At 39.6% G+C, this 57,113-nt stretch carries 61 protein-coding genes, 2 tRNA genes and 1 pseudogene (1 of these 64 running past the window's edge); 32 read left to right on the top strand and 32 right to left on the bottom strand.

Features of this window, described 5'->3' with window-relative positions:
- Window positions 1-1,512, top strand: the 3' portion of a protein-coding gene (gene purL / locus FTV04_RS09100; protein ID WP_180089296.1) for a phosphoribosylformylglycinamidine synthase. 2,325 nt of this gene lie to the left of the window's left edge; only the last 1,512 of its 3,837 coding nucleotides appear in the window; the start codon falls outside the window, past its left edge; it ends in the stop codon at window positions 1,510-1,512.
- Window positions 1,513-1,841: 329 nt separating this feature from the next.
- Entirely contained in the window at window positions 1,842-1,970 is a 129-nt protein-coding gene (locus FTV04_RS16825) for a KGW motif small protein (RefSeq protein WP_257221004.1), read from the top strand.
- A gap of 169 nt (window positions 1,971-2,139) precedes the next feature.
- On the opposite strand, the gene FTV04_RS09095 is transcribed toward FTV04_RS16825, so the two are convergent.
- Together FTV04_RS09095 and FTV04_RS09090 are read right to left on the bottom strand one after the other, a co-directional pair.
- The gene (locus FTV04_RS09095) at window positions 2,140-2,772 is read right to left on the bottom strand and encodes a hypothetical protein (protein WP_180089295.1); all 633 of its coding nucleotides are present in this window, start codon (window positions 2,770-2,772) and stop codon (window positions 2,140-2,142) included.
- Between the two features lie 108 nt (window positions 2,773-2,880).
- Window positions 2,881-4,623, bottom strand: a complete 1,743-nt coding sequence (locus FTV04_RS09090; RefSeq protein WP_180089294.1) for an FAD-dependent monooxygenase — start codon at window positions 4,621-4,623, stop codon at window positions 2,881-2,883.
- A 155-nt stretch (window positions 4,624-4,778) separates the two neighbouring features.
- On the opposite strand from FTV04_RS09090, the gene FTV04_RS09085 reads away from it, so the two are divergent.
- A complete protein-coding gene (locus tag FTV04_RS09085) occupies window positions 4,779-5,660 on the top strand; it encodes a LysR family transcriptional regulator (RefSeq protein WP_180089293.1) in 882 nt (293 codons plus the stop codon).
- 15 nt (window positions 5,661-5,675) lie between these two features.
- On the top strand, window positions 5,676-5,993 hold the full coding sequence (locus tag FTV04_RS09080) for a YqfO family protein (protein ID WP_180059235.1): 318 nt from the start codon (window positions 5,676-5,678) through the stop codon (window positions 5,991-5,993).
- Between the two features lie 174 nt (window positions 5,994-6,167).
- On the opposite strand, the gene FTV04_RS09075 is transcribed toward FTV04_RS09080, so the two are convergent.
- Both FTV04_RS09075 and FTV04_RS09070 read right to left on the bottom strand, forming a co-directional pair.
- Window positions 6,168-6,941 (bottom strand): nitroreductase family protein, encoded by a 774-nt coding sequence (locus tag FTV04_RS09075; RefSeq protein WP_180089292.1) that lies wholly within the window; start codon window positions 6,939-6,941, stop codon window positions 6,168-6,170.
- Between the two features lie 96 nt (window positions 6,942-7,037).
- A complete protein-coding gene (locus tag FTV04_RS09070; protein WP_180089291.1) occupies window positions 7,038-7,838 on the bottom strand; it encodes an enoyl-CoA hydratase-related protein in 801 nt (266 codons plus the stop codon).
- 106 nt (window positions 7,839-7,944) lie between these two features.
- On the opposite strand from FTV04_RS09070, the gene FTV04_RS09065 reads away from it, so the two are divergent.
- Both FTV04_RS09065 and FTV04_RS09060 read left to right on the top strand, forming a co-directional pair.
- Window positions 7,945-8,514, top strand: a complete 570-nt coding sequence (locus FTV04_RS09065) for a nicotinate-nicotinamide nucleotide adenylyltransferase (RefSeq protein WP_180089290.1) — start codon at window positions 7,945-7,947, stop codon at window positions 8,512-8,514.
- Window positions 8,515-8,600: 86 nt separating this feature from the next.
- The gene (locus FTV04_RS09060) at window positions 8,601-9,167 is read left to right on the top strand and encodes a YceI family protein (RefSeq protein ID WP_180007620.1); all 567 of its coding nucleotides are present in this window, start codon (window positions 8,601-8,603) and stop codon (window positions 9,165-9,167) included.
- A gap of 17 nt (window positions 9,168-9,184) precedes the next feature.
- Here FTV04_RS09060 and FTV04_RS09055 read toward each other — a convergent pair whose 3' ends face one another.
- Window positions 9,185-10,072 (bottom strand): LysR family transcriptional regulator ArgP, encoded by an 888-nt coding sequence (locus FTV04_RS09055; protein ID WP_180009956.1) that lies wholly within the window; start codon window positions 10,070-10,072, stop codon window positions 9,185-9,187.
- A 138-nt stretch (window positions 10,073-10,210) separates the two neighbouring features.
- On the opposite strand from FTV04_RS09055, the gene FTV04_RS09050 reads away from it, so the two are divergent.
- Complete coding sequence (locus FTV04_RS09050; RefSeq protein ID WP_180089289.1) at window positions 10,211-10,810, top strand: LysE/ArgO family amino acid transporter; 600 nt, start codon at window positions 10,211-10,213, stop codon at window positions 10,808-10,810.
- 59 nt (window positions 10,811-10,869) lie between these two features.
- Here FTV04_RS09050 and FTV04_RS09045 read toward each other — a convergent pair whose 3' ends face one another.
- The 5 genes from FTV04_RS09045 to dapD all read right to left on the bottom strand — a co-directional run bounded on the left by FTV04_RS09045 (window position 10,870) and on the right by dapD (window position 14,230).
- Window positions 10,870-11,328, bottom strand: coding sequence for a peroxiredoxin (locus FTV04_RS09045; RefSeq protein ID WP_180003271.1), 459 nt, complete (start codon window positions 11,326-11,328; stop codon window positions 10,870-10,872).
- 134 nt (window positions 11,329-11,462) lie between these two features.
- Window positions 11,463-11,870, bottom strand: a complete 408-nt coding sequence (locus FTV04_RS09040; protein WP_078192024.1) for a hypothetical protein — start codon at window positions 11,868-11,870, stop codon at window positions 11,463-11,465.
- A 13-nt stretch (window positions 11,871-11,883) separates the two neighbouring features.
- Complete coding sequence (gene queC, locus FTV04_RS09035; RefSeq protein WP_078190349.1) at window positions 11,884-12,555, bottom strand: 7-cyano-7-deazaguanine synthase QueC; 672 nt, start codon at window positions 12,553-12,555, stop codon at window positions 11,884-11,886.
- A gap of 29 nt (window positions 12,556-12,584) precedes the next feature.
- A complete protein-coding gene (gene queE / locus FTV04_RS09030) occupies window positions 12,585-13,295 on the bottom strand; it encodes a 7-carboxy-7-deazaguanine synthase QueE (protein WP_078190348.1) in 711 nt (236 codons plus the stop codon).
- Window positions 13,296-13,408: 113 nt separating this feature from the next.
- Window positions 13,409-14,230 (bottom strand): 2,3,4,5-tetrahydropyridine-2,6-dicarboxylate N-succinyltransferase, encoded by an 822-nt coding sequence (gene dapD / locus FTV04_RS09025; RefSeq protein ID WP_111883963.1) that lies wholly within the window; start codon window positions 14,228-14,230, stop codon window positions 13,409-13,411.
- Between the two features lie 374 nt (window positions 14,231-14,604).
- On the opposite strand from dapD, the gene carO reads away from it, so the two are divergent.
- A complete protein-coding gene (carO, locus tag FTV04_RS09020; RefSeq protein WP_111883964.1) occupies window positions 14,605-15,333 on the top strand; it encodes an ornithine uptake porin CarO in 729 nt (242 codons plus the stop codon).
- A 56-nt stretch (window positions 15,334-15,389) separates the two neighbouring features.
- Here carO and FTV04_RS09015 read toward each other — a convergent pair whose 3' ends face one another.
- The 8 genes from FTV04_RS09015 to FTV04_RS08980 form a co-directional block, all read right to left on the bottom strand.
- The gene (locus FTV04_RS09015) at window positions 15,390-16,604 is read right to left on the bottom strand and encodes an OmpP1/FadL family transporter (protein WP_257221003.1); all 1,215 of its coding nucleotides are present in this window, start codon (window positions 16,602-16,604) and stop codon (window positions 15,390-15,392) included.
- Window positions 16,605-16,757: 153 nt separating this feature from the next.
- Entirely contained in the window at window positions 16,758-17,681 is a 924-nt protein-coding gene (locus FTV04_RS09010; RefSeq protein ID WP_180003268.1) for a CysB family HTH-type transcriptional regulator, read from the bottom strand.
- Window positions 17,682-17,737: 56 nt separating this feature from the next.
- Entirely contained in the window at window positions 17,738-18,799 is a 1,062-nt protein-coding gene (locus tag FTV04_RS09005) for a sulfate/molybdate ABC transporter ATP-binding protein (RefSeq protein ID WP_180089288.1), read from the bottom strand.
- An 11-nt stretch (window positions 18,800-18,810) separates the two neighbouring features.
- Window positions 18,811-19,698, bottom strand: a complete 888-nt coding sequence (cysW, locus tag FTV04_RS09000) for a sulfate ABC transporter permease subunit CysW (RefSeq protein WP_078190343.1) — start codon at window positions 19,696-19,698, stop codon at window positions 18,811-18,813.
- Window positions 19,695-20,528 (bottom strand): sulfate ABC transporter permease subunit CysT, encoded by an 834-nt coding sequence (gene cysT, locus FTV04_RS08995; protein ID WP_180007627.1) that lies wholly within the window; start codon window positions 20,526-20,528, stop codon window positions 19,695-19,697. The genes cysW and cysT overlap by 4 nt, the downstream gene beginning before the upstream one ends.
- An 85-nt stretch (window positions 20,529-20,613) precedes the next feature.
- Complete coding sequence (locus FTV04_RS08990) at window positions 20,614-21,219, bottom strand: alpha/beta hydrolase (RefSeq protein WP_180089287.1); 606 nt, start codon at window positions 21,217-21,219, stop codon at window positions 20,614-20,616.
- Between the two features lie 33 nt (window positions 21,220-21,252).
- Window positions 21,253-22,266 (bottom strand): sulfate ABC transporter substrate-binding protein, encoded by a 1,014-nt coding sequence (locus FTV04_RS08985; protein ID WP_180089286.1) that lies wholly within the window; start codon window positions 22,264-22,266, stop codon window positions 21,253-21,255.
- 176 nt (window positions 22,267-22,442) lie between these two features.
- Window positions 22,443-23,450 (bottom strand): sulfate ABC transporter substrate-binding protein, encoded by a 1,008-nt coding sequence (locus tag FTV04_RS08980; RefSeq protein ID WP_180048714.1) that lies wholly within the window; start codon window positions 23,448-23,450, stop codon window positions 22,443-22,445.
- 161 nt (window positions 23,451-23,611) lie between these two features.
- Between FTV04_RS08980 and pabC the strand changes: the two genes are divergently transcribed.
- From pabC to FTV04_RS08960, 4 genes are all read left to right on the top strand, one after another.
- On the top strand, window positions 23,612-24,421 hold the full coding sequence (pabC, locus tag FTV04_RS08975; protein WP_180089285.1) for an aminodeoxychorismate lyase: 810 nt from the start codon (window positions 23,612-23,614) through the stop codon (window positions 24,419-24,421).
- Window position 24,422: 1 nt separating this feature from the next.
- On the top strand, window positions 24,423-25,475 hold the full coding sequence (gene mltG, locus FTV04_RS08970; protein ID WP_180089284.1) for an endolytic transglycosylase MltG: 1,053 nt from the start codon (window positions 24,423-24,425) through the stop codon (window positions 25,473-25,475).
- 9 nt (window positions 25,476-25,484) lie between these two features.
- The gene (gene tmk / locus FTV04_RS08965; RefSeq protein ID WP_180089283.1) at window positions 25,485-26,090 is read left to right on the top strand and encodes a dTMP kinase; all 606 of its coding nucleotides are present in this window, start codon (window positions 25,485-25,487) and stop codon (window positions 26,088-26,090) included.
- Between the two features lie 68 nt (window positions 26,091-26,158).
- Entirely contained in the window at window positions 26,159-26,578 is a 420-nt protein-coding gene (locus FTV04_RS08960) for a PaaI family thioesterase (protein WP_180003387.1), read from the top strand.
- 80 nt (window positions 26,579-26,658) lie between these two features.
- Here FTV04_RS08960 and nadB read toward each other — a convergent pair whose 3' ends face one another.
- Window positions 26,659-28,305 (bottom strand): L-aspartate oxidase, encoded by a 1,647-nt coding sequence (gene nadB, locus FTV04_RS08955; protein WP_180089282.1) that lies wholly within the window; start codon window positions 28,303-28,305, stop codon window positions 26,659-26,661.
- Between the two features lie 228 nt (window positions 28,306-28,533).
- Between nadB and FTV04_RS08950 the strand changes: the two genes are divergently transcribed.
- From FTV04_RS08950 to FTV04_RS08895, 12 genes are all read left to right on the top strand, one after another.
- The gene (locus tag FTV04_RS08950; protein ID WP_180089281.1) at window positions 28,534-29,916 is read left to right on the top strand and encodes a Do family serine endopeptidase; all 1,383 of its coding nucleotides are present in this window, start codon (window positions 28,534-28,536) and stop codon (window positions 29,914-29,916) included.
- 119 nt (window positions 29,917-30,035) lie between these two features.
- Window positions 30,036-30,485, top strand: a complete 450-nt coding sequence (locus FTV04_RS08945) for a thioesterase family protein (RefSeq protein ID WP_180089280.1) — start codon at window positions 30,036-30,038, stop codon at window positions 30,483-30,485.
- Window positions 30,486-30,680: 195 nt separating this feature from the next.
- Complete coding sequence (lepA, locus tag FTV04_RS08940; RefSeq protein ID WP_180089279.1) at window positions 30,681-32,498, top strand: translation elongation factor 4; 1,818 nt, start codon at window positions 30,681-30,683, stop codon at window positions 32,496-32,498.
- Between the two features lie 21 nt (window positions 32,499-32,519).
- Window positions 32,520-33,347, top strand: coding sequence for a signal peptidase I (gene lepB / locus FTV04_RS08935; protein ID WP_111883978.1), 828 nt, complete (start codon window positions 32,520-32,522; stop codon window positions 33,345-33,347).
- Between the two features lie 20 nt (window positions 33,348-33,367).
- The gene (locus FTV04_RS08930) at window positions 33,368-33,739 is read left to right on the top strand and encodes a DUF4845 domain-containing protein (RefSeq protein WP_078192003.1); all 372 of its coding nucleotides are present in this window, start codon (window positions 33,368-33,370) and stop codon (window positions 33,737-33,739) included.
- The gene (gene rnc / locus FTV04_RS08925; protein WP_111883979.1) at window positions 33,711-34,409 is read left to right on the top strand and encodes a ribonuclease III; all 699 of its coding nucleotides are present in this window, start codon (window positions 33,711-33,713) and stop codon (window positions 34,407-34,409) included. Before FTV04_RS08930 ends, rnc begins: the two co-directional genes overlap by 29 nt.
- The gene (gene era / locus FTV04_RS08920; RefSeq protein ID WP_067765139.1) at window positions 34,409-35,437 is read left to right on the top strand and encodes a GTPase Era; all 1,029 of its coding nucleotides are present in this window, start codon (window positions 34,409-34,411) and stop codon (window positions 35,435-35,437) included. Before rnc ends, era begins: the two co-directional genes overlap by 1 nt.
- A gap of 31 nt (window positions 35,438-35,468) precedes the next feature.
- A complete protein-coding gene (locus tag FTV04_RS08915; protein ID WP_078192000.1) occupies window positions 35,469-35,663 on the top strand; it encodes an NF038104 family lipoprotein in 195 nt (64 codons plus the stop codon).
- A gap of 8 nt (window positions 35,664-35,671) precedes the next feature.
- A complete protein-coding gene (gene recO, locus FTV04_RS08910) occupies window positions 35,672-36,388 on the top strand; it encodes a DNA repair protein RecO (protein ID WP_180089324.1) in 717 nt (238 codons plus the stop codon).
- 9 nt (window positions 36,389-36,397) lie between these two features.
- Window positions 36,398-37,123 carry a pyridoxine 5'-phosphate synthase gene (gene pdxJ / locus FTV04_RS08905; RefSeq protein ID WP_180054978.1) on the top strand — a complete coding sequence of 242 codons (726 nt, stop codon included), beginning with the start codon at window positions 36,398-36,400 and terminating at the stop codon, window positions 37,121-37,123.
- 16 nt (window positions 37,124-37,139) lie between these two features.
- Window positions 37,140-37,793: a tRNA-(ms[2]io[6]A)-hydroxylase gene (locus tag FTV04_RS08900; RefSeq protein WP_180003242.1), complete on the top strand. Its 654-nt coding sequence runs from the start codon at window positions 37,140-37,142 to the stop codon at window positions 37,791-37,793.
- 136 nt (window positions 37,794-37,929) lie between these two features.
- Window positions 37,930-38,754, top strand: coding sequence for a DUF4198 domain-containing protein (locus tag FTV04_RS08895; RefSeq protein WP_180089278.1), 825 nt, complete (start codon window positions 37,930-37,932; stop codon window positions 38,752-38,754).
- A 55-nt stretch (window positions 38,755-38,809) separates the two neighbouring features.
- Here the strand turns inward: FTV04_RS08895 and FTV04_RS08890 are convergent, their stop codons facing one another.
- Together FTV04_RS08890 and FTV04_RS08885 are read right to left on the bottom strand one after the other, a co-directional pair.
- Window positions 38,810-39,883, bottom strand: coding sequence for a hypothetical protein (locus FTV04_RS08890; protein WP_180063406.1), 1,074 nt, complete (start codon window positions 39,881-39,883; stop codon window positions 38,810-38,812).
- A gap of 88 nt (window positions 39,884-39,971) precedes the next feature.
- Window positions 39,972-40,047, bottom strand: a tRNA-Asn gene (locus tag FTV04_RS08885).
- Between the two features lie 251 nt (window positions 40,048-40,298).
- On the opposite strand from FTV04_RS08885, the gene FTV04_RS08880 reads away from it, so the two are divergent.
- The gene (locus FTV04_RS08880) at window positions 40,299-40,757 is read left to right on the top strand and encodes a hypothetical protein (RefSeq protein ID WP_078190319.1); all 459 of its coding nucleotides are present in this window, start codon (window positions 40,299-40,301) and stop codon (window positions 40,755-40,757) included.
- A gap of 50 nt (window positions 40,758-40,807) precedes the next feature.
- Here FTV04_RS08880 and FTV04_RS08875 read toward each other — a convergent pair whose 3' ends face one another.
- From FTV04_RS08875 to map, 3 genes are all read right to left on the bottom strand, one after another.
- On the bottom strand, window positions 40,808-41,242 hold the full coding sequence (locus FTV04_RS08875) for a PaaI family thioesterase (protein ID WP_180059223.1): 435 nt from the start codon (window positions 41,240-41,242) through the stop codon (window positions 40,808-40,810).
- Between the two features lie 327 nt (window positions 41,243-41,569).
- Complete coding sequence (locus FTV04_RS08870) at window positions 41,570-42,796, bottom strand: pyridoxal phosphate-dependent aminotransferase (protein ID WP_111883988.1); 1,227 nt, start codon at window positions 42,794-42,796, stop codon at window positions 41,570-41,572.
- Window positions 42,797-43,065: 269 nt separating this feature from the next.
- Window positions 43,066-43,893 (bottom strand): type I methionyl aminopeptidase, encoded by an 828-nt coding sequence (map, locus tag FTV04_RS08865; protein ID WP_168378021.1) that lies wholly within the window; start codon window positions 43,891-43,893, stop codon window positions 43,066-43,068.
- Between the two features lie 207 nt (window positions 43,894-44,100).
- On the opposite strand from map, the gene rpsB reads away from it, so the two are divergent.
- The 3 genes from rpsB to FTV04_RS08850 all read left to right on the top strand — a co-directional run bounded on the left by rpsB (window position 44,101) and on the right by FTV04_RS08850 (window position 46,548).
- On the top strand, window positions 44,101-44,847 hold the full coding sequence (rpsB, locus tag FTV04_RS08860) for a 30S ribosomal protein S2 (protein ID WP_078190314.1): 747 nt from the start codon (window positions 44,101-44,103) through the stop codon (window positions 44,845-44,847).
- 141 nt (window positions 44,848-44,988) lie between these two features.
- Window positions 44,989-45,864: a translation elongation factor Ts gene (gene tsf, locus FTV04_RS08855; protein ID WP_078190313.1), complete on the top strand. Its 876-nt coding sequence runs from the start codon at window positions 44,989-44,991 to the stop codon at window positions 45,862-45,864.
- Between the two features lie 174 nt (window positions 45,865-46,038).
- The gene (locus FTV04_RS08850; protein WP_168378020.1) at window positions 46,039-46,548 is read left to right on the top strand and encodes a DUF3465 domain-containing protein; all 510 of its coding nucleotides are present in this window, start codon (window positions 46,039-46,041) and stop codon (window positions 46,546-46,548) included.
- 253 nt (window positions 46,549-46,801) lie between these two features.
- Here the strand turns inward: FTV04_RS08850 and FTV04_RS08845 are convergent, their stop codons facing one another.
- From FTV04_RS08845 to FTV04_RS08815, 7 genes are all read right to left on the bottom strand, one after another.
- Window positions 46,802-47,257 carry a DUF962 domain-containing protein gene (locus tag FTV04_RS08845; RefSeq protein WP_180063405.1) on the bottom strand — a complete coding sequence of 152 codons (456 nt, stop codon included), beginning with the start codon at window positions 47,255-47,257 and terminating at the stop codon, window positions 46,802-46,804.
- Between the two features lie 152 nt (window positions 47,258-47,409).
- Window positions 47,410-48,024, bottom strand: a complete 615-nt coding sequence (locus tag FTV04_RS08840) for a septal ring lytic transglycosylase RlpA family protein (RefSeq protein ID WP_078190310.1) — start codon at window positions 48,022-48,024, stop codon at window positions 47,410-47,412.
- A gap of 286 nt (window positions 48,025-48,310) precedes the next feature.
- Complete coding sequence (gene mltB, locus FTV04_RS08835; RefSeq protein ID WP_180003226.1) at window positions 48,311-49,312, bottom strand: lytic murein transglycosylase B; 1,002 nt, start codon at window positions 49,310-49,312, stop codon at window positions 48,311-48,313.
- 790 nt (window positions 49,313-50,102) lie between these two features.
- A complete protein-coding gene (locus FTV04_RS08830) occupies window positions 50,103-50,753 on the bottom strand; it encodes a hypothetical protein (RefSeq protein ID WP_078190308.1) in 651 nt (216 codons plus the stop codon).
- 17 nt (window positions 50,754-50,770) lie between these two features.
- Entirely contained in the window at window positions 50,771-51,589 is an 819-nt protein-coding gene (gene queF / locus FTV04_RS08825; protein ID WP_180089277.1) for an NADPH-dependent 7-cyano-7-deazaguanine reductase QueF, read from the bottom strand.
- Complete coding sequence (locus FTV04_RS08820; RefSeq protein ID WP_078190306.1) at window positions 51,589-52,362, bottom strand: ABC transporter permease; 774 nt, start codon at window positions 52,360-52,362, stop codon at window positions 51,589-51,591. Before FTV04_RS08820 ends, queF begins: the two co-directional genes overlap by 1 nt.
- Window positions 52,359-53,294 carry an ABC transporter ATP-binding protein gene (locus tag FTV04_RS08815; protein ID WP_168378014.1) on the bottom strand — a complete coding sequence of 312 codons (936 nt, stop codon included), beginning with the start codon at window positions 53,292-53,294 and terminating at the stop codon, window positions 52,359-52,361. Before FTV04_RS08815 ends, FTV04_RS08820 begins: the two co-directional genes overlap by 4 nt.
- Window positions 53,295-53,482: 188 nt before the next feature.
- Between FTV04_RS08815 and FTV04_RS08810 the strand changes: the two genes are divergently transcribed.
- The 4 genes from FTV04_RS08810 to FTV04_RS08795 all read left to right on the top strand — a co-directional run bounded on the left by FTV04_RS08810 (window position 53,483) and on the right by FTV04_RS08795 (window position 56,989).
- A tRNA-Arg gene (locus FTV04_RS08810) sits at window positions 53,483-53,558 on the top strand.
- Window positions 53,559-53,720: 162 nt separating this feature from the next.
- Window positions 53,721-54,947: an integrase arm-type DNA-binding domain-containing protein gene (locus FTV04_RS08805; RefSeq protein WP_168378013.1), complete on the top strand. Its 1,227-nt coding sequence runs from the start codon at window positions 53,721-53,723 to the stop codon at window positions 54,945-54,947.
- 484 nt (window positions 54,948-55,431) lie between these two features.
- Window positions 55,432-56,334 (top strand): YafY family protein, encoded by a 903-nt coding sequence (locus FTV04_RS08800; RefSeq protein ID WP_120401119.1) that lies wholly within the window; start codon window positions 55,432-55,434, stop codon window positions 56,332-56,334.
- Between the two features lie 55 nt (window positions 56,335-56,389).
- Complete coding sequence (locus FTV04_RS08795; protein ID WP_180089276.1) at window positions 56,390-56,989, top strand: AAA family ATPase; 600 nt, start codon at window positions 56,390-56,392, stop codon at window positions 56,987-56,989.
- A 14-nt stretch (window positions 56,990-57,003) separates the two neighbouring features.
- Here the strand turns inward: FTV04_RS08795 and FTV04_RS08790 are convergent.
- Window positions 57,004-57,113: pseudogene (locus FTV04_RS08790) on the bottom strand (IS5/IS1182 family transposase); the annotation flags it as partial.

Genomic DNA, 57,113 nt, shown 5'->3' with positions numbered 1-57,113 from the left:
ATGCGTACCACTTGGAATGACGAAGGTGAAGACAAATCTGTAACTTCTCCAATGTCAGGCGTGATCACAGCATTTGCACCTGTGACTGATGTTCGCAAAACACTTACACCTGAACTTAAAAACATCGAGTCTGTACTGGTACGTATCGATCTTTCTAAAGGTCAATTCCGTCTAGGCGGTTCGATCCTTGCTCAGGTTTATAAAGCAATCGGTTCTGTTACACCTGACGTAGACAGCTTCGATGACTTCAAAGCATTCTTTGCATTGGTTCAAGACTGGAACAACCGTGGTCTAATCAAGGCTTACCATGACATCGGTGATGGCGGTCTATTGGCAACTGTTGCAGAAATGATGTTCGCTTCACGCCTAGGTGCAGCACTTGAAGATCAATCTACTGCAAGCTTGTTTGCAGAAGAAATTGGTGCAGTGCTTCAAATCAGCAAAGCGGATTGGGCTGCATTAGAAGCTGAAGTTGCAGCGTCTAGCCTTAAAGATGCAATTGCAGTAGTAGGTACTGTAAACGATACAGATACTTTAACTGTGAATGGTTTGAGCTTAGACCGTGCTGAATTACAGCAAGCATGGACTGAAGTGTCTCATCAAATCCAACGTCTGCGTGACAACGTAGAAACTGCGGATCAAGAATATGCGTTGATTGCTGACAAATCACATGCAGGTTTAATTGCAAAACCAACATTTGATTTGAACGAGCCTATCGAAGCACCGTACATCAATGAACGCCGTCCAAACATGGTGATTCTGCGTGAACAAGGTGTAAACGGTCATGTAGAAATGGCTGCTGCATTTGATAAAGTCGGCTTCAACACTGTAGACGTACACATGAGCGACTTGCTTGCTGGCCGTATCAGTCTTGATGACTTTGAAGGCTTAGTGGCATGTGGCGGTTTCTCTTACGGTGACGTATTGGGCGCAGGCGGCGGTTGGGCTAAATCAGTATTGTTCAATCCTAAACTTCGTGACCAATTTGAGAAATTCTTCAACCGTGATGAAACTTTCTCTCTAGGTATTTGTAACGGCTGTCAAATGCTGTCTCAGCTTGCACCACTCATTCCGGGTGCAGAAGCTTGGCCTCGTTTCCACCGCAATACATCTGAGATGTTTGAAGCGCGTGCAGTTAACGTTCGCGTTGAAAAATCTAATTCTGTATTGTTAGATGGTATGGAAGGTTCGATTCTTCCTATCGCCGTGGCACATGGTGAAGGCCGTGTAGTTGCTAGCGCGGAAAACATTGCGGCATTGAATGCAGGTGATCAAGTGATCTTGCGTTATGTAGATAGCCAAGGTAACCCAACGCAGCATTACCCAATGAACCCGAATGGTTCGCCAGAAGCGATTTCAGGTGTAACGTCTAAAGACGGCCGTGCAACGATTATGATGCCGCACCCTGAGCGTAACTTCCGTGCAATTCAGCATTCTTGGAAACCAGAAGACTGGGATCAAGATGGTGCTTGGTTACGTATGTTCCGTAATGCACGTAAATTTATTGGTTAATCTTAGATAGATGAATCCTAGAAAAGAGCCGCCTTAGGGTGGCTTTTTTTATGGTTAAAATTTACCAAAAGATATATTAATTATTGTGAATGCTTGTTTTTACACATATAATCGCTTTCGTTTTTTAAACCACCTGCGGGTGGTTTTTTGTTGGTTTTAAATTTTTATTTCTCCCACTGAACTTGGTTTAGATTTTGCTTTTATATTTGTGGAAACATGCTAGTGTGTAATTTATGCACAATAACTATGCAAGATTAAAGACTAGCAAGATAAAAGAAAGATGGATAACTAAACGAGTTCAGTATCAACACTCATGATGAGGTGATGACATGATTATAACAGTAGCATATTCGGCAGTTGATAAGTCTGCGCTGCGTAAAAAGGGCTGGAAGATTTTTGGTGCAGTGGTGTGTTTGCAGTTGGTGTTTTTAGTTCTGGGTTATGTATTGCAGATGTAATATTTGAAATATAGAAACCGCCGTGAGGCGGTTTTTTACTTTGAGATTCTTTTTTTTGATAGAGCATGAGGAGCAATGCTTCGTAGGACAAAACCCTTTTGTAGACTGATGGGACGTCCTATCCCGCAGTCTAATGGGTGACATATATGTCGCTAGTCATTTGATTGGCTTAATCATTGAAAATATTTTCATAAAAATAGTAAAAGGTTTCAGTTCTCTTGAATTGGGCTATTTGTATACCACCTGGGTACAATTGGGAGGGTACTTGAACTAAAAAACTAAAGCTAGCAAGATCCACATTTGGATTTTGAATATCGTACTCGAAATCAGGATCATCTTTATTCGTTTCTATTAGAGAAAGTTCCTTGATTAAATGAATGAGATGATTGTTTAGGCGAGTGATAATATAAGTATATTTATCAAATTCTTGCTTAGAAATTTTCCCATGATATTTTAATAAAACAGTACGTCCAATCATTCGAGCTTGATGCTCTAAATAGGTTTGATCCAATATGCCTAGTATCTCTAAACCGAGTTCAGCGTTATTTTTATCTTGAAAAAAATGTTTTATAAAATTTTGATTATTAGTTTCTATTTCTTGAATAAAAGCTAAACGTTGTTTTTGCTCCTTTAGCGTTCGATAATGTGTATAAGCTTGAATTGAACTGCTAATAAGCGATGCAAAGGGAATGGATTTAACAGCATCTTCTAAAAAAGTATTGGCAGTATTAAATAGAATTTCATCTGCAAGGTTTTCAGCTGAGTTTAAAACTAAATCCGTTTTCGAATTTTTATTAGACATTATTCAAACCAATTTATTTTGTTGTTTTTATAGTAATAAAATAAAACGTAAATAAAAATCTAAAATTTATGAATTGAATTAATAAAACCACCCGAAGGTGGTTTTTGATTAAATAGCCAATTGAATCTGTTTTAGCACAGCCTTCAACGTATTTTCATAATCAAAAGCAGCATTGGTACTGTCTTGATAACGCCAAGCGACATACCCATCTGGACGGACTAAGACTGCGCCTGATTCATGAATTTCTGATTTAGCATTCCATGTGCCATAAACGTCACGGTATTCACGTGAACCAATTTGAATCACATCTAAATAAGGTAGATTCAAAGATTCAGCAGCAGTTTTCCAACCTTTGCCTGAAAGACCAGTGAGTAGGGTAAAGCGACCATGCCCTGTAATATCTAAAGTTGATTGCTTATCGCCTTTGGCATCAATAATCCAAGTATGTGGAACTTTAGCCCCCGGACGCGTGGTTGCTTGCAAGTAAAGCTGTTGATCTTTGGCAAAGATCTCAGGCTCAGATTCCGCAATCATGGCATTGGATGTATAGCGCTGATTCAACTCTACACCTTGGGCATTAAACTCAAAGTTTTTAATTTCTAAGGCTTGATAAAGCTTTTGACGGATTTCTGCAGCTTGTTCATCTTCTGCAAAAATACGTTGCATCATTTGAGCTTGAGTTGTGATGCCTTGGTCAAAACCAAATACCTCTTTGAGATGCTTATAGTCAAAGCGAGATTGATTGGCACGCGCCACGATTTGCTTGCCGACAGGCGCACGCTCAGTGGTATAGGACTCAAGTAGAGTAGGAGCAGCCCAACCTTTAATGGCATATGCCAATTTCCAACCGAGGTTAAAAGCATCTTGCATACAGGTATTTGAACCTAAGCCACTTGATGGTGGATGACGATGTACCGCATCACCGCCGCAGAATACACGACCTTTCGAGTATTCAGTTGCCCATGTTTGGTTCACATACCAATAAGACAGTTTTTGAATTTCGACATTTTCAACTTCAGCGCCGACAAAGGCATTTAAACGCGCACGCACTTGCTCTTCGGTGACTTGCGGTTCGCCTTTGGAAATATCAAAGCCCCAACCCATAATCCATTCATTCCAAGGTGTAATGGCACGGAGTAAGCCCATGCCCAGATCACCAAAGCTGGCTTCAGGATTGACAATCCATTGCAAAATGGCATGGCGGTTTTTCACATATTGTGAAAGATCCGCTTTGAAAGTCACGTATACCGTACCTGCACGAGCCATGATCCCTTCGAGGGGTAAATCAAGCTCTTCAAGCACTTTAGAATGCGCACCATCCATACCAATTAAATATTTGGCACGTAAGCTAAATTCAGTTTGGGTAATACGATTTAAAAAGGTTGCTGTTACACCATGCTCATCTTGCACATGAGACAAATATTCAGTATTAAAATTATAAATTGCACCACGCTCTGCTGCATTTTTAACTAACAATGCTTCCATTTTCGGCTGAATTAAATCAACCAACGGACAGGGACTGCCTTTAATATAATCGCCACGACGTTCGTCGCCCGTGCCCCAAGCACTCATACGGGCAATTTCTTCACCGACAAGACTTGTGGTGATGAGGCTTTCACCCATCTGTTCCCATGGCGTTGCAATTTCTTTGACCTGTTCTTCGATGCCTAAGTCACGCAACACTTCCATCGCACGTTGGTTGGTAATATGGGCACGCGGACTATTAGCTAACCAATTAAATTGGGTAAAAAGCTGAACCTGTATGCCGTAATTTGCCAAGGCCAAACCTAAAGTAGAACCTGCAGGCCCTGTGCCAATAATCAGAACATCGGTATCGAATTGCTGTGTCATAAAAACTCCATGTGTATGTGAAGCGAAAACTTGGAATAGTCCGCAGTCTAGGCAAATGATTTTCCGAGTAGAATGGATATTCATATAAACTATAGATCTATTGGTATTTTGACTGCATGACACGGGTGATGTAGTGAGTGTGTGGAGTGAAGCGAATGGAATTACGACATTTACGTTATTTTGTGACGGTGGCGAAAGAACAGAGTTTCACTAAGGCAGCGGAAAAACTATTTACAGCACAACCATCGCTCAGTCAGCAAATTAAAGACTTAGAGCAGGAAGTTGGGGTGCAATTATTTGAACGTTCTGCTCGCAAAGTCTTACTGACCGATGAAGGGCAGGCTTTTCTGAAATATGCAGAGCAAGCACTAGAAAATGCCAAACAAGCTGTAGCCGCAGCTCGCCACGTGGCGCAAGCCAAAAATAATCAAATACATATTGGCTTTTTAAATGTCGCAGAATTGAAAATTATGCCGAGTATTTTGGCGCAATTAAAACAGCATATTCCTGATTTGAAAATTCATTTACATAGCTTGACGTGTACAGAGCAAATTCAAAAACTAAAAAATACCGAACTGGATATTAGCTTTACTCGTTACCACTTAAGCCATGATGACTTTACCAATATTCAGGTTTTAAGTGAGCAAATTTATTTGGTTGGCGCAGCGCATCTGCATCCATCAGATCGCATCTTAAAACTTCAAGAGTTAAAAAATCACACCATTATTATGTGTGAACAAAATGCTTCTCCCGTGTTTTACGATACCTTAAATGCCTTGATTCCTTTTGATCAGCAGCAACATGATCATATGCTGTGGGTAACAAATGTCATGCAGCATTTAAATTTGATTAATATGGGCATGGGCCTGAGTTTTGTGCCCGAATATTTACTCAAATTTTTAAATGATTCGGTCAAAGTCATTCAAACAGATGTGGAATTACCGAAACTAGGTTTATATGCAACCTATCCGAATGCATCGAATAATGTTGCATTGAAAATGATTTACAGTGCTTTAAATAATGTAACTGCACAATAGCGTCTGGAATAACCAATGTTAAAACTGATTTATTATGTACCTGAGTCTCACCTAGAGTCGACTAAACTGGCTGTTTTTGAAGCTGGAGCAGGCGGTATAGGCAACTATGAACACTGCGCTTGGCAAGTGTTAGGGACGGGGCAATTTAAACCTGTAAAAGGCGCAAATCCTTTTATTGGTGAGTTGGATCAGCTGGAGTCTATCCCTGAATGGCGAGTGGAAACCATCGTGCCTGAAGAGAAGGCGAGTGAGGTCGCAAGGTCTTTAAAAGCAAGTCATCCTTATGAAGAGCCGGCATTTGAGTTTATTCAAATGGTGGATGTAAGTTTTTAATTCATAATGAAAGTTCCCTCTCCTTTTAAAGGAGAGGGTTAGGGAGAGGATTGATTTGATTATGCCCCTCATCCTCTTACGAAGAATGCTCCTCTTCCCGAAGGGAGACGGGACTTACCTAATATTTAAAGTTATGCAGTCAATTGCGGTTGTGACTATTCTTTTGAAAGCAAATTATATCTTCTGAATAAACAGCTCACGGTCAAAACGATACTGCGGGAAGAACACACCATCTTTAGCACGTTCACCTGCACCAATCACCATCACTGGGTATTGCTGAGCATTTAATCCTAAAATTTTCTTCACCAAAGGTTCATCAAAACCTTCCATCATACAACTGTCAAAACCATAGGCACGTAAAGCCAAAACTAAGTTTTCACAAGCCAATGCTGTGGTTTTGCTCGCCCAAAGTTTCGCATCTGCTTCATTAAACGCCGTCACAGGCAACTGTTTATCCAGTGTACGTGCAACTTTGAAAGCTACTTTTTTAAAGTTACCTAGTGCGTTGAAGTAACCAGTTTTATAGTTATAAGGAATGAACTTGTAATACTTCTGCACAGCTGCAGGTGCTTCAGGGAATGGAAATTCGGAAATATTACGTTTAGCCATTTCATCTACACGGTCGGTACGCGCGACACAGACAATCAATTCAGCAGCAGTTTTTGCCGCAAGTTGCCCTAAGCAAGCTTTCACCAATTGTTTTTTCTTTGCGGGATTCTGAACGACATAGAATGTCCAAGGCTGTAAATTCGATGAATTCGGTGCAAGCAAGGCGAGGTCTAAGCATTCATCTAAAACGTCGTTTGGAATGGCCTTGTCGGTAAACTTACGTACAGAACGACGGCTTTGTACAACTTTTTTAAAATTCTCGATATCGATGCCTTCAGGCGCAGGCTCGTAGTAGCGTTTCTTTTCAGGTTTAGTTTCAGTTTGTGATGCTGCAGTCATGTGGAAACATCCAGTTTTTAAATTTAGAAAATAGATTGGGGCTAAGATGAAAAAAACCACCCAAATATGAGTGGTTTTTTACGTTCCATTAAAACATTAATTGAACTGAGAGAAGTCAGGTTTGCGTTTTTGCATAAAGGCTGCAACAGCTTCCATCATTTCTGGAGAACCTACTCGATCCATGAAAATCTCAGCTTCATGGTCAATCCATGCCACGATTTCATTTACATTATGTTTCATCAATGCTTTTGATTGAACCAAAGATGCTAGCGGAAGTGCAGATAACTGTGCTGCTTTTTTCGCAGCTGTCGCATAAGCATCTTCTTCAATGCTATTGACCAAATTCGCTGAAAGCGCTGTCGCACTATCAAACTTCTGAGCAGTTAACAGTAATTCCGCCGCTTTATGGTAGCCGGCTTGTTGAACCAATAGCTTGCTCGATGCACCTTCAGGCGATAGACCAAGGCTCACAAACGGAATTTGGAATAGGGCAGTATTGTCGCTGTAGACTAGATCGCAATGAAGCAGAATCGTAACACCAATCCCAATGGCAACACCACGAACCGCAGCGATCAACGGCTTAGAAAATTGAGCAGCAGATTTTAATAAAATGAACGGTGCGCCTTCAGAAGCTGGAGCTTGCCCTTTTTGAGCAGCAGATTTCATAAAATCTTGCATGTCATTGCCCGCACTGAAGTCCGCATCTTGACCACGGAGTACAACTACACGCACTGAAGTATCTTCATCAGCTTCATCTAATGCCTTTGCAATCCACAGATATAGTTCTGTATACAGCGCGTTCTTCGCCTGAGGTCGGTTGATGGCTAAGGTCAGTACGCCATTGTCCAAATTCGCATTCAAATGTTCATGGGGTTGTTGAATACAGCTCAGTGTCATCGTACTATCCTTGCGTAAAAGTTTCGTTTTGATTTTATGCTCAACATTATGTCGCATATTTCAGCCTGTGGCACAACTGCTCAGTTCATAAAAAGTTTGATTTGATATGAAATATACATTTGATTATTTGGTTTTCATTGGGCGTTTTCAGCCGTTCCATTTAGCACATCTGCAAACCATTAAAATTGCCTTGCAACAAAGTCAATATGTGCTTTTAGCACTGGGTTCGGCGCAAAATGAACGTAATATCAAAAATCCATTTTTGGCTGTAGAACGTGAGCGAATGATCTTGTCGAATTTTTCAGAGCAAGATCAGAAGCGAATCAAGTTTGTGCATGTGATTGATGTATATAACGATGAAAAATGGCAAAAGCTAGTCAAATCTTTGGTAAATGATGTAGTTGAAACGAATGCAAAAGTCGGTTTGATCGGGCATTTTAAAGATGATTCTTCTTATTATTTAAAATTTTTCCCAGAATGGGAAATGGTTGAGTTGGAGAGTCTAGAGGGGGCCATTTCTGCGACACCGGTACGCGAGGCGTATTATCGCGGTGAAATTCAGCATAATGCTTTTCCTCAAGGTACCGTCGAATTTTTGCAAAAATTTCAACAGACAGACATTTATAAACAACTTCAACACAAATTTATGACTCAGGATAAAACAAATCTGCTATAAAAAAACGCTAAAATTTCTAGCACTACAATGGAGCAAAAAATAAACATTGTAGTGATTTTAGGTTGTGTTTTATTCAGGAGAAAAACATGAATTTGCGTCACGGAACCTTAGCAAAATATATGGGAGCCTTCGCTTTATGCTGCGTATTGCCCCTACATGCTGCTGAGTGGACGCTAACGCCTAATAGTCAGGTCACTTTTGGTATTAAATCTGTGGGGCTGTCGATTGTTGAAGGGCGCTTTAATAAGGTTCAGTCGAACCTTAAGTTTGATCCTGAAATTCCACATAAAGGTTCAGCTCATTTGGTGTTAGATGTAGATAGCATCAGTTTTAGTAACCCAAGCTTAAAGGGATTAATCTTGGGAAGTGAATATTTTGATGCCGCTGAATTTAAGCAAGTGAAGTTTGTCAGTAAACAAATCGAACCCGTGGCTTATGCGAAATATATGATTCGAGGGGATCTGACCATTCGTGGTATCACTAAACCTGTGATCTTCGATACTACACTTACCCCTAGTCCGCAAAATCCAAAAGTGTTGGATGTTCAATCTTTAGCAACCATTAAGCGTAGTGATTTTGGTATGCGTAAAGCACTCGGTGGAGTTGGTGAGCAAGTACTGATTCAGCTCAAAGGCCAATGGCGGCTTGAATAACCGCAGTCTTACAGGGTTTAACACATATGATCTTTGGCATGTTGCAGCACAACAGCAGTCAATTTTTGTAATTGAACAGATTGTTGGTTCCAATGATGCCAATACAAAGCTAGATCAATACTGAGTTCTGTTGAAAGCTCTATCAATTTTCCCGCTGCTAATAAGTCTTTACTTTGATAGTCGGGTAACCATCCATAGCCCAAGCCCATCGTAATGGCATCAAAAAATGCCGTTGAAGAGGGAATGAAATGATGTGGATATTGTGAAGGGTTGAGTCCGAAATTCTTCTGAATCGATTGTGTATGTAAGTCATCTTTCTCATTAAAAATCAGTGCAGGCGCAGCCCTTAACGCATTTCGCGTCACACCTTGACCGAACCATCTTTGGATAAAATCAGGGGTTGCTACAAAGCGATAATGCATTTCTCCCAGATATTCTGCGACGCAGCCCTTCATGGCTTCCGATTCTGTTGTGACACAGGCATTGACCAAACCGGCTTCTAATAAATGATGTGTTTGTGACTGATCATCGACCTGAAAATGAATCACGATTTTTTCTTCAATTAAGAGATCTTTGAGTAGCGGAAGCAACCATGTCGCAAGTGAGTCAGCATTGGTCGCAATATTGACTTGATAGAAAGCATTCGCTGTTTGTCCTGTTAGATTTTGCAGAAAATTATGTTCTAGTAACTTACTGTGTTGTAAATAATGCAATAAAGATTGGCCTGCGAGTGTTGGGCGGCAGGGTCGTTCACGTACAATGAGTACATGACCTAATTTCTTTTCTAAAGTTTGCAGCCTGAGCGTGACCGCAGATGCCGTAATGTTTAAACGCAGTGCCGCTTGTTCAAAGCTTCCTGTTTCAGCAACCGCAAGAAAAGCTTCACTATGTTTGCTTTGTAACATGAGTCACCTATGAGCATTAGAAATTTTATAAACTAAGAAAAACTTAGTTATATTGATATTTATTTATAAATACTTATTTTTAGCAATAAGCTTAGATAATAGCAACATTCATTTAAAGCTTTGAAAGTGTAGTTAAAAATGTTGCACAGTTATATGCAAGGGCTCGCAATTGGATTTAGCCTAATTATCGCGATTGGTGCGCAAAATGCGTTTATTCTCAAGCAAGGGTTAAAAAAGCAGTATGTCTTTTGGCTTTGTGCTATTTGCGCTGCTTCTGATTCGATACTCATCTTATTGGGTGTACTCGGATTCTCCCAATTGGTTGAAAGTCATCCGGAAATTGTGAGTGTTGCGAAATATTTGGGCGCAACGTTTTTAGTTGTCTATGGGGCACAGCATTTTCTGCAAGCCTTTAAAACTTCGAGCAGTTTAGCGCCCAGTGAGAAGAATGAAACTAAATTATTGAAGTTGGTACTGATTTGCTTGGCTTTAACGTGGTTAAATCCACATGTGTATCTCGATACGGTTGTGCTGATTGGGTCTATTTCAACGAAGTTTGAATCGACAGCCGTATATTTTGCGATTGGGGCAATTACAGCTTCATGGGTGTTTTTCTTTGTCCTCGGATTTGGTGCGCGCTATTTATTACCGCTCTTCCAAAGTGCAAAGGCATGGAAAGTTTTAGACTTTATTATTGGCGTTGTGATGTGGGGAATTGCAATTTCATTATTGCTCTAGTTATATGTCCTCATTAAATTTGAGCCCATTCCTATAGGAGCGGGCTCAAATCATTAATTTTATGCAGCTTGTAATGCTTTTAAATCTTCTAAGACTTGTTCTGCATGGCCTGCAGCTTTGACTTTACGATATTCTTTTACCAGCTTGCCATGATGGAAAATAAAGGTTGAGCGTTCGATGCCCATAACCTTTTTGCCATACATATTTTTTTCTTTAATCACATCGAAATGCTGACATAGCACTTCTTCTTTATCACTGATTAAATCAATGCTTAGATTTTGCTTTTCAGTGAAGTTTTGATGGGCTTTAACCGAGTCGCGAGAAATGCCGTAGATTGGTGTATTAAGCGCATCAAACTGATCTTTTAAGCATGAAAACCCAATGGCTTGCGTCGTACATCCTGGTGTTGAATCTTTAGGGTAGAAGTAGATGATCAGCCAGTCATTGTTTAGTTCTGCAAGGTTGACTTCACCTGAGGTGGTTGGGAAGGTTTGATTTGGTAAGCTAATTTCAGTCATGAAGATTTCCTTTTTCATGTCTTATCCCTAAATGGGCTTAAACAAAGTATGTGAAATATGACCATCATACAGAATTTACTTTGAACTTAAAGCAATAAAAAAGCCTGCATTTGCAGGCTTTTTTAAGACGAAAATTATTTTTTCGCTTGAGCAGATTTCATTGCTTCTTCAGTTAAATTTTTTAATTTACCTGTTAACTGAGGACCGAAACATGCTTGAAGGTCTTTATTTTGTTTTTGAACAAAAGCGAGTGTTGCAGGGCTTTTCTTCTGGTTGATTGTGCTTTGGATTTCCCATTTTTGAGCATTGGTTAAACGACCATCTGCTTCAACAGCACAAGTACAGTATTTGCTAACTTCAGCGGCAGTTAGTTTTTTACCTTTGCCAGTTTCTTCTTTACAAACATTAATTAACGAAGATTTTACGTTAGTGCTCTTATATGCTTGTTGAAGCTTGTCGTTGTCAGCGTGTGCAACTGAAGCAAACAATGCAGCTGCAGAGAAAGCAGCAGAAAGAATAATGTTTGATTTTAAATTTTTCATAAACCCTACCTTGTTATTTCGGTATGTAACGTGTCGGATCTTCAACACCTGCGTCAACGAAACCTTGTTTACGAAGACGGCAGCTATCGCATTTACCGCAAGCACGACCTTGGTCATCTGCTTGATAGCAAGACACCGTTTGACTGTAGTCTACGCCATGTTCTATACCTAAGCGAATGATATTTGCTTTGGATAAATGTAACAGAGGTGTTTCAAATTTAAGTGGTTTTCCTTCAACGCCAACTTTAGTTGCAAGGCGAGCCATGTTGGCAAAGGCTTCGATAAACTCTGGACGGCAGTCTGGATAGCCTGAGTAATCAACCGCATTAATACCAATGACAATTGCTTCTGCACCAAAAACTTCCGCCGCAGCTAAAGCATATGACAAGAAAATCGTGTTACGCGCTGGTACATAAGTTACAGGAATACCGGCTTGTTCATGATCAGGAACTTCAATGCTATGGTCCGTTAACGCAGAGCCACCTAAGTTACCTAAATCGATATTAATGACACGATGTTCTACACCAGCCTGCTTAGTTAACTCACGAGCAGCATCCAGTTCTGTTGTAGAACGTTGACCATACATAAAACTTAAGGCGATACATTCATAACGTGCTTGAGCCCAAGCTAAACAAGTGGTTGAGTCTAAGCCGCCAGACAATAAAACTATGGCACGAGGGCGCATATGCATTACTCCAAATAATTCTTTAAAACTTAACGACCAGTTTCATCGTTCCAAAGCAATTTATGTAATTGCAATTGGAAGCGAACAGGGAGATGGTCTTCTAAAATCCATTGTGCTAAATCACGTGCAAGCTGAGGCAAACGAGCAGCACCTTTTTCAACGGCAAAGGCCGGAGAGAACCAAATGGTGCTGACTTTTTCGTTTAGCTTATAGCGCTCAACTTGCTGTTTTGACCATTCATAGTCTTCACGATTACAAATCACAAATTTGATCTGATCATGTGGCGTTAAATGGTCGAAGTTGCTAAGCAAGTTTCGTGCAACTTCACCCGATGTCGGGGTTTTTAAATCCATAACCTTTGAAACACGTGGGTCAACTTTAGACACATCTAAAGCACCACTGGTTTCTAAAGAGACTTCGCAGCCTAAATCGGCCAGACGAGTCATGAGGGGAAGGGCGTTCGGTTGAGCAAGCGGCTCACCACCCGTCACGCAAATATAAGGAGTTTTAAAATCTAAAGTGGTTTGAATAATTTCTTCTAATGATTGGCGTTCACCGCCTTCAAACGAATAGGTTGTATCACAATAAGTGCAACGTAAAGGACAGCCTGTTAAGCGGATAAAGACCGTAGGCAAACCTGCGGTATTGGCTTCACCTTGCAATGAATAAAAAATCTCCGTAATACGTAAACCCGCAGACGGATCAGAAACAGGAATAGCGGAAGATCGAAGGGTACTCATAACAAAATTAACCAGATATAAAAAAACAAAAAATCTCTACGATCATTGCTAACCGTAGAGACGAGGAGCGATAGAGGCTCCACGGAACACGAATGCTCCGCTGAAATAAAGACTTAGTCTTCGCGTAATAAGTCGTTCAAGCTTGTTTTCGCACGAGTTTTCGCGTCAACTTTTTTCACGATTACTGCAGCATATAGGCTGTATTTACCGCATTTAGAAGGCAGGCTGCCAGAAACCACAACAGAACCAGCAGGAACACGGCCGTAATGGATTTCGCCAGTTTCACGGTCATAAATCTTAGTTGATTGACCAATGAATACGCCCATTGAAATCACAGAACCTTCTTCTACGATCACACCTTCAACGATTTCAGAACGCGCGCCGATAAAGCAGTTGTCTTCAATGATTGTTGGGTTTGCTTGAAGTGGTTCAAGAACGCCACCAATACCAACGCCACCAGATAAGTGAACGTTTTTACCAATTTGAGCACATGAACCAACAGTTGCCCATGTATCAACCATTGTACCTTCGTCAACATATGCACCAATATTGACATATGAAGGCATCAATACAACATTTTTTGCTTGGAAAGAACCTTTACGTGCTACAGCAGGTGGTACTACACGTACACCAGCAGCTTTAAATTGTTCTTCAGTCCAGTCAGAGAACTTAGTATCTACTTTGTCATAGAAGCGTAAGTCACAAGCTTCCATTGGTTTGTTGTCGTTCAATTTGAATGAAAGCAAAACGGCTTTTTTCACCCATTGATGAACAATCCATTCACCATCAATTTTTTCAGCAACACGTAATGTACCGTTGTCTAGGCCAGCGATCACTTCTTCTACTGCTGCACGTACTTCAGCAGGACAGTCAGCTGCAGTGAAATTAGCACGGTCTTCAAACGCTTGTTCAATGATTGTTGAAAGCTGAGACATGTTCTTCCATCCAGAAAAAAATTTTCCAAGATTTTACACTAAATCGAGTTAAAAATAGATGGTAAATCGGCCTAGGATCGGAATTAATTATTAAGCAAGCGCTAAAAGCAAGAAACTAAGGGTGATGGATGTAGCACTTTCATAAAATTTGTATAAAAAATACGCAAAATATACAGAATTGTTCTCAAGCATCATTATTATGTTTAAAAAATCAAACAAAAACTCTTTATTAATCAATATTAAAATCTAAATGTATCAAAAGTTAACAAAAAATCAGTAAATTTGCATAAATGTTGAGCTGTGTTTCCTTTTAACATGTGCCATATAACAAGACTGTAGAAATCTGAATAACAGTTTATTTTGAGGAGAAACACATGAAATCATTACGTTTATTAACAGTAGCTGCTCTACTTACTGCTGCAGGTACTGCAATGGCAGATACCTCTGTAGTTCATGATGGCTATGCATTTGATCAAAACCAACTTATCCCAACTGGCGCTCGTCTAGAAGTGGGTACGACTGGTTATGGTGGTGCGTTACTTTGGACTGCGAACCCATACGTCGGCCTTGCATTAGGTTATAACGGTGGTGATATTTCGTGGACAGATGATGTCTCTATTGATGGTACAAAGTACGATCTAGATATGGAAAATAGCACTGCGTATTTGAATGCTGAGATTCGTCCTTGGGGAGCAAGTGCAAATCCATGGGCACAAGGTTTATACGTTGCAGCAGGGGTGGGTTATATTGATAACGAATATGATCTAACTAAACGTTCTAAAGATGGCACAATTAAAATCAATGGTACAAATTATTCGTATAACGGATCTGTTAACGGAAACATGTCTTACGAAAATGATATTGCACCGTATGTAGGTTTGGGTTTTGCGCCTAAATTAAATAAAAACTGGGGTGTCTTTGGTGAAGTGGGTGCTTACTACACAGGTAATCCAGCAGTTGACTTAGATAAATCTGGTACATTTGTTAATGCTGCTGGTGGTAATGCATCTGCAGATTTACGAGCAGAAGAGCAAAAAATCCGTGAAGATGATAAATATCAATGGCTTCCAGTAGGTAAAGTAGGTGTGAGCTACCATTGGTAAGTTCTTACTGAAATAAAAAAACGAGCTTCGGCTCGTTTTTTTTTATTAGAAAGCGTTTAAAATCTGTGACCAAATTTCAGACCATAGATCATGGCATCATTGTCTGAGAGACTTGCAAGACCTGAAATATGAGATGTTTCAGTATTCGATGGTTTTGAGAGTTTCAAATAATACAAGCCAGTTGCTAGAAAATTGTTCGGGTTAAATTTATGCATCATACCTAAACCTAAACCTCGATAGCCATCACTTGGGTTTAAGGTAGACGCCGCATTTCCTGTCCCGTTGTCCCAAATAAACTCTGCAGCAGCGAGCCAACTCGGATTCAATTGATGTGCGATCCCTAACTTTCCTGACCATTGATCTTTCTGATATTCCACCAATTGGATATCAGCTAAATCACGGTATTGTGGATCGAGTGCTGCGTATTGAAGCACGGCATTAAACTGCGGTGGCTGAATGTTGAAATCTTTCCAATTAATCCAACGAACTGTGCCATATACAGCATTATGTGAGCTAACAGCTGTTTGAAATTCAAAATTAACGCTTTGTGGCGTTTGAATGGAGGTATGGGTGTCTGGTACTAATTGAAAAGGACCATTTGAATATAAAGTTGATTCAGAGGTCGTATTTTCATGTTTGATTTTTGAACGATAGGTTAGGCTAGTTTTAATAGCATATTCAGGGATTTGATAGCTTAAACCGAGCAGCCAACCAAGCGCTTCATCTTGTTTAAAATCGGCATGGTAGCCATTGAGAGCAGCATATTGTTGCCCAGATATTTTTAAATCAGCCTTAAATGTTTGTAGGCTTAAACCGCTATAAATATTCCAATTTTTATTGGGTTGATAGCCTACCAGTCCAGTTAGGTTATGCGTTCTAAAGTTAATATCGGCGCTTTCAATATCGATATTTGAGCTATCTGGTAAGCGAGGACTATATTGATAACTGATATCAGTATGAAAAGGTTGCTCATAAATTACTCCCGCAGAAATATTTTCATGTGGTTGAATTTTAAGTGCAAATTTCCCAGAAAATTGTTGATGAGCGAGATTCCCTGTAGAAAAATCAGTGATGCCCAATTCACTAATTAAGCCTTGATTCTGAACTTTGCCGTCAACTTGAGCATCGACATAAGCGAAACTGGCTTCAGTATAATTTCCGTGTTCAAGAAAGGCCGAGATCGATTGATCTGAGTTTTCTATTCCTGCTGCATACATGATCTGTATGGGGCAGACGATACCGACTGCCACTGCGACGAATTGATTTTTCATAAATATGGGTCGGAAGTAATAAGGTTTTAATTTTTATTGTGTTGGATGTATTTTAATCGAAATTAAAAATAAAGCCAAGAAAACTTAGATAAAATATGTGTTTACCAAAAAAAGAGGACAGTAGGTGTCCTCTTTAATTCGTCAATTGGCCTATCATTCTTCTGGGTAAGCCACTTTTTTCAACGCTTTGATGTCGGCATCTGGTGAGCATAAAGAAATAAACTCGTAGCCATAACCGCGTAGCAAATGTCCTTTGCGAACAGCAATCCAAGTGGTATTAACGCCAAAAATATCGGTAGGAATCTGTTTTAAACGGTAGTCACGTTCTGGGTCGTATGCTACATCGTTGACAATACCAACCCCCATATTCAGTTCAACATAGGTTTTAATAACGTCTGCATCAAGTGCGGACATCACGATATCTACATTAAAGCCTGAATCTTCAAAAGCTTTATCAATTTTAGAACGACCCGTAAAACCACCGTGGTAAGTAATAATTGGATAGTTCGACAAATCTTCAATGGTGATATTTGATTTTTGGGTGAGTGGGTGCTCTTGTGGTGTGATGATACTGTGTTGCCAGTTATAGTAAGGCACACTTGCAAGGTTATCTTCGGTGGTTAACGATTCGGTTGCGATCCCAATATCCGCTTCACCTTGAAGGAGCATTTCTGTAATTTCAACAGGGCTTGCTTGTTGCAAAATTAGATGAACTTTTGGAAATTCTTTTTTAAATTGGTTCACAATCGGCGGCAAGACATAACGCGCTTGCGTATGTGTGGTCGCAATAGTCAATGTCCCTTCATCCACTTTGTTAAAGTCATCTGCTAGACGTTTAATATTGTCTGCATCCACGAGCATGCGTTCAACGATTCCCAATAAAGACTGGCCTGGTTCGGTTAAACCGAGTAGACGTTTACCTTTACGAATAAATAGCTGTACACCAAGTTCATCTTCTAGATCTTTGATGTGTTTACTCACGCCAGACTGCGAGGTGTAAAGTGCAGCAGACGCTTCTGTTAAATTAAAATTCTGACGTACGGTTTCTCGAATAATTCTTAATTGTTGGAAATTCATAATTTTATTTTACCTTAAAAGCAAGTGGGGCTTGTAAAGGCCCCCAACTTTTTGTTTTATGCAACTTGGTTTTCAAATAAATGCAAGTTCGTTGCACTTAACCATACTGTTTGATTTGGGCGGAATTGATGTGCTTTCGCTTCATCTGCCGTTAATGAAATTTCAATCAGATTGCCCTGACGGTCATGCAATTCAGCAATCACTTTACCTGCAATCCAAAGCTCACGTACAAAAGTTGCTTGGATAGCATTTTCTTGCGGCTGTGCATGAATGCGTAGTTCATCCGGACGAGCGAAGGCAATGACATTTCCTTGCGGCGCATTGGCATTTTGTGGCAACAAAATTCGGTCTTCACCAATTTGAATGAGGCCATTGCTATTTTGACCTTCAAAACGGTTGGCTTGACCTAAAAAGTCAAATACAAACGGTGTTGCAGGTTTTTCATAAACTTCACGTGGCGAGCCAATCTGTTCTACGTTGCCTTTGTTCATCACAATGATTTGATCGGCCACTTCAAGTGCTTCTTCTTGGTCATGGGTCACGAAAATAGAGGTGATGTGGAGTTCGTCATGCAAGGTACGTAACCAGCGGCGTAATTCTTTACGAACTTTGGCATCCAATGCACCAAAAGGTTCATCCAGTAATAACACACGCGGCTCAACCGCTAAAGCACGTGCTAAGGCAATACGTTGGCGTTGACCACCTGAAAGTTGTGCAGGGTAACGGTCAGCCAAGAAACCAAGTTGAACAAGATCAAGTAAACGAGTAACCCGTTTTTTGATTTCAGCTTCATTTGGACGCGTTGCACGTGGGCGTACGCGTAAACCAAAAGCAATGTTGTCAAATACGGTCATATGACGGAATAGTGCATAATGTTGGAATACAAAACCAACTTCACGTTCACGGACATGAACTTTAGTGGCATCTTCACCTTCTAGAATGACTTGACCGCTATCGGCAGATTCAAGTCCTGCAATGATACGGAGCAGGGTGGTTTTACCACAGCCTGATGGGCCAAGCAACGCAACAAGCTGGCCATCAGGGAAATCTAAAGAGATATTTTTAAGTGCATGGAATGCACCAAAGTGTTTTTCAATATTTTTTACTTGAATACTCATGAGGTCATTCCTTAAGAAACTTGTGAATCTTCTTTACGCTTGTCTTGTCGTTCCTGACGTAGTTCAACCCATGTTTTTAAAATCAGGGTCACAATCGCCAAGAGCGCTAATAGTGAAGACACAGCAAAAGCAGCACTAAAGGTATATTCGTTATAAAGGATTTCTACGTGTAGCGGTAAGGTGTTGGTTTCGCCACGAATGTGACCTGAAACTACAGAAACAGCACCAAACTCACCCATTGCACGTGCATTACATAGAATCACGCCGTAGATTAAGCCCCATTTGATATTTGGAAGTGTCACTTTCCAGAAAGTCTGCCAGCCTGAAGCACCCAATACGATAGCTGCTTCTTCTTCCTCTGTCCCTTGAGCTTCCATTAATGGAATCAACTCACGTGCCACAAAAGGAACGGTAATAAACACAGTAGCAAGGACAATGGCTGGAACGGCATATAAAATTTTGATGTCGTTATCCATCAGCCAGCCGCCTAACCAACCTTGAGTACCAAAAATCAATACCAACATTAAGCCAGCAATAACTGGAGAGACTGAAAATGGCATATCAATAATCGTGGTTAAAATAGATTTACCACGGAAATTAAACTTGGCAACACACCATGCCGCTGCTACACCAAAGACCACGTTTAACGGTACGGCAATCACAGCTGTTAATAATGTCAGTTTCACTGCAGATAATGTGTCTGGATGAACAAGTGCTTGGAAGTAAACGCCAACACCTTGTTTAAAGGCCTCAACGAAGACCAAAACCAATGGCAGAATCAGGCAGCTTAAGAAGAAAATTAAAGCAATGATGATCAGGGTATAACGAACCCATGTTGGTTCACGCGTTGCATCACGCGACTGTAATTTTTCCGCAAGCGCATTACTATTCGTATTCATCGTGCAGTTCTCCCTGTACGGCGACTTGCCCATGCTTGAACCAAGTTAATTAAGAATAAAATAGCAAAAGAAATCACCAGCATCACAACTGCAATCGTGGTCGCACCTGCATAATCATATTCTTCAAGGCGAGAGATAATCATCAATGGGGCAATTTCAGTCTTGAAGGGTTGGTTACCTGCGATAAAAATCACCGATCCATATTCACCCACACCACGAGCAAAGGCCAAAGCAAAACCTGTTAACAGCGCAGGAAATAGAATAGGTAAGATCACTTTGGTCACGATCTGAAAGCGATTTGCACCCAGTGCAGAAGCTGCTTCTTCAAGTTCAGTTTCTAGGTCGCTCAGTACAGGCTGTACAGTGCGAACCACAAAAGGAATACCAATAAAGATGAGGGCCAAGGTAATACCGATCGGGGTATATGCGACTTTAATGCCAATGGGTTCAAGGTACTGACCGATCCAACCAGTCGGTGCATATAACGAAGTCAGTGCAATACCAGCAACGGCAGTTGGCAATGCAAAAGGTAAATCAACCAATGCATCGATAATACGTTTACCCGGGAAGGTATAGCGAACCAAACACCATGCTAAGAGCAAACCAAAAACCACATTGACTAACGCAGCAATAATGGCGGCACTAAAACTCAGTTGTAACGATTTTAAAATACGTTCTGAGCTTAAAATCTCCCATAGTCCGTCCCAACCGATACCTAAAGATTTAATAAATACGGCCGAAAGGGGAATGAGCACAATTAAGGATAAATACGCTAGGGTAAAGCCTAGAGAAAGACCAAATCCTGGCAGCACTCGGGATCGCTGCGACATGATGACTCCTCAAAATGAGAAAAGCTGACTTAAAAGGTCAGCAAAATTGAATAAATGATTTTGCGACAAGCTTAATGCTCAGTACTTAAAAAGCAAATTGAAATAAATACTTGTTTTCATCAGTAAAGTTGATATGTTTCATGTGGTTTTCTGAAATTAAGTAATTGAAAATTTCAGGAAACGGTCCAAAACCTGATGCAACATTAATGTGTCCTACAGCGCCCATATTCACAGGGTAGAGCTTCCAAGCACCTGCAAGTTGTTTTGCATCTTCAAAGCCAAGCCAAGGATCATTTTCACTAATCAACATCGTTGTCGGCACACGAATAGTTAGCTGATGAAAAAATGCTTTGTAATCCGTTGTACTGTCGCGTGCAAAGCCGTTTTCTCCAAAGCGTGCTGGATTGGCTGGCGCAACCAAAACTAAATTTTTGATTTTTTTATTCAGTTCAGGATGCAAGGCCAATGCTGCCACCGTGGTTAAACAACCAAAGCTATGCGCCACAATTTGAATTTCACCCTGTATAGGTCGTACGGTTTGAACGAATTGTTTAATCCAGTCTTTGAGTACAGGATGATTCCAATCTTTTTGCTGAACACGAGAGCTAGACATGAGCTGACGTTGTAACCAAGATTGCCAATGTGCGTGTTCACTACCGCCTACACCCGGGACAATTACTGTATGTGTCATGTCAAGTTCTCCTGATTCAGTCAATGACTGGACTTATTTTCCGTTGTTGGCTTTAACGATTTGGTCAAACACGCCGCCATTTTCAAAGTGTGCTTTTTGAACTTTATCCCAACCACCAAATTCTTTATCAATGGTTACGAGTTTAAGTGGCTTAAAGACTGACGCGTATTGTGCAAGTGTTGTGGCGTTACGTGGACGGTAAAAATTTTGAGCTGCGATTTGCTGACCACGTGGTGAATAAAGGAAGTTTAAATAACCTTTGGCTAAATAAAGATTGCCTTTTTTCTCCGCATTTTTTTCAAGAACAGCAACAGGTGGCTCAGCTAAAATTGAAAGTGAAGGGGTTACAATTTCAAACTTACCCGGTTGTTCACGAATCGCTAAATGTGCTTCATTTTCCCAAGCTAGTAATACATCACCAATACCACGTTCAGCAAAGGTCGTAGTCGAACCACGTGCGCCTGAATCGAGTACTTTGGTGTTTTTATAAATCTTACGGACAAATTCTTGAGCCGTTGTATCATTACCACCCGTTTGATGTTTTGCCCAAGCCCATGCTGCTAAATAGTTCCAACGCGCACCGCCTGAAGTTTTCGGGTTTGGGGTAATAATACCTACGCCTGGTTTAACCAGATCGCCCCAATCTTTAATCGCTTTAGGGTTGCCTTTACGGACTAAGAACACAATGGTTGAGGTATATGGCGTTGAGTTTTGTGGAAGTTTCTTTTGCCAATCTGCAGGTAAAAGTTTGGCTTTTTCTGCAATCACATCAATATCCGCTGCCAGTGCTAAAGTCACCACATCGGCATCTAAACCATCAATGACGGCACGTGCTTGTTTACCTGAACCACCGTGAGATTGTTTAAAATTAATTTTTTGACCTGTACGGCTTTCCCAATATTTACTGAAGTCTTTATTCACACTTTCATAGAGTTCACGCGTTGGGTCGTAAGATACGTTTAAAAAGTCTTTTGCAGCTGCACCAAAAGAAATCGTCGAGATGACGGCAGCAAGAACACCCAATTTTAATTTTGCGGAAATACTCATGTGAACCTCAATAATTTTTACTTTGTCTGTAACATGGGGGAAGAATAGCGCCAATCTTTATGCATAAAAAATAATTAAAAACGAATTTTATATGAATAAAAAAGATAACAAATGTGTCTACGAAAAAAAAGCATCGACCTTATGCGAAAGGAAGATGCTTTTCTGTATTTAAAGCATTATTTGGAATTATTGGTCTTCACGATTTGATCAAAGACGCCACCATTTTCAAAATGTTTTTTCTGTACTTTGCTCCAACCACCAAACTCTTTATCAATAGTCACTAATTTTAAAGGTTTAAAAACATTTTTATATTTTGCCAGTACCGCAGCATTACGTGGACGATAATAGTTCTGTGCTGCAATGGTTTGACCTGCAGGTGAGTACAGATAATTTAAATATGCTTTGGCTAAATTTTCATTGCCATCCTTCTTGGCATTTTTTTCTACAATCGCAACAGGTGGCTCGGCCAAGATAGAAAGTGAAGGGGTCACAATCTCAAACTTACCCGGCTGTTCACGAACTGCCAGATGTGCTTCATTTTCCCAAGCCAATAACACGTCACCAATACCACGTTCAGCGAATGTAGTTGTTGCACCACGTGCGCCTGAGTCGAGGACTTTGGTTTGCTTATAGATTTGGCGGACAAATTCTTGGGCTTTTGTATCGTTGCCACCTGCTTGATGTTTGGCCCAAGCCCACGCTGCTAGATAGTTCCAACGCGCACCACCGGATGTTTTTGGGTTCGGGGTAATAATGTCGACACCTGGTTTAATTAAATCGCCCCAGTCTTTGATGCCTTTCGGGTTGCCTTTATGCACTAAGAACACAATAGTCGATGTATATGGCGTTGAGTTTTGTGGGAATTTTTTTTGCCAGTCTTTTGCAACTAAACCACGTGCAGCAATTTCATCAATATCTGCAGCCAAGGCCAAAGTGACGACATCGGCATCTAGACCATCAATAACTGCACGAGCCTGTTTACCTGATCCACCATGGGATTGTTTAAAGTTAATGTCTTGGCCTGTGGTTTTTTTCCAGTAAACGCTAAAGTCTTTATTGAAGTTGTCATACAATTCACGGGTTGGATCATATGACACATTTAAGAAATCTTTGGCAGATGCACTGAATGCTGTGGCAGAAATGAATGCAGCCAAAACCCCAAGTTTTAATTTAGATAGATTCATGTTGTCCTCAATTTTTATACATGTTTTGTTGGATGAGGCAAGAATATCTGTAGTTTTTATGCAGAAAAAATAATTAAAAAAGAATTTAATATGAACAAAAAAGAAATATATGCTGAACGATTATTTTTTAAAATAAAGTGATGTAATTGGGATGACGACGTATGCAGTGTTTTAAAAATGCGCAGCAAATAGAACAAGTTGATTTACTTGATCGCGCCTTTCACTATGGCGATGGCTGTTTTAGCACGGCACGTATTCGCCAAGGACAAATAGAACTATTAGCTTTGCATATTGCACGATTAAAACTGAGTAATGAGCGATTAAAGCTAAATGCAGATTTAAGCCTTATTGAAGACACTCTAAAATTGTTACGTAAACAAGATGTCGTCAATGGCACTTTAAAAATTGTGTTGAGTCGTGGTATCGGTCAGCGTGGCTATAGTTTACCTGAGCATCCAGCAGATGTTTGGGTGTTTTATTACCCCAAAGCTGTTACGGATTTTGAGTACGAAACTGTCGAAAGTGGTGTATTACATCAAGCCATTGGGTTAACCATGCCAAGTTTGGTGGGCTTGAAGTCCTTAAATCGATTAGAACAAGTCATGCTCAAAGCAGAGTTGGATCAAACCCCATGGGGGGAAGCTTTGGTGACGGATGTGCAAGGTACAGTTGTCGAAGGTGTGAGCAGTAATTGTTTTATTCGTACAAATGAAGGATGGATTACGCCCGAACTTCGTTATAATGGCGTGCATGGTGTCATGCGTGCAGAAATTTTAAAACGGATGCAGCAGCATCAGATTGCATGTACTCAACGTCACGTCAATATGGATGAAATTCCGCATTTTCAGAGTGTTTTTTTCTGCAATGCTTTAAGTCCCATGAAAATTGCATCAACTCTGAATGGAGTTGAGTTAGATGTTCAAGCTTGTATTGAACTTTTCCGAACACTTCAATTAAGTCAGATTCGTTAATATGTCCACCGCGTCTAAAAAAACAAATAAGAAAAAATCTGCCAAAGCAGGTTTTCCATTTAAAGCATGTTTGGTTGTGCTACTTGGCATCGTTGTACTTGTGGCGATCTTACTGTGGTCGAGTTTATTTAAAGCCTATCCCGTGGAAGGCAAAAAGCAGATGTTGGCGATTGGTGCAGGGGATACCTATTCAGGATTTATTGACCGACTGGCCAAAGAGAAACAAATTAATTTTCCTATTATTTTGAAGTTGTACCAAAAGTTCATGATCAATGACACCCTGAAAGCGGGTGTATATGAAATCCATGAAGGCATGAGCGTACGTGAAGTTATGAAACTGATTTCTAACTCTGAAAATGCGCAAATGAATCGAATTTTAGTGATCGAAGGGACAACATTTAAGCAACTGATAGATGCTTTAAAAAATGACCCTTTGGTGACACATGACATCAGTCATTTACCGTATGCACAAATCTTAAAAGAGCTCGGTATTCCGTATTCACACCCTGAAGGCTTATTTGCACCGAATACGTATTTCTTTGCAAAAGGCGAGTCTGATCGAAAAATTTTGAAGGATTTGTATAACCGACAAATCAAAGCCTTAGATCAGGCTTGGACTAATCGAGCTCAAAATTTACCGTATAAAGATAAATATGAAGCCTTAATTATGGCGTCGATTATTGAAAAAGAAACCAGTCTTGATCGTGAGTTGGAGCAAGTATCAGGGGTGTTTGTCCGTCGTTTACAACAAGGCATGCGTTTACAAACGGACCCTACGGTTATTTATGGCATGGGCGATAAATACCAAGGCAATATCACTCGCCAAGATCTACGTACACCTACAGCATATAATACGTATACGATCAATGGCTTACCGCCTACACCGATTGCTTTGCCGAGTCAAAAAGCAATTGAAGCCGCGATGCATCCAGATGCGTCAAATAACATCTATTTCGTGGCGACAGGTAACGGTGGTCATAAATTTAGCAGTAATTTGCAAGACCATAACCGCGCGGTACAAGAATATTTATCTGTAATTCGTGCGAAAAATTGAGGAGTGAGCATGTTTATTAGTTTTGAAGGCACGGAAGGTGTGGGTAAAACCACGTTGATTCGTAAACTACATGAGCATTTCCAACACTTAGCAAAAGATGTGGTATTAACCCGTGAGCCGGGTGGTACACCTATGGCAGAGCAAATTCGCTCATTGTTGCTTTCGGTGAACCACGAAGAAACCATGAGTAATGATACTGAATTATTACTCATGTATGCGGCACGTGCGCAGCACTTAGAAGCCGTGATTCTGCCAGCGTTGGCTGCAGATAAAATCGTTTTATGTGACCGTTTTACAGATTCGAGTTTTGCATATCAGTGTGCAGGTCGTGGTTTGGACCGAGAAAAACTCAAAGTTTTAAATGACGGTTTTGTGGCGCGTATGCCAGATATTACCTTTTGGTTAGATGCACCGATTGAAACGGGGATGTTACGTGCACGTGAACGTGGTGCTTTGGATCGATTTGAGCAAGAGAAAGCAACGTTCTTTGAGAAAGTGCGTTCAGGTTTTGCTGAAATTCATGAAAATGAGCCTGCACGCATGAAGCGCCTCGATGCGACGCAAACACCTGAACAGGTTTTTCAACAGGCATTATCGCATCTACAGCAGATCTAAAATGCCATAGTATTTGTTAGGCAATTGATTTAAAAATCATTCATAGCAAAAGTTATGGATGATTTTTTATGCATGCTACAAAACAGGAGATTATCAATTTCCTTAAGACTGAATTTGCGCCAAGCTTAAAGCATTGCACTATCGTTGAAGTTGGTGAAAAGGCTGCCACTTTAATTTGGCATGTGACTGAAAAAGATTTGCGGCCTGGCAATACTGTTTCAGGCCCGACTATGATGACTTTGGCGGACTTTGCGCTATATGTGGCTATATTGGGGGAGATCGGGATTGTAGGACTGGCGGTCACGACCAATATGAATATTAATTTTTTAAGAAAACCCGAAGCCAATCAAGATTTAATAGGCGAGTGTCGATTGCTGAAAGTGGGCAAAAGTATAATTTATGGTGAGGTGTTGGTGTATTCAGCAGGTGTGGATGAGCCTGTTGCACATATAACAGGGAGTTATTCTATTCCACCAAAACGAATATAAAGGCTCAATTGCATTTGCTGATTCAAATAAAAAGCCGAATTTATATTCGGCTTTTTATGGTTTTTAGACATTTTAGATGTTTAAGAAACCAGTTCTGTATTCACCAATGGACATTCCACTTGGAAATCGGGTGGACTTAACACCGTTTTACGTAGTTCGTCTGCTTGTTCAGGATAGTCTAAAGTGAAATGCAGACCACGAGATTCTTTACGTTCCATTGCACAGCGCACAATCATTTCTGATACCAGTACCAAGTTACGTAGTTCAATCAGATTTTTACTGACTTGGTAGTCTTGGTAATACTCGGTAATTTCACGATTAAGCATTTCAATACGATGGAGCGCTCGTTGAAGCCGCTTGGTCGTTCTGACAATGCCCACGTAGTTCCACATGGTTTGGCGAAGCTCGTCCCAATTTTGCAAAATCACTACATCTTCATCAGGGTTAGTCACTTGCGAGTCATCCCATTCTGGGACATGAGGCGCCTGATAAGTCCCTTGATGTTGTGCTGTGATATGTGTTGAAGCACTCATACCATAGACGAAACATTCAAGTAAGGAGTTACTTGCCATACGGTTTGCACCATGTAGGCCGGTATAAGAGGTTTCTCCAATGGCATATAGGCCTGGAATATCGGTCTGACTGTTTTCATCAACCACAACGCCACCACAGGTGTAGTGTGCTGCCGGAACCACCGGAATCATTTCTTTGGTAATATCAATACCGAGTTCCATTAAGCGTTCATACAATGTTGGGAAATGTTCTTTGACAAATTCTGCAGGTTTATGGGTGATATCAAGCCAAACATGACGGATTCCTAGACGTTTGATTTCATAATCGATAGCGCGCGCTACGATATCGCGTGGTGCTAATTCGGCACGCTCATCAAAGCGCAGCATAAAGCGTTCACCATCTGGAAGACGTAAATAGGCACCTTCGCCACGCATCGCTTCGGTAATTAAGAAAGAGCGAGCTTGAGGATGATATAAACAGGTTGGATGGAATTGGTTAAACTCCATATTGGCAACACGGCAGCCTGCACGATACGCCATGGCAATACCATCACCCGTCGCAATGTCGGGATTTGATGTATATAAATATGCCTTCATGGCACCACCACAGGCAAGGGCAGTGAACGGTGCTAAAAAGGTATGTACTTTTTCGGTTTTTTCATCTAAAGCATATAGACCGAGAGCACGGTTTTCAGCTTCAGGATTTAATTTTTGTGCGGTGATTAAATCGATTGCAATAAAATTTTCAAAAATATGAATATTGGCTTTTTCTTGCGCACGTTCAACCAATGTTGTGGAAATAGCACGACCTGTGGCATCTGCTGCATGGATAATCCGCCGGTGAGAGTGACCACCTTCACGTGTCAGATGTAACTGTTCTTGGTCGTCTAAAGTAAATTGCACACCCTGATTCAGTAGAAAATCGACAGAAGATTTACCACCTTCAACGGTTTGTTTTACCGCTGCCATTTCACATAAATGCGCACCGGCAATCATGGTGTCATTGATATGTTGTTCAATAGAATCTGTTTTATCGAGGACGGCAGCAACACCACCTTGGGCATAATATGTACTGGCATCCGTCAGCGTCGATTTAGCTAAAACAGCAATATTAAAATGATCTGGTAACGATAGGGCTAAACTTAGGCCTGCACCGCCACTTCCCACAATAATCACATCAAATTGATGTGTCGTGTTTAAATTAGACATGTCCATCAGCTAATTTTAAAAATGTCCGATCATCACAACTGTTTTTGCCTAAAAACGCAATGACTATAAATTAACTAAATAATGAAAAATATTCATAGATCTGTAATATTTAAGGAATGTTTAAGATTGTTTATCATAAATAATCATCAAACATTTTATTACGAAGCTTAGACTTGCATTGTGATAAAAACTAACGTATTTCAAATGATAAGCACAATTGAGTGAATGCTAACAATGAATAAATCGTATTTACAAAAGGGACTTTATGCAGCTGTGTTTACGGTTGCTAGCGTACAAACGCAGGCAGCAGGTCCTGTTGATTTTTCCAATTTGGTTGAACAGGTCAGCCCAGCTGTCGTAAGCGTGAATGTGGTTAAAAAGCTCAGTCAAGAAGAGCTTTTACAGCAGCAAGTCCCAGAAATATTACGACGCTTTTTTGGTAATCAGGTCGTTATCCCGCAGCAAAAAATGCCGCAAGAAAAGACCGGTTATGGAAGCGCATTCTTTATTAGTAAAGATGGTTATCTATTAACTAATCACCATGTGGTAGAAGATGCATCGAAAGTCACCATCGTATTGAATGACCGCCGTGAAATTGATGCCACCGTTGTGGGTAGTGATGAGCGGACTGATGTGGCTTTGCTAAAGGTGAAAGGTTCAAATTTTCCAGAGCTACGCACAGGTAATGTTGACCGTTTACGTGTAGGTGAGCCAGTGTTGGCTATTGGTTCACCATTTGGTTTTGACTATTCAGCTTCGGCAGGGATTGTCAGTGCGAAAATGCGCAATATGATGGGAGAAACCTCGGTTCCATTTATTCAAACCGATGTGGCATTGAACCCCGGAAACTCAGGCGGCCCTTTATTTAACCAGTCTGGTGAAGTGGTTGGGGTGAACTCTCGTATCTTTAGTGGTACGGGTGGTTATATGGGTTTATCGTTCTCGATTCCTATTGATGTGGCGATGGATGTTGCAGACCAATTAAAGAAAAACGGCAAGGTGACACGTGCTTACTTAGGCGTTATGCTGCAAGATATCGATCGGAATCTTGCTGAATCCTATAACCTTTCAAAACCTGAGGGCTCATTGATTACTCAAGTTGCACCGAATTCACCCGCAGCAAAAGCTGGCTTTAAAGCGGGTGATGTCATTTTGAAATTTAATGGTACACCGATTTCACGTACTGGCGAACTACTGAATTATCTCAATCGTACAGGTCCTAATCAAAGTATTCAGCTTGAAGTATTACGTGATGATAAACGCCAAAACATTTCAGCAACCTTGATCACTGCACCAGATGATACGCCTGCAAAAGCTGAAATTGCACCTGTGAAAAAAGGCCCGGTGATTGGGGTGTCAATTCGTAATTTAACTGCAGATGAATTAAAGCAACTGAGTGTGAAAGGTGGTGTATTAATTCAAGATGTACGAGCTGGTGGTATTGCTGCACAAGCGCGAATTCAGCCGGGTGACGTTGTGACTCAAGTCAATAATAAAGCTGTAAATAACGCTGAAGATTTTGTGAAAGTCATTTCAGAGTTGAAAGATGGTAGCATTGCACGTGTTTCTTTGATTCGTCAGGGACAACGTGCGATTGTAGGCATGCGTATTCAATAAGAGTTGCTGAATGAAAACCACTCCAAGCGAGTGGTTTTTTTAACTTTAGTGTTTTTGCAATTTACCCTTAGATAAAAATGAGTAGACTGTAGGGCATAGTTTAAAATTTGCAGGACGCTATGAGCGACATCTTTGATTTAAAAATTACAGTTCAAGCTGAACATATCGACACATTAAATCATGTAAATAACGTGGTGTACGTCAGTTGGATGCAAGATGTCGCGACAGCACATATTGAAGCCTTGGGTTTAGGCTTAAAAGAATATATTGAATTGAAGCATGCCATGGTTGCTGTAGAGCATCATGTGCAATATCGCAAAGCAGCGCTCGAAGGTGAGGAGATTATTTTACGAACTTGGTTAAATGATATCAATGCGTTGTATTCGTTTCGTCAGTATGTATTTTATCGCCCTAAAGACAAAGCGATAATATTTACAGGCAATACGCAGTGGGCATGCATTGAAATTGCCACAGGTCGTCCAAAACGCATGTCGCCAACCTTTACCCAAGCGTATCAACCTATTGCGGATAGCCTAAATCCGCTGGATTTTAGTGCTTATGATCTTTGAGTTTGATTTTATCGCAAAATTTCAAACCAAGACTAGCCAAGTTCTCCATGTAGGATGAATGACTTGCATAAAAGCAATGCATTATTTTCGATACTTTGAAAAATCCATCTGCTATAATCCTCGGCAATTTCTATTCGGCTTTTGCTATGCATAAAGAATTGCATGTATAGCGCTTTTATTTTTCCAAGGTAGCCCATGGCGCAAGCTAAAAAATCTGTTGATATAAAAAACATTCGTAACTTCTCGATCATTGCGCATATCGACCATGGTAAGTCGACTCTTGCCGACCGATTTATTCAAACTTGTGGTGGTTTGCAAGATCGTGAAATGCAGGCGCAGGTTCTAGATTCTATGGAATTGGAACGTGAGCGTGGTATTACGATTAAAGCTGCGTCAGTGACTTTGTATTACACCCATCCTAATGGTGAAGAATACCAACTCAACTTCATTGACACACCGGGGCACGTTGACTTTTCTTATGAAGTTTCACGCTCTTTGGCTGCGTGTGAAGGTGCACTATTGGTTGTCGATGCTGCACAAGGGGTAGAAGCACAATCTGTAGCAAACTGCTATACCGCAATTGAACAAGGTCTAGAAGTTCTACCGGTTTTAAACAAAATCGATTTGCCGCAAGCAGAGCCAGAACGTGTGATTCAAGAAATTGAAGATATTATTGGTATTGAAGCGACTGAAGCACCGACGTGTTCAGCGAAAACGGGTCTAGGCATTGAAGGTGTGCTTGAAACACTGGTGAATGTCATCCCTGCACCACAAGGCGATCGTAATGCACCTTTACAAGCCTTGATTATCGACTCTTGGTTCGATAACTATTTAGGCGTGGTTTCTTTGGTTCGTATTAAAGAAGGCCGTGTGCGTAAAGGCGATAAAATGTTGATGAAATCAACAGGTCAAACGCACATCATTACTTCAGTAGGTATTTTTAATCCGAAACACACAGAAACGGACATGCTCGAAGCAGGTGAAGTTGGTTTCGTGATCGCGGGTATTAAAGATATTTTTGGTGCTCCAGTGGGTGATACGATTACCTTAGCAACTACACCAGAAGTAGCAACCTTGCCGGGCTTCAAAAAGGTTAAACCACAGGTTTATGCAGGTTTGTTCCCAATCGATTCAAGTGAATTTGAACCGTTCCGTGAGGCGCTGCACAAACTGCAAATTAATGACTCTGCATTATTCTTTGAACCAGAAAGTTCAGATGCGCTCGGTTTTGGTTTCCGTTGCGGCTTCTTGGGGATGCTGCACATGGAAATCGTACAAGAGCGTTTAGAACGTGAATATGATCTTGACCTGATTTCTTCAGCACCAACCGTAATTTATGAAGCGGTGATGAAAAATGGTCAAACCATTTATATCGACAGTCCTTCTAAAATGCCTGATGGTTCAACAGTTGAAGACTTACGTGAGCCAATTGCCGAATGTCACATTTTAGTACCGCAAGAATACTTGGGTAATGTGATGACTTTATGTGTTGAACGTCGCGGCGTTCAAAAGAATATGAAGTTTATGGCGAACCAAGTGGCCATTACGTTTGAAATTCCAATGGCTGAAGTAGTGATGGATTTCTTTGATAAATTGAAATCATGTTCACGCGGTTTTGCATCGTTAGACTATAACTTTGTGCGTTTTGAGTCTTCATCCCTAGTTAAGGTGGATGTGTTAATCAACGGTGAAAAGGTTGATGCCTTGGCCATGATTTGCCACCGACAAGATGCTCGCCATCGTGGTATTGCACTTGTGGAAAAAATGAAAGATTTAATTCCACGTCAAATGTTCGATGTGGCTATTCAAGCAGCGATTGGTGCACAAATCATTGCACGTTCAACTGTAAAAGCGATGCGTAAAAACGTTTTGGCTAAATGTTATGGTGGTGACGTGTCGCGTAAGAAGAAACTTCTTGCGAAACAAAAAGAAGGTAAGAAACGTATGAAACAAGTGGGCAGCGTCGAAATCCCACAAGAAGCGTTCCTTGCTGTATTGAAAGTAGAAAGATAATAAATAGAGGTTTATGAGCTCATGGATTTTGACTTTAATTTGATCCTTGTTCCTGCCACAGTCATTTTTTTCTTAATTTGGTTGTTGGATAAGTTTGTCTGGAAGCAACGGCAGACCAAAGGTAAAGGGAATGAAAATGTCGTTATCGCATGGGCTTATGATTTCTGGCCGATTCTAGCGATAGTTTTGGTGATGCGTTCATTCTTATATGAGCCATTTAATATTCCATCTGACTCTATGGTTCCAACCTTAGAAACAGGTGATTTTATTGTGGTGAATAAATATCAGTATGGCGTACGATTACCTATCGTCAATAAAAAAATTCTTGATGTCGGTGAACCTGAGCGTGGTGATGTCATTGTATTCCGTTATCCACCACAACCAACCATCAGCTATATTAAACGAGTGGTCGGTTTACCAGGTGATCATATTATTTACGATCATGGTCAACTGAGTGTGAATGGTCAAAAGGTGGCAAAAGTTCCTGTAGAATTTAGCCGTGAAAAAGATCAACTTGATACACCTACATCGATTTATCATAAAGAAACCATGGGTAAGCATACGTTTACCATGCGTGAGCTTGAAGGCGTCAATGTTGCGCGCCAAGCACCATTTATCAACTATGTTGAAAATGGTAAATATTCAACAGAAAATGGTTTATATTGGGAAGTTAAGGTTCCTGAAGGTCACTATTTCGCGATGGGGGATAATCGCGATCAAAGTGCGGACAGTCGTTTTTGGGGCTTTGTGCCTGAAGAAAACCTCACTGGACGTGCTTTTTACAAGTGGATGCATAAGGAACCTGGTTTAAAACTGCCTTCATTTAGTCGTAATGGCAGTATTGATTAGTCTTACATCAGGAAAATAAAATGAGACATCAACGGGGAACGTCTTATATTGCAATTTTAATTGCTGTGATTGGTTTTGCTTTTTTAGCTAAAGCTTTAATTGCGGTTTGGGGACCGTATGTTGACGATCGTCTCGTCAACAATGAAATTGAAGAATTGATGAAGAGCAGTCCTAAAAATATTGCTCCGAGTAAGTTTGAGTCACAAATGTCACAGCGTTTAGATATGAATGGTGTACGTGATTTAAATTTTAAAGATATTGCTCAAGTCACTAATGTAGATGGTCTACAAGTGAAAACAGATTATGAAATAAGAAAACCTTTCTTATTGAATATTGATATTGTGTTGAAGTTCGAGAAAAGTTTTGATCAAAGCTCAGTCCAAGCTAAATGAAGCTCGTTTAGCAAGTCGTATCGGTTATCAGTTTAAACAACCTGAATTGTTACAACTGGCCTTGACCCACCGATCGGTGAGCCATAAATACAATTATGAACGCCTAGAATATCTGGGCGATTCATTATTGGGTATGATAATTGCCAATTATCTGTACCATGCCTACCCGCATGAAAATGAAGGGCGTCTAACGCGTATGCGTGCGACACTGGTTCGTCAGGAAGCCTTAGGAAAAATTGCCAATGACTTAAAACTCAGTCAAGAATTAATCTTGAGTACAGGTGAGTTGAAATCTGGCGGTCATCATCGCGAGTCTATACTTGCGGATACCGTTGAATCGATCATTGGTGCAATCTATGTCGATTGTCAGGATTTAAAAATTCTGGAACCGATTGTTCTTAAATGGTATGTGCCATATTTAGATCATATTGAACCAACTGATCAACTGAAAGATCCTAAATCACGTTTGCAAGAGTATTTACAAGCACGTAAAAAACCTCTCCCGGTTTACGAGGTTGTAGATATTCAGGGTGATGCTCCGAACCAACATTTTAAAGTTGAATGTACAGTTGAAGGGCTCCCTGTTAAATACGGTGAAGGTTCAAGCCGTCGCTTTGCTGAACAGGCAGTAGCGGCAGAAATCTTAGAAATTTTGGAGAAAAAGTCTTAATGACTACTCATTCCGATCACGTAGATGCTGATCACGAGTCGCAAGGCGACAGTAACGATTTAATTAGTCAGTTTTTTAGTGCACAAGGCACTGAAATTCCAGCTGATTTTAAAAGTGGGTTTGTGGCGATTGTTGGTCGTCCAAACGTTGGTAAATCAACGTTAATGAACCATATTTTGGGTCAAAAACTTTCAATTACGTCTCGTAAACCACAAACGACGCGTCATAAAATTGTGGGTATTGACTCACGTGAAAAGTCTCAAGCGGTATTTGTTGATACGCCTGGGATGCACAAAAAAGAAGTTCGTGCCATCAATAAAATGATGAACCGTGCGGCGCATTCTGCACTTCGTGATGTGAACTTGGTCTTGTTTGTGATTGATGCAGACAAATGGACACAGAATGATGATTTAGTGTTAGAAAAGCTAAAAAATGCCGATATGCCGGTTATTCTTGTGATCAATAAAATTGATACGCTAGAAAATAAAAACCATGCATTACCCTTGATACAAGAGCGTGCAAAATTGATGAATTTTGCAGAAATTGTTCCTGTATCAGCGTTGCGCGGTGCAAATTTAGATCATTTGCGCAGCACGATTGAGAAATATCTGCCATTCCAACCACCACTGTATTCACTTGAGCAATTGACTGATCGTTCAGAGCGTTTCCTTGCGTCTGAAATTATCCGTGAAAAAATCATGCGTCAATTGGGTGAAGAGCTTCCTTATGATTTAACGGTTCAAATTGAATCGTTTAAAACAGAAGAAGCAACAGTTAATCCAAAAACTGGTCGTCCTAAAGCGGCGTGTACCTATATTGATGCGACGATTTTTGTCGATCGCTCTGGTCAGAAAGCTATTGTGATTGGTGAAAAAGGTGCCAAACTGAAAAAAATCGGTATGGATGCACGTGTAGATATGGAAAAAATGTTCGAGCAAAAGATCATGTTGACGCTTTGGGTGAAAGTCAAAGGCGGTTGGTCTGATGATGAGCGTGCATTGAAAAGCTTAGGTTATAGCGATATCTAATCGTTAAATAACAAACTTTGAGGGAAGAGTAATGATGAAAGTATTGGCCGTAGTTGCATGTGTTTTGTTTCTACAAGGGTGTATTCATAAAATCGTTACTGTTCCTGTCAAAGTGGCTTATAAAACCACAAAAGGCGTGGTTAAAGGTACTGCTGCAGTTGTGGGTGCAGTCATTCCAGATGGGGATGAAGATGAAGACGACAAGAAAAAGAAAGACAAGGATTAATATTTCAAATCATGCGTAATGAGATACTGCATGGTTATTTAATTCACCATCGTAAATATCGTGAAAAAAGTCATATTGTGCACTTGTTTACTCAGGAGCATGGTCGAATTGATGGTATTCTCAGGCAAACGCCACCTCCCCAGTATCAACCAATTTGCTTGCAAGCATCTGGTAAGTCCGAACTTAAAAACTTTAGTAAACTCGAAATTGTAAATCAACCGATTTTCTTTTTTGGTGATGCTTTTTTTTCAGGATTTTATCTAAATGAAGTCTTATTGAGGCTATGTCCGTTAGAGGTTGAGATGCCTGAGACATTTGCTCAATATGCACACACCTTGGAAAAACTTCAATGCATGTCTGTCCAGGCCAACCCTGATCTATTCTTACGGCAAATCCTTAGACAATTTGAGTATGTGCTGCTTGAAGAGTTGGGTTTTGCGTTGGATTTTTCAACTGATGCAAATCAACAGCAAATTCAGCCTCATGAAAATTATCAATTTCATTTAAACGAAGGTTTTCAACCTGTCATTAAAGCCTCACGCGCAACATTGTCAGGTCAACATATTTTAAGTATGTGTGATTATGAAAAAGGTGGGGAATTTAATCCTGAACAGTTACAATTACTGTCTAAGTTGTACCGACAAATGATTACTTCCTTGCTTGGCGATCGTCCATTAAAAAGTCGTCAATTGTGGATACAGAATTCTCAAACTCAACGTCATTAGGAAAGAATTATGGCAGCTTTGCTTGGTGTAAATATTGACCATGTGGCAACACTACGAAATGCACGTGGGACAACTTATCCAGATCCTGTGAATGCCGCAATTATTTGTGAGCAAGCGGGGGCGGAAGGGATTACGCTGCATTTACGTGAAGATCGTCGCCATATTAAGGATGATGATGTACGTCGTATGCGTTCTGTATTAAAAACCCATATGAATCTTGAAATGGCAGTGACCAATGAAATGGTTGAATTTGCCAAAGAGATTCAGCCGCATCATGTATGCTTTGTTCCTGAAAAGCGTGAAGAAGTGACGACTGAGGGTGGTTTAGATGTTGTTGGGCATTTTGAAGATGTAAAAAACGCGACTCAAGCACTCGCAGCGATTGGTTGCGAAGTTTCATTATTTATTGATGCTGACTTTGCTCAAATTGATGCAGCAATTGCCTGTGGCGCACCTACGATTGAGTTGCATACAGGTGCATATGCAGATGCTGAAACACCTGAAGCGCAGAAGGCAGAACTGGAACGTATTATTCAAGGTGCTGAATATGCCGCATCTAAAGGTTTGATTGTGAATGCTGGCCATGGCTTAAATCTTGACAATGTCACTCCGATTGCGCGCATTGCGCAAATTCATGAACTAAATATTGGTCACTCGATTATTGCTGATGCAGTGTTTATTGGATTGGCACAGTCTGTAAAACAAATGAAAGCTGCGATTAAAGCCGCACGTTAATTTTTAAGTAAAGTATATGTCAAATATTGATTATGATGCCCTAATGAAGCCAGTCATTGGCTTCTTGGGGTGTGAAACACCAAAAGCATGGCTAGATGAAGCTTTAAATAATTTGGATATCCTGATGCAGGATCATGCCAATTGTGAAAAGAAAGCAGCAAGTACAGCAATGAATTTGATGTTTCGTTATAGTTTTTTCTCGGATTTACAAATCAAACTGGCACAGCTAGTACGTGAAGAAATGCTGCACTATGAGCAAGTGCTGGAACTGATGGCAAAACGTGGTCAGGAATGGACTGCAATCAGTGCTGGTCGGTATGCAGGTGGTCTACGTAAAGAAGTGCGGACTTACGAGCCAGAAGCGTTAATTGATATCTTGGTGATTGGCGCATTTGTTGAAGCACGGTCATGTGAGCGTTTCTATGCGCTTGCACCACATGTGGATGAAGAGTTGGGGCGTTACTACCGCTATTTGCTAAAGTCTGAATCACGCCATTATGAGGACTATTTAGCATTGGCCATGGATGTGGCGATGACCAATAAGCTAAAGAACCCGAAAGAAGATATTCAGATGCGTATTGAGCATATTCGTGAAGTTGAAAAAAATCTGATTAGCAGCCCAGATGATTTATTCCGCTTTCATAGTGGTGTGCCAGTCAAAGCAGCTTGATAAAATAATCCTCCAGAATGGGGGATTTTTTATGCACTTAAAATAAACGATAATAAGAATTGTTTACAATTGTCTTGGGTGAATCTAAAATGAAACGATCTCTATGAATCAAACAATTTAAGCTCACTTATTTAATATGAAATTACAATTCACTTTACTCTGTATCGCTTTGTGTGCGGTTGGTCAGGCTGAAGCGCATTATCCTTATGTAGCGCCATTAAACTATCAAACATTTAATAATCATAGTGCCATTCTTTCTGGTTTTTATGACAATCCGTTTGTTTCTGAAATAGCCATTAAAAATTTTAATTTCCATGTACATACACCGTCAGGTGAAAAGCTACATTTAACAGATGCCGATTGGGTAAAAACGCAAACGGTCAGCAGCTATAGTTTAGAAAATAAGCAGGATGGCACGTATCGTATTCGCGGTGAAAAGCAAGGAAGTACAGCGCGTTTTGCTTATGATCAAAAGCAGTGGAAAGCGTTAATCAATGGTGTGCGTGATCCTCAAAAAACTGCGAATGCAAATGTCATTTATAAAGCCGAGTTGACTAAAAAGTCGCAAATCAAAAGTATTCAAATGCAGGAAATCATTGAAACTTTTGTATCACGCCGTGCAACCTCTACACATGTGGTGAATCATTTACATGATGGCTTTGATGTGCAATTTAAAACCCATCCGAATGCCATTAAGCAAAATGAGCCTGTGCAACTGAAAGTGCTAGATCAGAAAAAAGCGGTTGCGGGTTTACAGGTTGAAATTTTGCAGCAAACAACGGATTACAGCCGTGAAGGAAAAGTTTATAAAACGCTTAAAACTGATCAAGATGGAAACTTAAATTTAAACCTAGCAGATCGTGGTCAGTATTTACTGAAAATTGACTATCAACAGCCTTTTGAAATGAAGGGAGACGCATTAAAACGATATAAATATACCTTGAGTTTTAATGTGATCTGAGGTGATAAAAAGAGAAAAAGCTCTGCGATTTGCGGAGCTTTTTTATGAAAATGATTTAGCTATCTTTAGGTTCAAGGTAAAACATCGATAAACCTATCAATAAAATTAAACTGGTTTGAGTGAAAAAGTGTTTATTAAAACCACCATAATATTGCTGCGAATAGCCTGCGATCAGTAAATACCCCGTTAAATAGAGCAGTCGATAATATCGGCTTTCAAAACAATAAAAGACACTTGCAAAACATAAAATCAAGCAACCAATCACCATATAGTGGATATCCCAAATGATGGTGTTGATAGCAAATAAAAGTGCTGAAAGTGCGCCGATAGATAAATTACGAAGGCTTTCAAACCCTTGAAAAATGTGCATCAAAGCTAATATGAAGAGTGGTAATAGAGCAAGTGCATATTTTATTTTCATACTGTTTTGCGTCATGAGCATAAAATTTTGCTGTTTCTCAACAATGGGGCTAGTACTGATGCTTAGCCTAAGCCATTGTAGGGTTAAGTGTTCAGGGATGTTGGCTTTAACTAAAAATTTGAGAGTGGCTTGTGGTGGGATAATATAATTTTCTTGGAATTCATGGCCATAAAAGATCCAAGATTTATTGGTCTCCAATGTGTGATATTGCGTATTTTTTTGAGTTGAGATGTTAAAGAGTTGTCCACTTGCATTTAACCCAGCTTTCATACATGGTGTTTCTTTTTCGTGAACAATACATAACGGCAGTACCGAAATTTCAAGATCTTTTCGAGTTTGTTGCTGACCTGCAAAATCGATATGAACATATAACTGATCAGATTGGTTTTGCAGCGTAATCGGTGTGCTTGACCAATATTGTCCTTCTGTCATCTCGTCCAATACAGATTCAGATATTTCCGGAATAGTATTGTGATTTTGAATCTGCTGAGGTGGAATCAACCATTGTAGGTTGCTGTCAAGAAGGGTGTTCGATTCACTATTATATAAATTGGGTGGTGTTTTGAAGTGTTGTTCAATTTCACTTTCGGGTGTGCAGCTCACCAAATAAATTGCAAATGGACTGATAAAAATTAAAAGAAAAATGAATGCAGTGAGGTAGTGTTTTAAGGCAGTTTTATTTGATTCAGCATCAACTTGAATGAACATTTTTTTTATTTTAATGACAATGACTTATAGATTATATGTAAATCAAAGGCATTAAAAAAGCCCATTTAAATAAATGGGCTTTAGAATTTGGCTCTCCAACCTGGGCTCGAACCAGGGACCTGCGGATTAACAGTCCGTCGCTCTACCGACTGAGCTATTGGAGAATCTGAATGCGATTATAAGCAGATTTTGAAAAGGGTCAAGCTAAAAATACCAATATGAGGAGAAATGCGTGATAGATGTTTTTTATTTGAACAAAAAGAAGGATTTTTTAGAAAAAATGAATCTTAGGCTTGCAAAGAAAAAATTCAATTGATAGTCTGAATGCAACAACAGAGCGTTTAAACATATGTTTAAACAGTGTGGATTTAAACCCAACTTGCCAGCACTAAAATGGCTAAACAGGAGAAAGCGAATGAATACGCTGACTATTTCTCAGATTTTTTCAAACTTTTCTTTTTATCAAGAAAACTATCTTTCCATTATCAGTAACCAAGAGCAATATCAAACACCTGTCGAAGGGGCGTACGTTGACGTTTGGCCTTTGGGTCAACGTGACTTAGCATTGGGTGATTTATTACAACTGTGGTTTAGTGAAAAATGGTTGATCAACGCGCCATGTCATTTACGTTTTGAACATCAAGATGATGGTCGTCGTGTGCCTTTGCAACGCAAGCAAGATTTGTATTTATACCAATTGGCAGGTAATGCGTTATCAGGCTCAAATCGTTCTAAAGTATGGTCTATTTCAGAACAACGGGAACTTCGTGTTGAGTTAGATAGTGCTTTAAAATATTATTGCTTTCAAAAGGGCAGTAATCGCATTGATCTAAGTGAAGGCCAATTAATTCGTGCCTTACATTCAGCAATTTAAGTTTGAATCATCATCTGCTCGCATTGAATTGCGAGCAGAAAAATAAAATATTAAGGACGTATAATCATGCAGGTTGCAGTTGCATGTGCATAAAGTTTGCCATTGTCATCAATAATTTTCCCTTCAGAAATCCCTAAATTTTTACTGATATTAATGACTGTTCCTATCGCTGTAAGTTCAACATCCTTTGGGATTGGGCGACACATTTTTATATTTAAGTCGATGGTGCCATAACCTACACCTGCCTCTAATAGCGTGTGAATGGCACAACCTGTCACCGAGTCGAGTACCGTAGCAGCAAAGCCACCATGCACGCCGCCTAGCGGATTTATGTGTCGTGCATCTGCTTTAGCCTTAAAGCTAATACTGCCCTCAGATACTTCATAAGGCTGCATAGGAATAGTTTCGCTAATACTTGCTGGAGGAATTTGGCCTTGCATCATTGCCTTTAAAATTTCTAGTCCAGTCATTTCTTTGATGTTCATTGGTAGATCTCTGGATAGGTTAGTTTTGTGGTTGTTCTGGGTTCTAAAATGAAACTTATTTAAATAACATAGCTGAAAATGTAAAAAGAATGCAAACCAAGGATTTGAATATGAAGGTTAGTTTTAGGTTTTATCGTTTGGTTTTTTAATATTTAAGTCGATTTGAAGGAAGTCAAATGGGCTGGATGAGCTTTGTTATTTAGTTTGAACCGCGAAAAAAATTGATCAAAAGCGTGTTGAAGTGAAGAGTATTAATTTATTCTTTTGATGAGTATAAAAAACCCGCGAAATTCGCGGGCTTTTTTTTGATTTGATCTCTAGATCAAATTATTTTTCAGCAGCAATTGAAGCAATCGCAGCGTCTACGCCTTCGATTGAATCAGCAGCTTTCTTGATACGTGCAAGCGCATCTACAAGAACTTCGTCTGCAGTTGCATAAGAAATACGCATGTAACCACCTAGACCGAACGCATCACCAGGAACTACGGCAACACCAGTTTCTTCCAATAACCATGCAGAGAATTCTGTGCAAGATTTTAAACCTTTTGCACGAATCAATGGACGGATGTTTGCATATGCATAGAATGCACCATCAGCAGGAAGGCAAGTGATACCGTTGATGTCGTTCAAGCCTTTCACAACTAGGTCGTGACGGCGTTTGAATGCTTCAATCATTGGCTCAAGAACGTCTTGAGGACCATTCAATGCAGCTTCAGCAGCAACTTGTGAAATAGAAGTTGGGTTTGAAGTTGATTGAGATTGGATTTTTTTCATCGCACCAATAAGTTTAGCAGGGCCCGCTGCGTAGCCAATACGCCAGCCAGTCATTGCATAAGCTTTAGATACACCGTTAAGAACGATTACGCGATCGTAAAGGTCTGGTGCAACTGTTGCGATGTTGTAGAATTCGTCGTCCCAACGGATTGGTTCGTACATATCATCAGAAGCAACTAAAACTTCTGGGTATTTACGTAGAACGTCAGCTAAAGCAAGTAATTCTTCTTTAGTGTAGATCATACCTGTTGGGTTAGAAGGGCTGTTTAGAACCACTAAACGAGTTTTGTCAGTGATTGCAGCTTCTAATTGAGCAGGCGTAATTTTGAAACGTTGATCTTCACCACATTTCACGATTACAGGAGTACCTTCAGCAATGATCACCATGTCTGGGTAGCTTACCCAGTAAGGAGCAGGGATAATTACTTCGTCGCCTTTGTTTAACAAAGCAAGTGCCAAGTTAAAGAAAGATTGTTTACCACCACAAGAAACCAAGATTTGGTTTGCAGCGTAATCAAGGTTATTGTCGCGTTTTAATTTAGCAATAATTGCTTTTTTTAGACCTGGAGTACCGTCAACAGCTGTATATTTAGTGAAGCCATTGTTGATAGCAGCAATTGCAGCATCTTTGATGTGTTGTGGGGTATCGAAATCCGGTTCACCTGCGCCTAAACCAATTACGTTTTTACCAGCAGCTTTCAATTCAGCAGCTTTGTTAGTAACAGCAAGTGTAGGGGACGGTTTGATGCTATTTACACGATCAGACAGACGTACGTCCACGGCAGTATTCCTTCTTATAGGGATTAAAAAATAAAAAGCACACTATCTTAGCTTAAATGCACAGTAATGGGGAGTGGCAAAATCAACAATGTGCAAAAAAGTGTGATATTCCATCCTAACCCTATAATTGAGAAAATTTACATTGAGTTACTTAAATTTTTAATCAAATTTTATGGCAAATTCTTAAAGTCACGGACAAAAATAGGGTATAAAAAAGCCACAACATGTGTGACCATTTTTAATGAAATTTTGTACTTCAAATACTTTGCTTATTGAACAAAACGCGATAGATCTTCTTCGGGGCGAGCAGTTAGCACTTCTACACCATTTTTTGTTACAAGTAGCGTGTGTTCGTACTGTGCAGACAAGCTATGATCTTTAGTCACGACAGTCCATTTATCACCAAGAAGTTTGGTTTTCCAGTCGCCACCGTTCACCATTGGTTCGATGGTAAAGGTCATGCCTTCTTCTAAGATCATGCCTGTATTGGGTTGACCGTAGTGTAAAACTTGTGGTTCGTCATGGAAAACAGTACCAATACCATGACCACAATATTCACGTACAACACCAAAACGTTCTGATTCAACATATTGTTGAATGGCATTACCAATATCACCCATGGTTGCGCCTGGTTTTACCACAGCCATACCACGGTACATGGCTTCTTGAGCAACTTTACATAAACGGTTCGCTAAAATAGATGTTTCACCGCCTACGATATACATCATGTTGGTATCACCGTGGTAACCATCTTTAATCACAGTGACATCGATGTTTAAGATGTCACCTTTTTTTAACTTTTTGCTTTCAGATGGAATACCGTGACACACCACATGGTTCACTGAAGTACAGATCACGTGCTGGAACGCTGGACGACCCGGCGCAGCACCATAACCTAAACAAGCAGGAATAGCTTCTTGTTTATTGACAATGTAGTCATGACAAATCGTATCAAGTTCTAGGGTAGTCACACCTGGAACAATATGCGGTTTGATCATATCCAAAACTTCTGCCGCCAGTCGACCCGCGACGCGCATTTTTTCAATTTCGTCAGGCGTTTTAATTAATCGACGTGGAGCTTCGTAAGTACTGTTCATGATCTCTAAAAACTTTTGGAAATTTGTATGTGACTATGGTATAAATAGCCGCCCATTTTATCAAATGCTTTTTCGTGAATATCTTTCACGAGCTTTGTGCGATGGGGCAATAAAATCCGCACATATATCGACACATTTCTCTGGGTGCCTTTTTAGGTGGAGAATGCGGGTATATGGAGGCCTAACCCAAACTTTAAGGTAAAGAAAATGGCAGATTACAACGTAAGCATGCGCGACCTTCTTCAAGCAGGCGCACACTTCGGTCACCAAACACGTTTTTGGAATCCAAAAATGCGCGAATACATCTTCGGCGCGCGCAACAAAATTCACATCATCAACCTTGAGCACACTGTTCCTGCGTTAAATGATGCTTTGAACTTTGCTAACAACTTGGCTAGCAAAAAGAACAAAGTTTTGTTCGTTGGTACAAAACGTGCAGCTTCTGCAATCATCCGTGAACAAGCTCAACGTGCAGGTCAACCATATGTTGATCACCGCTGGTTGGGTGGTATGTTGACTAACTGGAAAACTCTTCGCCAGTCAATCAACCGTCTAAAAGACCTTCAAACTCAATCTACTGACGGTACTTTCGCTAAACTTACTAAACGTGAAGCATTAGAACGTACTCGTGAGATGGAAAAACTTGAACGCGCTCTTGGCGGCGTTAAAAACATGGGTGGTTTACCTGACGCATTATTCGTAATCGATGTTGATCACGAAGCAATTGCAATTAAAGAAGCTAAAAACCTTGGTATTCCTGTTATCGGTATCGTTGATACAAACTCTAACCCAGACAACGTAGACTACGTTATCCCTGGTAACGACGATGCGATCCGTGCAGTTACTCTTTACGCTTCTGCTATGGCTGATGCGATTCTTGCTGGTAAAGAATATGCTCAATCACAAGCAAATGCACAAGCTAAAGGCGAAGAAGCTCCTGCTTCTGAGGCTTAATGCGTTTGACGTAAGCTTGTCATTTTTGCGACACGTGATGGTGGCAAAGTAAGCGTCATGTATGCAGACGGCCCAAGAGACAGCTCTGGGCCGTTTCTGTTCTAAAAAGAATTCATTTTCTACCGTATTTAGGAGATTAACATGACTGCAGTTACAGCAAGCATGGTTAAAGAATTGCGCGATCGTACTGGTCTTGCAATGATGGAATGTAAAAAAGCATTAACAGAAGCGGGCGGTGACATCGAATTAGCGATCGACAACCTTCGTAAATCTGGTCAAGCTAAAGCTGCTAAAAAAGCGGGTAACATTGCTGCTGACGGCGCGATCACTATCGCTCAAGAAGGCAACAAAGCAATCCTTGTAGAAGTTAACTGTCAAACTGACTTCGTTGCTAAAGACGAAAACTTTGCTGGTTTCTCTGCTAAAGTTGCTGCTGCTGCGCTTGCTGCTGGTGTAACTGACGTTGCTCAAATTGCTGAATTGAAACTTGAAGATGGTGCTACTGTAGAAGAAGCTCGTATCGCACTTGTTCAAAAAATCGGTGAAAACATCCAAGTGCGTCGTGCTCAAATCGTTGAAGGCGACAACCTTGCAGTTTACAAACACGGTTTAAAAATCGGTGTTGTAGTTGCATACGCTGGTGATGCTGAAACTGGTAAAGGTTTGGCTATGCACATCGCTGCATTCAACCCAGTTGCTGTAAACGAAGCTGGCGTTTCTGCTGAACTTATCGCTAAAGAAAAAGAAATTGCTGAAGCGAAAGCAATTGAATCTGGTAAACCAGCAAACATCGTTGAAAAAATGGTAACTGGTTCAGTTCAGAAATACTTGAACGAAGTTGTTCTTGAGAACCAAATGTACGTTATCGACAACGATAAGAAAGTTGCAGAAGTTCTTAAAGCAACTGGTACTACTGTTGCTAACTTCGTACGTTTCGAAGTTGGTGAAGGTATTGAGAAAAAAGCTGAACTTTCTTTCGCTGAAGAAGTTGCTGCTGCTCAAGCTGCTGCAAAATAATCTCTGATTATTTGTAGAAAAAAGCCCTCGTTTTAGAGGGCTTTTTTTATGGCTGTAGCTTTACTGATTTCAAAGCTATTTAAACTTTATATTGTGTACATTGTTGTTCACAGATTCTATTTTTATCAATTTTAATGACTATAATGAGTTGAAAATTTAGATTTAAACTATCTTATGGCAAACAAAACAAACTTAACCATCGGCGGAATTATTGTTGCGCTTGCAGCAGCTTATTTCGGAATCGATTTACAACAACAAAAAACTGCACCAGTTCAGACGACAGCTGAACAAAACTCACAGCCACAAATAGAACCAGTACAACCCGCAGATGCTCAACAAAAAGGGCAGAGTGCTGAAGATATCATTGCGCATGCATTTAAAAGTAAACTCAGTAATGTTCAGGTTGAAGGTGCAGGTCAAGTGAAAGCGGTACTACGAGATGATAATGAAGGTAGTCGCCATCAAAAGTTCATTTTGACCTTAAATAATGGTCAAACGCTTTTGGTCGCGCATAATATCGATCTTGCTCCACGAATTGACGACTTGCAAAAAGGCGATACAGTTCAATTTTACGGTGAATACGAATATTCAGATAAGGGAGGTGTGATGCACTGGACACATCACGATCCGAATGGACGTCATCAGGATGGTTGGTTAAAGCATCAAGGTAAAACCTATCAATAAAAATCACGTAGTCATTTTTAACTTTAGTCATTTAAATGATCATGATTCAGATGAAGCTATCAACATAAAATTGGATTAACCATATTGAGTAAAAGCCAGTGTTTAAACACTGGCTTTTTGGATGTATAAATAGAAAAAATGATTGGAAATACCAGAGATAAATACACCTATAAACAATAGGGTTTTAAGCATCGAATATGAAGAAAACCGATGTGGAAGAAGTGAAAAAGAGATCTATGAAATTAATCATGCTTTAAATGCTCTTTATTTGCGATTTATGGCGTGCTTTCCAATTACCAAGTACTTTTCCTGCAAATGTATCTAAACACCAAATAGGGCCAATGAGGAGGAATTGGAGATCTTTGAAAAAAGAGGGCTTTTTACCTTCAATTTTATGGCCATAAAATTGACCAATCCATGCGAATACAAAGAGCGTGATATAAAAGCCATATCCAACTGGTAACACCCAAATTAGCCATGCCATGATTAACGTTAACGCGGCCATTGCAACAGCAAGCACAATGTCTAAACGTGCGTAAAAGATAAATGCTAAGGCAAGTAAGACAGCAGTAAGTAGCGCGCTAAAATGTGCCAATATGCCAACGATTGAAAAATAAATCGTGGGTACGCAAATCCAGTGAATCATTTTATTGGTTTTATTTTGATGACTTTCGCTGTATTCATCAAACCATTCGTTGATTGTTTTCATGATAGTCCTTAATCATGGGGAAAGACTCTAATATAAACAAGAATGGGGGAAGGGTCAAAATCAGGGTTACTGAAGATTAGAAAGGCTAAGAGGCTACAAATAAAAAACCACGCTAGGCGTGGTCTGTTAAATGCAGTCACTTCATTGGAGAATTAAGAATTTGGACCGTCTACGCGTTCAATGCTCACATTTGCAGTACCGGCACTGGTAATACCCAATTGCTTAGCAGCGCCATAAGATAAATCGAGAACACGGTTGCCATGGAATGGACCACGGTCATTTACTTTTACCACGACGCTTTTACCATTATTGCGATTCGTAACACGAATAAAACAATTAAGTGGCAGGCTACGATGTGCTGCTGTAAGTGCGTTCATGTCAAACGTTTCACCGCTTGCTGTTTTACGACCGTGGAATTGACGACCATACCAAGAAGCAGTACCTGTTTGAGTGAACTTACGAACAGTATTCGAAGCGACAGTGTTTAACTTTTCAATCACTGAAGGCTCATCTTCAGGGATTTCGATTTTAGCAGCGATGGTTTGACGACGAATTTTATCGCCAGAACGCTCAGTGATTGAAAGGCTACTTAAATTCGTAAAGTTTGAATTGAAGCTTTGAGCTTCTTTATTCAATACACGAGCTGCAAGACGCGAGTTGTCATTATCATGATTGAATGATGACGACTGAACCATCTCAGCTTGTGACTGACTTAGCGCAACTGCCGTGGCAACCGCTAAGGCATATTTAATAATTGATGACTGCATTGTTTATCTCCCAATGGCATATTTACTGGTTCAACTAAGTCGCTGATATCCATGTAAACACGTCTGATATTTCACTTTTGCAACTACATTTAACGAGATGGATAATATTCATGCCATCGATAGGCTGTCTAGTGTTTAATTAAAATACTTTGAAAATGTCTAAAAAATTAACAATAGTTGGTTAAAAAATAATCAATAATGTAACAAGGTGTTTAAAATGCCGAATAAATACTCATTTTGATGAAAATATTTGTTGACTTTTTTGCTCTATATTAAAAAACCAGTCTTATCGACTGGTAACTTCAGTGCCTAAAAGCCATAGCGCAGTCGCATACATACGGCTTTTGTTATAGGTTGTAATGACCTGAAAATTTGGATAAGTGATGTAATAAATTGGTCCATAACTATCTTGCAATTGGATGACATTGACCAAATCGAGATCATCGATTTTTACCAATGGATTCATAGGGGTTACACCTTGAGCCTTGAGTACACCATAGGGTGTTGGCTGGTTTAAATCCTTTGCAATAATAGCATCTGGGTTGTTTCCACTATAGCGAGCAGCAAAAGCAATCGGTTGATTACGCTGCCAACCATAATTTGCTAGATAATTTGCAATTGAACCAATGGCATCGACAGCCGAATTACGCAGGTCAACATGACCATTGCCATCGTAGTCCACACCAAATTTTGGAATGTTACTTGGCATAAATTGAGGATAACCCACAGCACCAGCATATGAACCGACGACAGAGTTGGTTGGAACACCATCTTTATATGACCAAGCAATCAGTGCAGCAAGTTCATCTTGGAAATATTGCGCACGGCGTTCATAGCCAAAACCAAGGGTCGCCAAAGCATCACGGGTGATAAAATTACCTTTATTGCTGCCGTAGCCTGTTTCAACACCCAAAATGCCTAAAATCACGGATTGAGGCACACCAAATTGTTGTTCTGCACGATTTAAAGTGTCGGCATACTGATTTTTGAAGCGAACACCGCGTTGAATTGTACTTTCAGCTAAAAAGTTGGTTTTGTATTGGTACCAAGGCTTTGATTCGCCAGGTCTATTCATAATGCTAATAATGTTGGGTAGGTTTTTACTACCTTGCATTGCCCAATCAATTTGATTTTCACTCAGACCATAGGTTTGCATTGCATTTTGTTTAAAGCTCGCATATGCCGGATGAGATTGGAAGTCGTTGGCCTGACAAAAACTAGTCAGTGAAAGTGAACCGGCCATAATGGCAATATGTGTTAGTTTTTTATAAAAATTTCGATTTAGCATAAATAAAAAATTTCCAGTTGCTTTAGCGATGAGTATGAACAAAATTTCGAGGGGCAAAGATCTTGAAATTTGTGATGACCTTCTGGTTTCATAGCTCATTAAAGGTAAAGGTTACCAATAGCAACTAAGATACCACTGACAGTGCATGCTTTCATAAATAGATATACAAAAAAAGACAAAGCAAGGGGTTTTTTCGCAGTTAACATATTGAAAAGTGACATATTCATTTACATAACTTGCAAAAATTCACAAATCATTTGAAATAAGATGACTCTAAAACTCATGCGTCATAAAAACGCAGAACGAATAAACTTTTATAGCGTTACTAAATGCTGTTTATGTAGCTACGAATGTTGCAGTGTGTGATCTAAAAACTAAGAGGCAGGATTAGAAAAGTACAGGTCTAAAAAGACCCATGTGAAGGTGGTGGTTTATTCACCTCATTGGTGTTTTCGTTAACGCTTCAAAGCACTTGAAAAGGTTGCTATATAAAGTAGAAATATAGACTGAATGATAAAAAAGAAAGAGATTGGATTTTAAAATGGACGCATTGAAATTTAAGCCAAAATGACGGCAAACATTAAAATTTGATCTGTAATCAGGTTCTTTCTTTTCTGTGTGTATTTTTCAAAATTGTACATATAAATATACTGCCTTGTAATAGGGATCGTTTCAAATCCTAGAACTGAATTTGTATGACTATATATAGTCATTATTTTGAGATTCGATTTTATGAGTTTAGCCATAAAAAAAAACCTAGCCGAAGCTAGGTTTTGACGAATAGCGCGATTTACTTGTTAAACATCGCATCATGTGCTTCTGCAAGGGCACCTAGCTCTTCTTTGGTTAGATTTGGGAAAATCTTATCAATCGCGATATGAATTGCTTTAATCACGGCAGAAGAACCGATATCGGCTGCTTTACGTTTAATCATGCCTAAATCGAGTGTTTTATTAAAGTCATTCATAAAATGACGTACTGCAGCTTCAGCAAACTGTTTATACAGCTCACCAAAAGCAGCTTTATTGACATCTACACCTGATTTAATTTCGGCATAACTGTTTTTAAGGTTAGTGACCAGTCCAGCATCTAAGCTCAGACCTACACGATGAGCGCCGACTGTGTCCTGAAATAAACTTCGTTCTGAAAATTCAATGGATTGTTTCACCACATCATTCGGAGATTTACCCAGTAGCTGCTTTAACAATACAGCGACTGTTGATTTGACATAGCCAGCCAGTTTTTCTGCTGTGTCGCGCTTGTCGCTTGCAGGAAACAGATGAACAGGAGCTAATATAGTTGCACCAATGATTTCTTCATTAATCAGCAAAGCTGTTTTATCACGTAAAGGATAAAGTGGTTCACTCGAATTTTTTTTCGCGTGACCAGTTTGGATACTGCTTAGAAGTTCCTCAGAAGGAATAAAACCAAAAAATGGCATCACTAACCTCAATTTTTTTATTGTCGCGCCAATCGAATGGGGCGAGGCATCCATGTTAAATCCGATACACGACAAGGGTTGATATCCAATCCACCACGGCGTGTATAGGCAGCATATACCATCAGCTGACTTGGTTTTAAATGTTGCCAAATATCGGCAAACATTTGCTCCACACATTGTTCGTGGAAACCATTATGCTGACGGTAAGAAATAATATAAGCCAGAATACTACGATAACAAGGCTTAGTGCCTTTATACCTTATAAATACCGTTCCCCAATCAGGTTGACCCGTGACTGGACAGTTACTTCTTAATAAATGTGAATAAAGTTGAATTTCAACTTCATCTTGCGCTGCATCTTCATCTAACGAGAGTAAATCTGCATTTGGATGATTTTCTAACTGGGTGGGTTCTAAGTCATCAATACAGATGCCTTGCGGTTTTGAAATTTCAACTTCATCAACATGAAATAGATCAATAGTCACAGCGGCATTGGCTGCAGCAGATAAGTCTTTTTCAACGGTTGCTTTAAACGCTGCCTGAGAATCAAATTTGGTAAAGTTCATACTATTAAAGTAGAGCTTTAAAGATTTCGATTCGATGAGGTTGTCTGAACTTGCAGGCAAAGTTAAACGGCCAATAGCGACTTGAGGCACACCAGAAGCATTTAACCAAGAAATTTCAAAAACATGCCACCAGTCTGTACCTTGGCGGATGCCTTCCACATGGGCATATTGTTCACGTGCAGTGGCACGTGCAATCGGAAACAGAATAGCAGGTTGATATTCTGTTGGGTAATTGGTGTCTTTGCCTAAAAGGGATTGTTCTACACTCATTATTCACGCATTCCTGAACCACGAGAAAGTAAATGATACGCCACGCCATAAAGTACAACGCAACATGCAGTAATAACTGTCAATGAAATGCCGACATTCACATCGCTATGACCTAAAATACCGTAGCGGAATGCATTGACCATATACACGACAGGGTTGATTAAAGAGAGATTTTGCCAAAAAGGACTCAGTGATGAGATGGCATAGAAAACACCGCCTAAATAAGTCAGCGGAGTCAGGACGAAAGTCGGGATAATCGAAATGTCGTCAAAAGACTTTGCATAAACAGCATTAATAAATCCGCCAAGAGAAAACAGCAGCGAAGTAATGAGAACTGTATATATAGTTACGAAGATATTGGTCAGGTGTAATTCAGTAAAAAATAGGCTCATCGCAGTGACAATAAAGCCGACTAAAACACCACGGCAAACACCACCGATCACATAACCCCAAAGCACCATGTGTAACGGCACTGGACTCATGATTAATTCTTCGATGCTTTTTTGAAATTTTGCACTAAAGAAACTGGATGACACATTGGCATAGCTGTTGGTAATGACCGCCATCATAATTAAGCCGGGCACGATGAACTGCATATAGCTAAAACCACCCATTTGCCCAATGCGTGAACCGACTAAATTACCGAAAATCACAAAGTACAAACTCATGGTGATTGCCGGTGGGAGAAGGGTTTGCGGCCAAATACGCATGAAACGGCGAATTTCTTTATACACTAAGGTGTAGAGGGCAATACACAGTTGGTTAAAATTCATTGTGCTGCACCTTCAAGATTTTTTTCGACCATACGGACAAACAGTTCTTCTAGTCGGTTAGATTTATTACGCATACTTCGAACCTGAATACCTTGAGATTCCATGAGTTGGAATAAATCATTCAAGGTATGGCCTTTATCCATAGTGACTTCTAAGGTGACAGGATCTACTAAGTTGAAACGGACACCAATAATTTCTATATGGATCGGTTCAATGGGTTCGGCTAGATCGAAAATAAATGTTTCTTCATTCAACTGGCTGAGGAAACCTTTCATGCTGGTGTCTTCTTTAATCACACCACGATCAATAATTGCGATTCGACGGCACAACATTTCAGCTTCTTCTAAATAGTGTGTCGTTAAAATAATGGACGTGCCTTTTTCGTTCATTTCAGTGAGGAAATCCCACATCGAACGGCGTAGTTCAATATCAACACCAGCAGTCGGCTCATCTAAAATCAGCAGTTTAGGTTCATGCATCATGGCACGAGCGATCATTAAACGGCGTTTCATACCGCCCGATAGCATGCGTGCTTGGGTGCTACGTTTTTCCCAAAGGCCAAGCTTTTCTAAATATTCCTCTGCACGTTTCTCTGCTATCTTTTTAGAAATACCGTAATAACCAGCTTGAGTCACCAAAATATCAAATGTTTTTTCAAATTGACCAAAGTTAAATTCTTGAGGTACAACGCCCAAACACTGCTTTGCATGCGAGGGATGGGTATCTAAATTGTGCCCAAAAATTTCGACAGTACCTGAAGTTTTACGGGTTAGTGAACTGATAATACTAATCGTGGTAGATTTTCCTGCACCATTGGGACCTAAAAGTGCATAAAATTCACCTTCGGGTACTGTTAAATCAATACCTTTAAGCGCCTGAAACCCATTTTTATAGGTTTTTGACAGCTGCTTTAACGTTAGTGCATCAGTCATAAATAATTCACTCTATAAATAGTATGAGTATTGTGCGATATCGGGGCAAATAAACCAAGTAAATCGTATGGAATTCTGCATTTTAAAAATAGAACGTTGTATAAAGCTTAAGCAGAAAAATACCTAACATCTATATAGTTGCTTTACCTTACAGTTTTTTTTGTTATGATGTGCGCAATCCAAAATAAGCGCTCATAGCTCAACTGGATAGAGTACAGGTCTCCGAAGCCTGTGGCGTGGGTTCGAGTCCCGCTGAGCGCACCATTTCCTTGTTTGATCATATCCGAATTAATCCTAATATTATTAAAAATTAATAACTTATATCTACTTATTGTCCGATAATGTCCGAGGGCGTTTTAGGATACCGTAATCTTTTACGGTATTTTTTACGGTACATTCCATTTCTGACAAAAATATACCGTAAAAATGCCTAAATTAGTTATCAGTCTGACTGACTCAAAAATTAAGTCTGCAATATCAATGCAAAAGAAATCATTTGAAAAGAATATTAAGCTTTCAGATGGTGGTGGCCTTTATTTATTGTTAGATAGAAAAGGTGGGGCATATTGGCGTTTTGATTATATTCGCCCAATCTCTAAGAAAAGAGCCACTATAGCTATCGGTATTTATCCAAGTTGTACATTGGCCAGAGCTCGTGCAAAACGAAGTGAGTTTAGAGAACTGCTTGCGCAGAATATTGACCCAGCAATTCAAAAGCAAGATAAACAGTCCCAATGTCGAAATAATAGTTTTAGATCAGTAGCAGATGAATACCGTAAGACTGAAGAGCTGGAATCAAGTACACAACGTCGGAATCAGTTTATCTGGGATAAGCTTTATGTTGCTATTGGTGAGTTCCCCATTGATTCGATAACAGCCACTCAAATTTTGGAAGTATGCCGTCTTTATGAAAGACAAGGTAAGACTGACTCAGCAAAGCGAATGAGAAGTAAAGCATCTCAGGTGTTTCGGTATGCGATTGCTTTGGGTTTATGTCAATTTAATGTTGCTGACCAAATTAGCGGTATTTTGAAGGTGGGTAAAGCTAAGCATCGAGCGGCTATTACTGATGAGCAAAAGCTAGGACAACTATTAAAGAATATTAATACACATGCAGGTCGTGGGGATATTGCTATTGATTATGCAGTCAAAATCTTACCCCATGTATTTGTGCGTCCTGGAGAATTACGTGCAGCAAAATGGGCAGATATCGATTTTAAAAATAGAACATGGAGTTATACACCGCCTAAGACCAAAAATCAGACAGCCCTACAACATATTGTTCCTTTGTCTGATCAAGTCTTGAAGCTGTTCCAAGAATTGTATTGCATTACTGGATATACCGAATATTGTTTTGTGTCTATGCGAGATAAAACGAAAACCATCAGTGAATCAACTATTAATAAACGATTGAAACAATATGGTTTTGAAAATGGTGAGACAACAGGGCATGGCTTTAGAGCTACGGCAAGAACTTTATTAGATGAAGTTCTAAAATTTCCTATTGAACGTATAGAACAACAACTTGCACATCAGGTTCGCGATATGCATGGTCGAGCGTACAACCGTACTAAGTATTTGGAGGAGCGTTCAGTGATGATGCAAGCATGGTCTGATTATTTGGATCAATTAACGCATAAAAATGTAGAGTAATTAATTTAATAAATATTAGTAAGTTATAGTTTCAGTTAAGTTGACGCCACCTCTGCGAAATACATACTAAAGAAGAAATTTAAACGATAATTTGTACAACTGATGACATCTCCTGTCATTTTTATGCCTTATCTTCATTTTTCAATTGAATTGATACTTTAAGTAGTTAAGTTTGATAGAAATATTGAAAGGAAATTTGTATGAAAATATGCCCAACTCCATTTACGAACAAACAAAAGAAGAACGCCTTACAACGTATTTCTAGAGCATTAATACTTGGGAAAATAAAGTGGGCTGAATCAAGAAAATTCTATTTAGCAATGTTGCACCTAGCACGTTATTTAGATCGACTAAACTTAATTTAAAGAAAATAAGACTTAATTTTTTGTGAATTGGTGTAACTTTTTGTACATTTAATGTGTTATATTTCAAATATAAATCAAATATAACTTTGATGTTACTTTTTAAAAATTAGAGATAATTAATGAAACGTGATGATTCTACTCATGAGCGTTTAGCTGACCGATTGGCCAATATTTTAACGAAATTAAATATGGGATATCAGTTAAGTATAAAAGAACTAGCCTCAGAATTTGGGGTAAGTACACGTACTATCTCGAGAGATTTTGATCGTCTCAATACTTATTTGCCATTGCTACAAGATAATGAAAATAAAAGATATTACTTAGAATCAAATTATTTAGGGAAAATTGCACCAAAAGATATCCGTAATTTTGCACAGCTCTCAGGAGTTAGTCATTTGTATCCTTCATTGGATATGTCCTTTCTGCGTGAACTTTTAGATAGTCGAGCTCATCAGATTTATAGTGCTAAGGGGTACTCTTTTGAAGATGCAAGTCAGTTTAAAGGACTATTCAAAGTTCTTGGAAAAGCAATTCAAGAATATCGACAAATTGGTTTTGTATATAAAGGAGAACCTAGACTGGTTCAACCTTATCGCTTGATTCATCATCATGGTAGTTGGTATTTGGCAGCAGTTAGAAAAGATCAATTGCGTACTTATCGCATTTCACATATTCAGCTTACGCACTCTTCGCATGATTATTCACAATTTATTCCAGATCAAAATATTGTAAAACTTGTGGAAGATGATGACAGCATCTGGTTTGGACAGGATAAACAGGAAATCATTTTATCTATTGATAGTCAGGTTTCTTTTTATTTTAAGCAACGTCCGATACTGCCCGAGCAGCAAATTGTCAAAGAGTTACATGATGGTGGATTGCTGGTTTCTTCTAAAATTAATCATGACATGCAGTTATTGCCTTTGATTCGATTCTGGATTCCTCATTTAAAAATAGTGAGTCCGAAAGGATTACAGAGACAATTAGAAATAAGTTTAAAAGAATATTTGGTTTTAGGTTAAAAAAAATTTCATTTAAAAAATTATTTATGAGTTGGTTGGATAGGGGTAAGGGTACGTGAATAGTCATATTAATTTAAATCATCCTGAGAATATTTATGATGATTTAAAAGAGAAAATATCAGATTTGATTGCGAAAATTGTTAAAAATGAGCAGGTTTTAGATACTAATTTAGTGGGAGAAAAACTAAATGAATCTAAGCAAATTTTAAGCTTTCAGCAAAAAGAAATTGAAAGGAAGATAGATGAACTTAAACGTAATTCCGAATGGGATTACTTTACGATTGCTTTTTTCGGTGAAACTAATGCAGGTAAATCGACACTTATCGAAGTGTTACGTCTGCTGTTCGCTGAAAAAACTAAAAATGAAATACAAGCAAAATTCAAAGCACTTAAAGATGAATTTTCATTAGATGAAGAAGCATACGGAGAGTTAAAAAATGCTGATAATGAAATTAGTCATAAAATTTTAGAAAATAATAAAAAATTAAAGGAGATAGATCAAACCTATACTCAAAAATTAGAAGATTATCAAAAAATACTTAATGCTCTTAAATATGAGCATGATGAGCAGATTGTTAATCAGTCTTTATTAAATGACCAAAAACTTGAAATTTTTAATACTCAGATTGTGTCTTTAAAAGAGAAAGTTCAATAGATTTCTTTCATAAGTCATTTTTCACTCAGCTCCAAGTTATAAATTCCAGCAATTAGATTGAATCTTAATGCTAGTCTTTTGCCTCGATTGCGATATCGCTCAGCAAGAATTTTGAAGGTTTTCA

Origin of the sequence: Acinetobacter sp. YH12219, from assembly GCF_013417875.1 — a bacterium.
In the GTDB taxonomy this organism is placed as follows: Bacteria; Pseudomonadota; Gammaproteobacteria; order Pseudomonadales; family Moraxellaceae; genus Acinetobacter; species Acinetobacter amyesii.
This window is presented reverse-complemented; position numbering and strand designations above follow the sequence as displayed.

Bases quoted from the DNA above. Each gene is read 5' to 3' on its own strand.
- dapD (WP_111883963.1), bottom strand. From the start codon at position 14,230: ATGTCTCAGCTTTCAACAATCATTGAACAAGCGTTTGAAGACCGTGCT.
- FTV04_RS09085 (WP_180089293.1), top strand. From the start codon at position 4,779: ATGGAATTACGACATTTACGTTATTTTGTGACGGTGGCGAAAGAACAG.
- era (WP_067765139.1), top strand. From the start codon at position 34,409: ATGACTACTCATTCCGATCACGTAGATGCTGATCACGAGTCGCAAGGC.
- mltB (WP_180003226.1), bottom strand. From the start codon at position 49,312: ATGCTAAATCGAAATTTTTATAAAAAACTAACACATATTGCCATTATG.
- FTV04_RS08875 (WP_180059223.1), bottom strand. From the start codon at position 41,242: ATGAACATCAAAGAAATGACTGGACTAGAAATTTTAAAGGCAATGATG.
- FTV04_RS09060 (WP_180007620.1), top strand. From the start codon at position 8,601: ATGAATTTGCGTCACGGAACCTTAGCAAAATATATGGGAGCCTTCGCT.
- tmk (WP_180089283.1), top strand. From the start codon at position 25,485: ATGTTTATTAGTTTTGAAGGCACGGAAGGTGTGGGTAAAACCACGTTG.
- FTV04_RS08895 (WP_180089278.1), top strand. From the start codon at position 37,930: ATGAAATTACAATTCACTTTACTCTGTATCGCTTTGTGTGCGGTTGGT.
- carO (WP_111883964.1), top strand. From the start codon at position 14,605: ATGAAATCATTACGTTTATTAACAGTAGCTGCTCTACTTACTGCTGCA.
- FTV04_RS08950 (WP_180089281.1), top strand. From the start codon at position 28,534: ATGAATAAATCGTATTTACAAAAGGGACTTTATGCAGCTGTGTTTACG.
- FTV04_RS08960 (WP_180003387.1), top strand. From the start codon at position 26,159: ATGCATGCTACAAAACAGGAGATTATCAATTTCCTTAAGACTGAATTT.
- FTV04_RS09055 (WP_180009956.1), bottom strand. From the start codon at position 10,072: ATGTTACAAAGCAAACATAGTGAAGCTTTTCTTGCGGTTGCTGAAACA.
- FTV04_RS08845 (WP_180063405.1), bottom strand. From the start codon at position 47,257: ATGAAAACAATCAACGAATGGTTTGATGAATACAGCGAAAGTCATCAA.
- FTV04_RS08900 (WP_180003242.1), top strand. From the start codon at position 37,140: ATGTCAAATATTGATTATGATGCCCTAATGAAGCCAGTCATTGGCTTC.
- FTV04_RS08850 (WP_168378020.1), top strand. From the start codon at position 46,039: ATGGCAAACAAAACAAACTTAACCATCGGCGGAATTATTGTTGCGCTT.
- rpsB (WP_078190314.1), top strand. From the start codon at position 44,101: ATGGCAGATTACAACGTAAGCATGCGCGACCTTCTTCAAGCAGGCGCA.
- FTV04_RS09015 (WP_257221003.1), bottom strand. From the start codon at position 16,604: ATGAAAAATCAATTCGTCGCAGTGGCAGTCGGTATCGTCTGCCCCATA.
- FTV04_RS08805 (WP_168378013.1), top strand. From the start codon at position 53,721: ATGCCTAAATTAGTTATCAGTCTGACTGACTCAAAAATTAAGTCTGCA.
- FTV04_RS08890 (WP_180063406.1), bottom strand. From the start codon at position 39,883: ATGTTCATTCAAGTTGATGCTGAATCAAATAAAACTGCCTTAAAACAC.
- FTV04_RS09090 (WP_180089294.1), bottom strand. From the start codon at position 4,623: ATGACACAGCAATTCGATACCGATGTTCTGATTATTGGCACAGGGCCT.
- FTV04_RS08930 (WP_078192003.1), top strand. From the start codon at position 33,368: ATGAGACATCAACGGGGAACGTCTTATATTGCAATTTTAATTGCTGTG.
- pabC (WP_180089285.1), top strand. From the start codon at position 23,612: ATGCAGTGTTTTAAAAATGCGCAGCAAATAGAACAAGTTGATTTACTT.
- FTV04_RS08915 (WP_078192000.1), top strand. From the start codon at position 35,469: ATGATGAAAGTATTGGCCGTAGTTGCATGTGTTTTGTTTCTACAAGGG.
- queE (WP_078190348.1), bottom strand. From the start codon at position 13,295: ATGAGTACCCTTCGATCTTCCGCTATTCCTGTTTCTGATCCGTCTGCG.
- FTV04_RS08830 (WP_078190308.1), bottom strand. From the start codon at position 50,753: ATGCCATTTTTTGGTTTTATTCCTTCTGAGGAACTTCTAAGCAGTATC.
- nadB (WP_180089282.1), bottom strand. From the start codon at position 28,305: ATGGACATGTCTAATTTAAACACGACACATCAATTTGATGTGATTATT.
- FTV04_RS09040 (WP_078192024.1), bottom strand. From the start codon at position 11,870: ATGAAAAATTTAAAATCAAACATTATTCTTTCTGCTGCTTTCTCTGCA.
- FTV04_RS16825 (WP_257221004.1), top strand. From the start codon at position 1,842: ATGATTATAACAGTAGCATATTCGGCAGTTGATAAGTCTGCGCTGCGT.
- map (WP_168378021.1), bottom strand. From the start codon at position 43,893: ATGAACAGTACTTACGAAGCTCCACGTCGATTAATTAAAACGCCTGAC.
- FTV04_RS08945 (WP_180089280.1), top strand. From the start codon at position 30,036: ATGAGCGACATCTTTGATTTAAAAATTACAGTTCAAGCTGAACATATC.
- queC (WP_078190349.1), bottom strand. From the start codon at position 12,555: ATGCGCCCTCGTGCCATAGTTTTATTGTCTGGCGGCTTAGACTCAACC.
- FTV04_RS08820 (WP_078190306.1), bottom strand. From the start codon at position 52,362: ATGAATTTTAACCAACTGTGTATTGCCCTCTACACCTTAGTGTATAAA.
- FTV04_RS08980 (WP_180048714.1), bottom strand. From the start codon at position 23,450: ATGAATCTATCTAAATTAAAACTTGGGGTTTTGGCTGCATTCATTTCT.
- queF (WP_180089277.1), bottom strand. From the start codon at position 51,589: ATGAGTGTAGAACAATCCCTTTTAGGCAAAGACACCAATTACCCAACA.
- FTV04_RS09095 (WP_180089295.1), bottom strand. From the start codon at position 2,772: ATGTCTAATAAAAATTCGAAAACGGATTTAGTTTTAAACTCAGCTGAA.
- FTV04_RS08800 (WP_120401119.1), top strand. From the start codon at position 55,432: ATGAAACGTGATGATTCTACTCATGAGCGTTTAGCTGACCGATTGGCC.
- FTV04_RS09050 (WP_180089289.1), top strand. From the start codon at position 10,211: ATGTTGCACAGTTATATGCAAGGGCTCGCAATTGGATTTAGCCTAATT.
- pdxJ (WP_180054978.1), top strand. From the start codon at position 36,398: ATGGCAGCTTTGCTTGGTGTAAATATTGACCATGTGGCAACACTACGA.
- FTV04_RS09075 (WP_180089292.1), bottom strand. From the start codon at position 6,941: ATGACTGCAGCATCACAAACTGAAACTAAACCTGAAAAGAAACGCTAC.
- tsf (WP_078190313.1), top strand. From the start codon at position 44,989: ATGACTGCAGTTACAGCAAGCATGGTTAAAGAATTGCGCGATCGTACT.
- FTV04_RS09070 (WP_180089291.1), bottom strand. From the start codon at position 7,838: ATGACACTGAGCTGTATTCAACAACCCCATGAACATTTGAATGCGAAT.
- FTV04_RS08985 (WP_180089286.1), bottom strand. From the start codon at position 22,266: ATGAGTATTTCCGCAAAATTAAAATTGGGTGTTCTTGCTGCCGTCATC.
- FTV04_RS08990 (WP_180089287.1), bottom strand. From the start codon at position 21,219: ATGACACATACAGTAATTGTCCCGGGTGTAGGCGGTAGTGAACACGCA.
- cysT (WP_180007627.1), bottom strand. From the start codon at position 20,528: ATGTCGCAGCGATCCCGAGTGCTGCCAGGATTTGGTCTTTCTCTAGGC.
- FTV04_RS08840 (WP_078190310.1), bottom strand. From the start codon at position 48,024: ATGCAGTCATCAATTATTAAATATGCCTTAGCGGTTGCCACGGCAGTT.
- mltG (WP_180089284.1), top strand. From the start codon at position 24,423: ATGTCCACCGCGTCTAAAAAAACAAATAAGAAAAAATCTGCCAAAGCA.
- FTV04_RS08815 (WP_168378014.1), bottom strand. From the start codon at position 53,294: ATGACTGATGCACTAACGTTAAAGCAGCTGTCAAAAACCTATAAAAAT.
- cysW (WP_078190343.1), bottom strand. From the start codon at position 19,698: ATGAATACGAATAGTAATGCGCTTGCGGAAAAATTACAGTCGCGTGAT.
- FTV04_RS09080 (WP_180059235.1), top strand. From the start codon at position 5,676: ATGTTAAAACTGATTTATTATGTACCTGAGTCTCACCTAGAGTCGACT.
- FTV04_RS09045 (WP_180003271.1), bottom strand. From the start codon at position 11,328: ATGACTGAAATTAGCTTACCAAATCAAACCTTCCCAACCACCTCAGGT.
- FTV04_RS09005 (WP_180089288.1), bottom strand. From the start codon at position 18,799: ATGAGTATTCAAGTAAAAAATATTGAAAAACACTTTGGTGCATTCCAT.
- FTV04_RS09010 (WP_180003268.1), bottom strand. From the start codon at position 17,681: ATGAATTTCCAACAATTAAGAATTATTCGAGAAACCGTACGTCAGAAT.
- lepB (WP_111883978.1), top strand. From the start codon at position 32,520: ATGGATTTTGACTTTAATTTGATCCTTGTTCCTGCCACAGTCATTTTT.
- FTV04_RS09065 (WP_180089290.1), top strand. From the start codon at position 7,945: ATGAAATATACATTTGATTATTTGGTTTTCATTGGGCGTTTTCAGCCG.
- FTV04_RS08880 (WP_078190319.1), top strand. From the start codon at position 40,299: ATGAATACGCTGACTATTTCTCAGATTTTTTCAAACTTTTCTTTTTAT.
- lepA (WP_180089279.1), top strand. From the start codon at position 30,681: ATGGCGCAAGCTAAAAAATCTGTTGATATAAAAAACATTCGTAACTTC.